Annotated in this window: 43 protein-coding genes (2 of these 43 only partly in view); 29 read left to right on the top strand and 14 right to left on the bottom strand. The window is 45.6% G+C overall.

From position 1 onward, the window contains the following. Positions 1–189 carry the 3' end of a 3-phosphoserine/phosphohydroxythreonine transaminase gene (serC, locus tag EKG39_RS06760; RefSeq protein ID WP_126504984.1) on the top strand. It extends 906 nt beyond the left edge of the window, so only the last 189 of its 1,095 coding nucleotides appear in the window; its start codon lies beyond the left edge, outside the window; the stop codon is at positions 187–189. Between the two features lie 48 nt (positions 190–237). On the opposite strand, the gene EKG39_RS06765 is transcribed toward serC, so the two are convergent. Beyond that, positions 238–1,443 carry an amino acid aminotransferase gene (locus EKG39_RS06765; protein WP_126504985.1) on the bottom strand — a complete coding sequence of 402 codons (1,206 nt, stop codon included), beginning with the start codon at positions 1,441–1,443 and terminating at the stop codon, positions 238–240. A gap of 450 nt (positions 1,444–1,893) precedes the next feature. Between EKG39_RS06765 and aroA the strand changes: the two genes are divergently transcribed. From aroA to EKG39_RS06810, 9 genes are all read left to right on the top strand, one after another. Then, the gene (gene aroA / locus EKG39_RS06770) at positions 1,894–3,174 is read left to right on the top strand and encodes a 3-phosphoshikimate 1-carboxyvinyltransferase (RefSeq protein WP_126504986.1); all 1,281 of its coding nucleotides are present in this window, start codon (positions 1,894–1,896) and stop codon (positions 3,172–3,174) included. A gap of 223 nt (positions 3,175–3,397) precedes the next feature. After that, positions 3,398–4,090: a (d)CMP kinase gene (gene cmk / locus EKG39_RS06775; RefSeq protein WP_126504987.1), complete on the top strand. Its 693-nt coding sequence runs from the start codon at positions 3,398–3,400 to the stop codon at positions 4,088–4,090. Between the two features lie 102 nt (positions 4,091–4,192). Further along, on the top strand, positions 4,193–5,860 hold the full coding sequence (gene rpsA, locus EKG39_RS06780; protein ID WP_126504988.1) for a 30S ribosomal protein S1: 1,668 nt from the start codon (positions 4,193–4,195) through the stop codon (positions 5,858–5,860). A gap of 71 nt (positions 5,861–5,931) precedes the next feature. Then, the gene (gene ihfB, locus EKG39_RS06785; protein WP_126504989.1) at positions 5,932–6,219 is read left to right on the top strand and encodes an integration host factor subunit beta; all 288 of its coding nucleotides are present in this window, start codon (positions 5,932–5,934) and stop codon (positions 6,217–6,219) included. A gap of 122 nt (positions 6,220–6,341) precedes the next feature. Next, entirely contained in the window at positions 6,342–6,632 is a 291-nt protein-coding gene (locus EKG39_RS06790; RefSeq protein ID WP_126504990.1) for a LapA family protein, read from the top strand. A 1-nt stretch (position 6,633) separates the two neighbouring features. After that, a complete protein-coding gene (lapB, locus tag EKG39_RS06795; protein ID WP_126504991.1) occupies positions 6,634–7,794 on the top strand; it encodes a lipopolysaccharide assembly protein LapB in 1,161 nt (386 codons plus the stop codon). A 98-nt stretch (positions 7,795–7,892) separates the two neighbouring features. Next, positions 7,893–8,588 carry an orotidine-5'-phosphate decarboxylase gene (pyrF, locus tag EKG39_RS06800; protein ID WP_126504992.1) on the top strand — a complete coding sequence of 232 codons (696 nt, stop codon included), beginning with the start codon at positions 7,893–7,895 and terminating at the stop codon, positions 8,586–8,588. A gap of 46 nt (positions 8,589–8,634) precedes the next feature. Next, entirely contained in the window at positions 8,635–9,177 is a 543-nt protein-coding gene (locus tag EKG39_RS06805) for a DUF2058 domain-containing protein (RefSeq protein ID WP_126504993.1), read from the top strand. 324 nt (positions 9,178–9,501) lie between these two features. Beyond that, positions 9,502–11,259 (top strand): acyl-CoA dehydrogenase family protein, encoded by a 1,758-nt coding sequence (locus tag EKG39_RS06810; protein WP_126504994.1) that lies wholly within the window; start codon positions 9,502–9,504, stop codon positions 11,257–11,259. Between the two features lie 518 nt (positions 11,260–11,777). On the opposite strand, the gene dacB is transcribed toward EKG39_RS06810, so the two are convergent. Together dacB and EKG39_RS06830 are read right to left on the bottom strand one after the other, a co-directional pair. Then, positions 11,778–13,235 (bottom strand): D-alanyl-D-alanine carboxypeptidase/D-alanyl-D-alanine endopeptidase, encoded by a 1,458-nt coding sequence (dacB, locus tag EKG39_RS06825; protein WP_126504996.1) that lies wholly within the window; start codon positions 13,233–13,235, stop codon positions 11,778–11,780. Positions 13,236–13,450: 215 nt separating this feature from the next. Further along, entirely contained in the window at positions 13,451–13,624 is a 174-nt protein-coding gene (locus tag EKG39_RS06830; protein ID WP_126504997.1) for a hypothetical protein, read from the bottom strand. A gap of 359 nt (positions 13,625–13,983) precedes the next feature. Here EKG39_RS06830 and EKG39_RS06835 point away from each other — a divergent pair, with 359 nt between their 5' ends. Together EKG39_RS06835 and pssA are read left to right on the top strand one after the other, a co-directional pair. Further along, positions 13,984–14,316, top strand: coding sequence for a DUF1904 domain-containing protein (locus EKG39_RS06835; RefSeq protein WP_126504998.1), 333 nt, complete (start codon positions 13,984–13,986; stop codon positions 14,314–14,316). An 11-nt stretch (positions 14,317–14,327) separates the two neighbouring features. Further along, entirely contained in the window at positions 14,328–15,641 is a 1,314-nt protein-coding gene (gene pssA, locus EKG39_RS06840) for a CDP-diacylglycerol--serine O-phosphatidyltransferase (protein WP_126504999.1), read from the top strand. A 129-nt stretch (positions 15,642–15,770) separates the two neighbouring features. On the opposite strand, the gene emrD is transcribed toward pssA, so the two are convergent. Then, positions 15,771–16,997 carry a multidrug efflux MFS transporter EmrD gene (gene emrD, locus EKG39_RS06845; RefSeq protein ID WP_126505000.1) on the bottom strand — a complete coding sequence of 409 codons (1,227 nt, stop codon included), beginning with the start codon at positions 16,995–16,997 and terminating at the stop codon, positions 15,771–15,773. Positions 16,998–17,553: 556 nt separating this feature from the next. On the opposite strand from emrD, the gene EKG39_RS06850 reads away from it, so the two are divergent. The 4 genes from EKG39_RS06850 (at position 17,554) to EKG39_RS06865 (ending at position 24,480) form a co-directional block, all read left to right on the top strand. Then, the gene (locus EKG39_RS06850; protein WP_126505333.1) at positions 17,554–18,303 is read left to right on the top strand and encodes a tRNA-uridine aminocarboxypropyltransferase; all 750 of its coding nucleotides are present in this window, start codon (positions 17,554–17,556) and stop codon (positions 18,301–18,303) included. Positions 18,304–18,551: 248 nt separating this feature from the next. Then, entirely contained in the window at positions 18,552–19,826 is a 1,275-nt protein-coding gene (locus EKG39_RS06855) for an efflux RND transporter periplasmic adaptor subunit (protein WP_246028425.1), read from the top strand. After that, positions 19,826–22,993, top strand: a complete 3,168-nt coding sequence (locus tag EKG39_RS06860) for an efflux RND transporter permease subunit (RefSeq protein WP_126505001.1) — start codon at positions 19,826–19,828, stop codon at positions 22,991–22,993. Before EKG39_RS06855 ends, EKG39_RS06860 begins: the two co-directional genes overlap by 1 nt. Before the next feature lie 68 nt (positions 22,994–23,061). Further along, the gene (locus EKG39_RS06865) at positions 23,062–24,480 is read left to right on the top strand and encodes an efflux transporter outer membrane subunit (RefSeq protein ID WP_425470150.1); all 1,419 of its coding nucleotides are present in this window, start codon (positions 23,062–23,064) and stop codon (positions 24,478–24,480) included. Positions 24,481–25,230: 750 nt separating this feature from the next. On the opposite strand, the gene EKG39_RS06875 is transcribed toward EKG39_RS06865, so the two are convergent. From EKG39_RS06875 to EKG39_RS06885, 3 genes are all read right to left on the bottom strand, one after another. Further along, positions 25,231–25,830, bottom strand: a complete 600-nt coding sequence (locus tag EKG39_RS06875; protein ID WP_126505004.1) for a response regulator transcription factor — start codon at positions 25,828–25,830, stop codon at positions 25,231–25,233. Then, positions 25,823–27,565: a sensor histidine kinase gene (locus EKG39_RS06880; RefSeq protein WP_246028427.1), complete on the bottom strand. Its 1,743-nt coding sequence runs from the start codon at positions 27,563–27,565 to the stop codon at positions 25,823–25,825. Before EKG39_RS06880 ends, EKG39_RS06875 begins: the two co-directional genes overlap by 8 nt. A 319-nt stretch (positions 27,566–27,884) precedes the next feature. Further along, the gene (locus EKG39_RS06885) at positions 27,885–29,078 is read right to left on the bottom strand and encodes an FAD:protein FMN transferase (protein WP_246028428.1); all 1,194 of its coding nucleotides are present in this window, start codon (positions 29,076–29,078) and stop codon (positions 27,885–27,887) included. A gap of 242 nt (positions 29,079–29,320) precedes the next feature. Between EKG39_RS06885 and EKG39_RS06890 the strand changes: the two genes are divergently transcribed. Beyond that, positions 29,321–30,673: an FMN-binding protein gene (locus EKG39_RS06890; RefSeq protein ID WP_126505005.1), complete on the top strand. Its 1,353-nt coding sequence runs from the start codon at positions 29,321–29,323 to the stop codon at positions 30,671–30,673. 27 nt (positions 30,674–30,700) lie between these two features. Then, positions 30,701–31,744: a porin gene (locus tag EKG39_RS06895; RefSeq protein ID WP_126505006.1), complete on the top strand. Its 1,044-nt coding sequence runs from the start codon at positions 30,701–30,703 to the stop codon at positions 31,742–31,744. Between the two features lie 145 nt (positions 31,745–31,889). Here EKG39_RS06895 and EKG39_RS06900 read toward each other — a convergent pair whose 3' ends face one another. Both EKG39_RS06900 and EKG39_RS06905 read right to left on the bottom strand, forming a co-directional pair. Further along, positions 31,890–33,737 (bottom strand): 2Fe-2S iron-sulfur cluster-binding protein, encoded by a 1,848-nt coding sequence (locus EKG39_RS06900; protein WP_126505007.1) that lies wholly within the window; start codon positions 33,735–33,737, stop codon positions 31,890–31,892. Then, positions 33,728–34,492 (bottom strand): PepSY domain-containing protein, encoded by a 765-nt coding sequence (locus tag EKG39_RS06905; RefSeq protein WP_126505008.1) that lies wholly within the window; start codon positions 34,490–34,492, stop codon positions 33,728–33,730. The genes EKG39_RS06900 and EKG39_RS06905 overlap by 10 nt, the downstream gene beginning before the upstream one ends. Before the next feature lie 347 nt (positions 34,493–34,839). On the opposite strand from EKG39_RS06905, the gene EKG39_RS06910 reads away from it, so the two are divergent. The 9 genes from EKG39_RS06910 (at position 34,840) to EKG39_RS06950 (ending at position 50,689) form a co-directional block, all read left to right on the top strand. Next, entirely contained in the window at positions 34,840–36,090 is a 1,251-nt protein-coding gene (locus tag EKG39_RS06910) for a DUF4124 domain-containing protein (protein WP_126505009.1), read from the top strand. Positions 36,091–36,584: 494 nt separating this feature from the next. After that, entirely contained in the window at positions 36,585–38,246 is a 1,662-nt protein-coding gene (locus EKG39_RS06915) for an NAD(P)-binding protein (RefSeq protein ID WP_126505010.1), read from the top strand. Positions 38,247–38,287: 41 nt separating this feature from the next. After that, positions 38,288–41,866, top strand: coding sequence for a pyruvate:ferredoxin (flavodoxin) oxidoreductase (gene nifJ / locus EKG39_RS06920; RefSeq protein WP_126505011.1), 3,579 nt, complete (start codon positions 38,288–38,290; stop codon positions 41,864–41,866). Positions 41,867–41,922: 56 nt separating this feature from the next. After that, positions 41,923–42,702 (top strand): alpha/beta hydrolase, encoded by a 780-nt coding sequence (locus EKG39_RS06925; protein ID WP_221767368.1) that lies wholly within the window; start codon positions 41,923–41,925, stop codon positions 42,700–42,702. A 224-nt stretch (positions 42,703–42,926) separates the two neighbouring features. Then, positions 42,927–43,640 carry a class I SAM-dependent methyltransferase gene (locus EKG39_RS06930; protein WP_185817536.1) on the top strand — a complete coding sequence of 238 codons (714 nt, stop codon included), beginning with the start codon at positions 42,927–42,929 and terminating at the stop codon, positions 43,638–43,640. Continuing rightward, the gene (locus EKG39_RS06935) at positions 43,637–44,755 is read left to right on the top strand and encodes an HNH endonuclease (protein WP_126505013.1); all 1,119 of its coding nucleotides are present in this window, start codon (positions 43,637–43,639) and stop codon (positions 44,753–44,755) included. Before EKG39_RS06930 ends, EKG39_RS06935 begins: the two co-directional genes overlap by 4 nt. An 825-nt stretch (positions 44,756–45,580) precedes the next feature. Beyond that, positions 45,581–47,257 (top strand): AMP-binding protein, encoded by a 1,677-nt coding sequence (locus tag EKG39_RS06940; RefSeq protein ID WP_126505014.1) that lies wholly within the window; start codon positions 45,581–45,583, stop codon positions 47,255–47,257. A gap of 466 nt (positions 47,258–47,723) precedes the next feature. Further along, positions 47,724–47,945 carry a hypothetical protein gene (locus EKG39_RS06945; protein WP_126505015.1) on the top strand — a complete coding sequence of 74 codons (222 nt, stop codon included), beginning with the start codon at positions 47,724–47,726 and terminating at the stop codon, positions 47,943–47,945. Continuing rightward, entirely contained in the window at positions 47,927–50,689 is a 2,763-nt protein-coding gene (locus tag EKG39_RS06950) for a cation-translocating P-type ATPase (protein WP_246028430.1), read from the top strand. The genes EKG39_RS06945 and EKG39_RS06950 overlap by 19 nt, the downstream gene beginning before the upstream one ends. Positions 50,690–50,994: 305 nt before the next feature. Here the strand turns inward: EKG39_RS06950 and EKG39_RS06955 are convergent, their stop codons facing one another. From EKG39_RS06955 to EKG39_RS06970, 4 genes are all read right to left on the bottom strand, one after another. Continuing rightward, complete coding sequence (locus tag EKG39_RS06955) at positions 50,995–51,213, bottom strand: EF-hand domain-containing protein (protein ID WP_126505016.1); 219 nt, start codon at positions 51,211–51,213, stop codon at positions 50,995–50,997. A gap of 240 nt (positions 51,214–51,453) precedes the next feature. After that, positions 51,454–52,656 (bottom strand): PQQ-dependent sugar dehydrogenase, encoded by a 1,203-nt coding sequence (locus EKG39_RS06960; RefSeq protein ID WP_126505017.1) that lies wholly within the window; start codon positions 52,654–52,656, stop codon positions 51,454–51,456. A gap of 182 nt (positions 52,657–52,838) precedes the next feature. Then, the gene (locus EKG39_RS06965; protein WP_126505018.1) at positions 52,839–53,654 is read right to left on the bottom strand and encodes a rhodanese-like domain-containing protein; all 816 of its coding nucleotides are present in this window, start codon (positions 53,652–53,654) and stop codon (positions 52,839–52,841) included. A 337-nt stretch (positions 53,655–53,991) separates the two neighbouring features. Further along, positions 53,992–54,171 carry a hypothetical protein gene (locus EKG39_RS06970; RefSeq protein ID WP_126505019.1) on the bottom strand — a complete coding sequence of 60 codons (180 nt, stop codon included), beginning with the start codon at positions 54,169–54,171 and terminating at the stop codon, positions 53,992–53,994. Between the two features lie 699 nt (positions 54,172–54,870). Between EKG39_RS06970 and EKG39_RS06975 the strand changes: the two genes are divergently transcribed. Next, entirely contained in the window at positions 54,871–55,929 is a 1,059-nt protein-coding gene (locus EKG39_RS06975) for a PepSY-associated TM helix domain-containing protein (protein ID WP_126505020.1), read from the top strand. A gap of 407 nt (positions 55,930–56,336) precedes the next feature. Next, entirely contained in the window at positions 56,337–57,014 is a 678-nt protein-coding gene (locus EKG39_RS06980; protein ID WP_246028431.1) for a nitroreductase family protein, read from the top strand. A 349-nt stretch (positions 57,015–57,363) separates the two neighbouring features. Here the strand turns inward: EKG39_RS06980 and EKG39_RS06985 are convergent, their stop codons facing one another. After that, positions 57,364–57,671: the 3' end of an adenylosuccinate synthase gene (locus tag EKG39_RS06985; RefSeq protein ID WP_126505021.1), read on the bottom strand. Its footprint extends 949 nt past the window's final position; the window shows 308 of its 1,257 coding nt (coding positions 950–1,257); its start codon lies off the right edge, out of view; its stop codon occupies positions 57,364–57,366.

Consider the following 57,671-nt stretch of genomic DNA (forward strand, 5'->3'; position numbering starts at 1 on the left):
TTTTATCTACAAAATGAAGAGAACAATGCTGACTTCCTCGCCGAAGCGAGTCGTGCAGGCTTAGTGGCGCTAAAAGGCCATCGAAGCGTCGGCGGCATGCGGGCGAGTATCTATAATGCTATGCCAATAGAAGGGGTAGAGCAGTTGGTTGAGTTTATGAAGGGGTTTGCTGCTAAAAAGCAGGCTTAATTGCGAAGAAAGTTCCTAGAACCTAGGTTCTAGGAACTCGAATCTCAATTATATTACCTTCGCTATAGATTCTGCCAGGTAATCAACATTTCCATGTCCAATACCTGCAATACTGATCCGGCTTGAATCTACCATATAGATACTGTGCTCTCGTTGTAGCTGTTCAACTTGCTGCGGATCTATACCAAGGAAGGAGAACATACCTTTCTGCTCGGCGATAAAGTCGAAGTTACGTGTAACGCCTTTCTCTTTAAGCTTCTCTACCAACATAGAACGATTGCCGTTAATGCGGTCACGCATAATTTTAAGTTCGGCTAACCACTCTTGCTTAAGCTCATCAGATCCCAAAATGGTCTCGACAATGGCGGCACCATGAGCCGGTGGCATAGAGTAGATGCAGCGTACGACATAGAGTAAAACAGAAAAGGCGACATTAGCCGATACTGCATCTTTACCCACGATAGAGCAGGCACCGATACGCTCACGGTACAAACCGAAATTCTTTGAGCATGAGCTGCATAAGATCATGTTATCAACTGTGGCCGCCATTTTACGTACGCCATAAGCATCTTCATCGACACCATCACCGAAACCTTGATATGCCATGTCGATGAGCGGAGTAAAGCCTTGTACTTTGGTTAGTTCGATGATCTCGTCCCATTGGCTCTGGTTCAGATCCATGCCACTTGGGTTATGACAGCAGGCATGTAAAAGTACTACATCGTCGGGGCCTACGCTTGCAAGGGCGGCCTTCATCTCATTAAATCTAAGCGATTTTGTATCATAGTCGTAGTAAGGGTAGGTTTTTACAGTAATGCCGGCCGCTTCGAACAGGCCGGTATGATTCGCCCAGGTAGGGTCGCTGACCCAAATCACCGCCTCTCCACTCTTAGTTACAGAACTGGCACGCTTGATGAAGTCTGCAGCAACACGCAGAGCACCGGTTCCACCTGGGGTCGAAACGGTGCGAACACGGTTGGCCAATATAGCGGGATTATCTATGCCAAATGCAAGCTCACCAAGAAGTTGGTTGAAGTCGGCAGAACCTGTAGGTCCGATGTAAACTTTTGTTTCCTCGGTGTCTATTCGATGCTGCTCTGCCTTTTTAACACAAGTTAAAATAGGAGTATGGCCCGCTTCATCTTTATAAACCCCCACACCCAGATCGACCTTGTTCGCATGTGTATCTTCACGATACTTTGTCATTAGTCCTAAGATAGGGTCAGAAGGCATAGCGGTTAGTTTATCGAACATAGCTCAATCACCTTTATATTTTTGTCGGCAAGTCTGCCTTTATTTAATTGACTTTAGAGTAACGTAAATAATGCTGTTTGTAATAGTTATTCATGATAATTAGCACAAGCCCTGATATGGCATTAAATAGTTCCACTGCTCGATTTTGTATTCGGTTTAATACAATAAAACTGTCTAACTCAGGCGTATATGGCTTAAGTTAATTGAGGATTTGAGCTGTTAAAGGGTAAAAAGCGATTAAAACCTTAGAAAGCGTATAAAGTGTTGCAGTTACTACTTGAATCTAGCGCCTGCAATCGGTAACTTTATATGTACGAAGTTCAAACACCAGTGAGTCGGATAACCATTTTGTCGTGGTGGTTGTTAGTGCAGTCTGCACTGTCCGGTTTACATGAACATCTATTGCTAACCTGTGGGTTGTTTGTCCCGCGATGATAAAGAAGTATTTTAATGAAGCAGCTACGTCTTGAGCCAATCAACAAGGTTCAGGGGACCATCAATATCCCTGGATCGAAAAGTATCTCTAACCGCGCGCTTTTGCTTGCTACACTAGCGAAAGGCACCACGACACTGACTAATTTACTCGACTCCGATGATATCCGTTACATGTTGGCGTCATTAGAACAGCTTGGCGTAAATTATCGTCTATCAGATAACAATACTGTTTGTGAGCTTGAGGGAGTAGGGGCGCCACTTAATAGTGAGCAGGCTCAAACCCTTTTCCTCGGTAATGCAGGTACTGCAATGCGCCCCCTGTGTGCAGCATTAACGCTGGGTCACGGCGAGTTCACCTTAACGGGTGAGCCGAGAATGGAAGAACGGCCGATTGGCGATCTCGTCGATGCATTGAGACAGCTTGGGGCCAATGTTACTTACCTTAAGAATGATGGCTTCCCGCCTTTAACCATAAATGCAACCGGACTGGATGCGGGTGAAGTTGAGATAGCCGGTGATCTGTCCAGCCAGTTCTTAACCGCATTGCTGATGGTAGCGCCACTGGCAAGCGGCGACGTTAATATCAAGATAAAAGGGGAGTTGGTCTCTAAGCCCTACATCGATATCACTATTGCCTTGATGGCTCAGTTTGGTGTGCAAGTCATTAACCACAAATATGAACGCTTTGAGATAAAAGCAGGTCAAGCCTATGTCTCACCGGGTAAGGTCCTGGTTGAAGGGGATGCTTCATCGGCCTCTTACTTTTTAGCAGCTGGTGCAATTAAAGGTGGTGAAATAAAAGTCACCGGTGTTGGGCGCAAGAGTATTCAAGGCGATGTGAAGTTTGCCGATGTCTTGGAACAGATGGGCGCCGATATCGAGTGGGGTGATGACTACATCATTTCGCGGGGCTCGACACTCAAGGCTGTTGATCTCGATATGAACCATATTCCTGATGCAGCCATGACCATAGCAACGGCCGCTCTGTTTGCGACAGGCACCACCCATATTCGTAACATCTACAATTGGCGCATAAAAGAGACCGACAGACTCGCGGCTATGGCAACTGAACTTCGAAAGGTCGGTGCGATTGTCGATGAGGGCCATGATTATATCAGTGTGACTCCACCAGCTAAGCCACACACAGCAGACATCGATACCTATAATGATCATCGAATGGCGATGTGCTTCTCTATGCTGGCGTTTGCAGATTGTGGCATCACGATTAATGACCCTGATTGCACCTCTAAAACTTTCCCGGATTATTTCAAACAGTTCGCTGCATTAGCGCAATAGAGACATCTCGATAGGAAAGGGCCGATTGCGGCCCTTTTTTGTGCGTCAAACTATGTTACAAAATTTAAGTGAGAAGTTTTTACCGCTTTCTCTATCTAGTTGGTTTATAATACGCGCGCTCATTTTTCGGTGAAATCATTGTGACCTATCTCATTTTTCAAAGGTGTCATATGACTAACCCATTAAAAATCTTAGGGAAATGGATTTTACTGTGGAGAAATATATGTCTGAACGGGCTCCTGTTGTCACTATTGACGGCCCAAGCGGTGCGGGAAAAGGTACAATCAGCCAGTTATTAGCCGAGCGTTTAGGTTGGAAATTACTGGACAGCGGCGCAATTTACCGAGTTTTGGCTTTAGCTGCAATCCATCACAACGTTGAGCTTGATAACGAAGATTCACTCAGCTTGCTTGCCGCGCATCTCGATGTGCAGTTCATCACAGGCAATGCCGTACACGGCATTAAGGTTGTTCTTGAAGGCGAAGATGTTTCAACTGATATCCGCTCTCAAGAGTGTTCAAATGCCGCCTCTAAAGTTGCTGCTTATCCACGTGTAAGGGAAGCTTTGTTACGTCGTCAACGTGCATTTAGCGAAGCGCCTGGTTTAATTGCCGATGGTCGCGACATGGGAACAGTTGTTTTCCCCAATACCCCTGCTAAAATTTATTTGACCGCATCGGCGGAAGAAAGGGCGCAAAGACGCTATAATCAGTTGCAGGACAATGGCTTCGATGTTAATATCGACCGGCTTTTGTCCGAGATAAAAGAACGTGACGACCGCGATACTAATCGCAGTGTTGCTCCTTTGGTACCAGCCGAGGATGCTTTGATAATCGACACGTCTGGAATCGGGATTGAAGAAGTGCTCGATATTGCTTTGACGCACATACAAACTAAATTATCTAGTGTGAGCTAATTTCGGCTTACGCTTTACCATTCGCAACATGGATGATGCGGATTATTATACTGACTCCACGTCCAGGATGAGCCGTGGTTTATTAAAGAAAGTAACTTAAACATGACTGAATCTTTTGCTGATCTATTTGAACAATCCCTTAATGAACTTGAGTTCCGTCCTGGTTCTATCGTAACTGGTGTAGTTGTACGCATCGAGAACGGTACTGTACTAGTTGACGCTGGCCTTAAGTCAGAAAGCCCAATCCCAGCTGAGCAGTTCAAAAACGCTCAAGGCGAACTAGAAATCGCTGTTGGTGATTCTGTTGACGTAGCGCTTGACTCTGTTGAAGATGGCTTCGGTGAGACTCAACTGTCTCGCGAAAAAGCTAAGCGTCACGAAGCTTGGATCGTTCTAGAAAAAGCGTACGAAGATGCTGAAACTGTAATCGGTGTCATCAATGGTAAGGTTAAGGGCGGTTTCACTGTTGAATTAAACGGTATCCGTGCATTCCTACCTGGTTCTCTAGTTGACGTTCGCCCAGTTCGCGATACTGCTCACCTAGAAAACAAAGATCTAGAATTCAAAGTTATCAAGTTAGACCAGAAGCGCAACAACGTTGTTGTTTCTCGTCGTGCTGTTATCGAATCTGAAAGCAGTGCAGAGCGTGATGCTCTTCTTGAGAACCTACAAGAAGGTCAATCAGTTAAGGGTATCGTTAAGAACCTAACTGACTACGGTGCATTCGTAGACCTAGGTGGCGTTGACGGCCTACTACATATCACTGATATGGCGTGGAAGCGTGTTAAGCACCCATCTGAAATCGTAAACGTTGGTGATGAAATCAATGTTAAAGTTCTTAAGTACGATCGTGAGCGCACTCGTGTTTCACTAGGTCTTAAGCAACTTGGCGAAGATCCATGGTTAGAAATCAGCAAGCGCTACCCAGAAAACACACGTTTGACTGGTCGCGTTACTAACCTAACTGACTACGGTTGTTTCGTTGAAATCGAAGAAGGCGTTGAAGGTCTTGTTCACGTTTCTGAAATGGATTGGACTAACAAGAACATCCACCCATCTAAAGTTGTTAACTTAGGTGACGAAGTTGAAGTTCTAGTTCTAGACATTGACGAAGAGCGTCGTCGTATTTCTCTTGGTCTTAAGCAGTGTAAAGTTAACCCATGGGATGACTTCGCAGAGCGTTTCCAGAAAGGCGACAAAGTTTCTGGTAAGATCAAGTCAATCACTGACTTCGGTATCTTCATCGGTCTTGACGGTGGCATCGATGGTCTGGTTCACCTATCTGACATTTCTTGGAATGGTACTGGCGAAGAAGCCGTTGCTGAATACAAGAAAGGCGACGAGATCAACGCAGTTGTTCTTTCAGTTGACCCAGAGCGTGAGCGTATCAGCCTAGGTGTTAAGCAAACTGAAGACGACCCATTCAATGCTTATCTTGCAGATAAGAAGAAAGGTGTTGTTGTTAACGGTACAGTAACTGCGGTAGACGCTAAAGGCGTAACTATTGAACTAGCTGAGACTGTTGAAGGTTACTTACGTGTATCTGATATCTCTCGTGAGCGTATCGAAGATGCATCTACAGTTTACTCTGTAGGCGACGCTGTTGAATCTAAGTTCATGGGTGTTGACCGTAAGAACCGTACTATCAGCCTATCTATCCGTGCGAAAGATGAAGCTGAAGAGAAAGAAGCAATGGCTAGCTTGAACAAGCAAGAAGACGCTGTGATGAGCAGTGCTATGGCTGAAGCGTTCAAAGCGGCTCGCAAGTAATCGCCTGAAGTTCTGGGGTGCTTGCACCCCTGTTAGGTGACTGTGTTTGGCTTGATAATAGAGGGTATAGGATGACAAAATCCGAACTGATCGAAAAACTCGCCACGAGGCAGTCGCAGCTGTCGGCTAAAGAAGTGGAAAGTGCAATCAAAGAGATGTTAGAGCAGATGGCTCAAACATTAGAAGGCGGTGATCGTATTGAGATCCGTGGCTTTGGTAGTTTTTCTCTTCACTTCCGTGCGCCGCGTACTGGCCGTAATCCTAAGACTGGAACATCAGTCGATTTGGATGGTAAGTATGTTCCGCACTTTAAGCCAGGCAAAGAACTGCGCGAACGTGTCGATGCTATTAATGCTTAAATGACATTGTTTTAAAAGCCTCCGAATGGAGGCTTTTTTATGCCTATAATTCAGTAATTCCTAGCTAGTTGAGTGAAATTCTTAGATAATCAACAGATATCATTCGGTGTGTGGAGAGTCATGTGAAGTCATTTATCATCACAGTGTTAGTTGCACTGTTTTTCTTTCTTGCACTGATATTTGGTGCTCGTAACGAACAAATTGTGACGATAAGTTATTTCGTTGCTCAGGGTGAGTTTAGACTGCCGATTGTTTTGGCCGCTGTATTTCTTGCTGGTTTCCTAATCAGTTGGATTTTTGCAATGTATCATATTGCCAAACTGAAACTTGCACTAAGAACCGCCACCAAGAAGAATGTAAATCTTGAAACTAAAATCGCCGATTCAACATCGCTCCAGGAAGTAGACGCCTAATATGCTTGAGATCCTGTTTCTGTTACTACCCATTGCAGCCGGATATGGCTGGTATATGGGGCGCCGTAGTGTCCGGCATAAACAGAGTAGCGATCGTAAAAAGTTGAGTCGTGATTACTTTACCGGCCTTAATTTCCTTCTTTCGAACGAGTCAGATAAAGCGGTCGATCTTTTTATCTCTATGCTCGATGTCGATGATGAAACCATAGATACACACCTATCATTAGGCTCACTTTTCCGTAAGCGCGGTGAAGTAGACCGCTCAATTCGAATTCATCAAAATTTGATTGCCCGCCCTAGCTTAGGTACAGAGCAGCGCGACATTGCTATGATGGAGTTGGGCAAAGATTATCTCGCGGCCGGATTTTATGATCGAGCTGAGGAAATTTTTCAAAATCTGGTCAAGCAAGACGATCACAGTGAGGCTGCTGAAACTCACTTGATCGATATCTATCAGGTGACAAAAGAGTGGCAGAAAGCCATTAACATCATCAAAAGTCTAAAGCGTAAGCGACAACTCTCTTTAAAACACAATACCGCCCATTTTTATTGTGAACTCGCCAATGAAGAAGCCGACAGTGGCGGGCAACTTAAATTACTGCATGCTGCAATCAAGCAAGACCCGCAATGTGGAAGAGCGATCCTGACCTTAGCCCAAAAATATCTCGATCAAGGTGAACTTACGAAGTGTAAAGATATGCTTTATAAGTTGCTGGAAGCAGACATTGAGCTGATCCCCGATGCGCTGGCGACGACCAGACAGGCATTTCACGAGAGTCATGACTCGACGGGTTACTGCGATTTTCTTAGACAGGCGCTTCAAAATGGCGCAGGTGCCAGTGTAGCTATCACTTTGGCTCAGCACCTCATAGAGCAGGGGGAAACTCAGGCTGCCGAGAAATTGGTACTCGATGGCTTGTATAGACACCCGACGATGAAGAGTTTTCAGCATCTGATGCAGATGCAGATGCTACAGGCGGAAGATGGGCAGGCTAAAGAAAGCTTGACCATGCTAGAGAAGCTCGTCCAGCAACAGATCAAGTTCAGACCAGGTTATCGCTGTAGTGAATGTGGCTTCCCTTCCCACAGCCTCTACTGGCATTGTCCCTCTTGTAAAAGCTGGGGCAGTATTAAACGGATACGGGGATTGGATGGTGAATAGGCCCGTTCTATTTAACGATGAGACAAGGGACACCTTGTCCGGAAAATAAAGAGTAACATTTACACTTAGATCTATACCGCAAAGCAATTGGAGAAATAATGAATAATAAACCTATCGTGGTCGCCCTGGATTTTGATGACAAAAATGCTGCTTTGCAATTGATAGATCAATTAGACCCTCAAATGTGTCGTTTAAAAGTGGGTAAGGAGATGTTTACTCTCTTTGGCCCAGAGCTTGTTAAAGATATTCATAGTCGTGATTTTGAGCTGTTTTTAGACCTTAAGTTTCATGATATTCCAAATACAGTCGCCAAGGCTGTTTCTGCCGCAGCTGAGTTAGGTGTTTGGATGACCAACATTCATGCTACCGGCGGTTTGGCCATGATGGAAGCGGCGAAGAAGGCTCTGGCTCCTTACGGCAAAGATGCACCCTTGTTGATAGCGGTAACGGTATTAACCTCTATGAGCGATGAAGACCTTAAGCTTATCGGCATAGATGTACCCGCCTTCGAACACGTTCAGCGACTGGCGAGGCTCACTCAACAGGCAGGCCTGGATGGCGTTGTTTGTTCGGCTCACGAAGCTAAGCTACTTAAATCAAGCCTAGGTGAAAGCTTCAAGCTGGTGACGCCAGGTATCCGTCCCGTTGGAGCTGATAAAGGCGACCAGCATAGGATCATGACGCCACCTCAGGCTATTGAGGCGGGATCCGATTACCTTGTTATCGGCCGGCCTATCACTAAGGCCATAGATCCATTGGCTGCATTGACCGCGATTCATCAATCGCTAAAATAACCTTTAACACCTTAGATTTTTATAGAAACAGTTAAGTGAGATAGAGATGGCAAATCCTTTCCAGGAACAGTTACTCAAAGCGGGGCTTGTGAGTAAACAGAAAGTTCAGAAAGCCAAAACGCAGAAAAGGCGCGATCGTAAGGCCAAGGTCGACGATGGTAGCGCAGCGCTCAAGCAAGAGATCGCCGCACAGAAGAAAGCGCAAGTAGAGAAAGATAAGGCGTTAAACGAAAAACGTTTCGAAGAAGCGTCTGAGAAGGGGTTGGTCCGTGGACTCGTCACCGAGTTCAAACGTCTGGCTATTAAGTTGCCTCAAAAGGCGGAAGTAAAATTTAACTACACCTTTAATAATAAAATTTTCTCTATCTATGTAGACGATAAACTGCAGTCTCAGCTTCTCAATGGCCAACTGGGTATTGTGCGCCATGAAGAGAGCAGCTACCTGGTTCCTCATAAACTGGCCGAGCGTGTAAACATGTTAGTGCCGGAGTGGTGTGGCTATCTGTGGATTAAAGACGATAAGACCCAAGTCGTTGAAGAGGATGATCCTTATGCAGATTATGTCATCCCAGATGATTTGATGTGGTAAGCACAGAAGGAGCTAGAATCTAGTATCTAGTATCTAGTATCTAGTATCTAGTATCTAGTATCTAGTATCTAGTATCTAAAATATAAAGAGGTCTCTGTTCAGCAGAAACCTCTTTTTTGTTTTTATCGACTATCTGGGGACTGTAGTCTTGAGCTTTTGTCACATACTGGTGGCTCGAGTCATTATAAGAATAATTGCTATTACTTCTGTTTATTCCATTAAACTTCCTATATTCCTCGCTCATCATCAAATATCCCTTTCTTTTCCTACGGTATCTGGTATAAATTAAAACAACTGTTTTAATCCATTGTTTGAGAGTCGATAATGAATCCGTACCAAGCTCCGTTAGCCGAAATGAAGTTTATGTTAGATAAGGTCTTTGATGCGCCAAATACATGGGCGTCATTACCTGCCATAGCCGAAAATGTCGATATGGACACAGCGGTAGCGATAATGGATGAAGCAGACAAGATAAGTCGTGAACTTATCCATCCTATTAACCGTAGCGGTGATGAGCAAGGTGTAAGGCATGAAGATGATAAGGTGATCACGCCTGACGGCTTTAAAGCCGTCTATGACCAATATGCCGAAGGCGGTTGGGTTGGCTTATGTGGCGACCCAGAATTGGGCGGCATGGGCATGCCTAAGATGTTGGGCGTGCTGGTCGATGAGATGTCTTACAGTGCCTGTAACTCTTTTACCCTCTATGGCTCACTCACCGCCGGCGCAGCCTTGTGTATCAATGCACATGGCAGTGATGAGATAAAAGAGAAATATCTGCCTATGCTGTATAGCGGCGAATGGGCGGGTGCGATGGATATGACCGAGCCTCAGGCGGGTTCAGATCTGCGTAACATTCGTACCAAAGCGGTACCTAATGATGATGGCAGCTACAACATCACCGGCAGTAAGATCTTTATCACAGGTGGCGACCATGATCTGACTGAGAATGTTATCCACCTTGTATTGGCAAAGCTACCTGACACCAACGGTATATCTTTATTCTTAGTGCCAAAAATTAAGGTTGATGACTCTGGCAACTTAGGTGAGTCGAATGGCGTAACCGTTGGTTCAATCGAACATAAAATGGGGCTTAAAGGCTCAGCAACATGTGTGATGAATTATGACGATGCTCAGGGTTTCCTTATCGGTAGACCAAACCGTGGGCTTGTCTGTATGTTTACTATGATGAACTATGAGCGTCTGGCCATCGGTATTCAGGGATTAGGAACCTCTCAGGCGGCATATCAGATGGCATCTGATTATGCTAAAGAGCGTGTTCAGGGCGTGGCAGCTGGCGGTTCGCCAACCGGCGCAAGTAGTGATCCAATTTTGGTTCATGGTGATGTTCGTCGTATGCTTCTCACTATCAGAACCTTAACCGATGCGGGTCGAGCCTTGTCCATATTGACCGGTAAACAGCTTGATATTGCGAAGTATGGTGAAGGCGAAGAGAAGGCTAAAGCGACACGTTATGTAGGCTTGCTAACACCGGTTGCTAAGGCATTTCTCAGTGATCGTGGTCTCGATGCCGCAGTCATGGCACAGCAAGTATTTGGTGGGCACGGTTATATACGTGAAACAGGTATCGAACAACTCGTACGTGATACCCGTATTGCTCAAATATACGAAGGGACAAACGGTATACAGGCAATTGATTTCTTAGGTCGTAAGGTGACCGGAGATAACCTGGCAGCATTGACTGAGTTTGTTACTGAATGCAAAGAGAACCTCTCTAAAATGAATCATGTCGATGATGCTCATAAAGAGAAACTGGCCGCACTGTTCAATCAGTTACTGGTCGTTGCAGATATCGTCAATGACAACAAGACTTCTAGTCCGGCACTCATAAACTCGTGTGCCGTCGATTTCCTCGATGCGTTTGGCCATATCCTGTACGGTTACTTCTGGTTGCTGATGACGGATACTGCAGTCGTTCATGAAGATGAAAAGTTTGCTTCGCAAAAACTTCACTTAAGTGATTTCTATATCAATAAGGTGCTACCTAAGGCTGAATATCACCTAGCACAGGTCAGTGCCGGGCATGCCTGCGTCATGAACATCCCTGAAGAGATGTTTTGATAATTTAGTAACAGGTAATAAGTAACAAGTAATAAGTGGTAAGTTATAAGCGATAAGCGATAAGCGATAAGCGATAAGCGATAAGCGATAAGCGATAAGCGTGATATTTAGCGACGAGCTCTGTCTCAGAACACCTGAGTTAAGAAGCAAACTTGTTTTAAAACGAGAATTAAAAAGGGAATACTTTTGAGTATTCCCTTTTTATTGACCATGTTGATAACTTATGTCATCAGCTTATACCAATCAGTATAAAGATGTGATCGCTCAGCGAGAGTTTAGCGCTTTTGAGGCAAGGCAGCGAGTGAAGAGCATAGTTATTCTACGTTTAAGCTCGTTAACGCAGCTTCAGAAGCGCTAAAACTCGCCTTTCAGGTGTATTTTGGGCTGCCTACTTCATCAAAGAATAGCTTCACAAGGGATCACCATTGCATCATCTATTCGCCTTTAATTAGTTTGCCAAAAAATAACTCTGAGTAGATCACTTTCTTATACTGATTGGTATTATACCGATTGGTATTCTAATTGGCTGTCACTGACTGTGCCGTCGTTGTATTGGGCGTTGTCGGTTCTGTTTTATGGTCCATCAGAGACTGCAAGAAAAGGGCACTGAATGGTGCAAGTTGTTGCTTCTTCTCTATAGGGCTCTGTCCATTTTCCAGAATGACAAAAAGGGTATCGGCTACTTTGGGCTGTTTAATAAATCCTGCTAAGTTATCAACGCCCTGCATAGAACCTGTCTTTGCCCAAATATGTTTTTGCAGAGGGGCTGTGGTAAATGATGGTTTGTACTTGAGTGTCCCACTAACGCCGGCTACCGGCAGTGATTCCATGAGGCTCACAAATCTAGGGTCTGCATATATTAACTTCAATACTTGACTGAGCTGTCTGGCACTGAGCAGGTTATAACGTGATAGCCCTGAACCATCCACGACTCTGGCATGGGTTAGATCGACCCCTTCTTCAGTTAAAATCTGTACCATCGCCTTACTGCCATTACTGAAGGTGCCGGGACGGTTAAACTGCTTGTGTCCTATCTGCTTCAATAGACTATCTGCGATGAGATTATCAGATTTTATTAACATGGTATCGAGCAGTTCAGGCAGCGCTTTTGATTTGTGGCTAGCAATGAGGCTTCGATGTTGAGGCAGGCTGTCTTTGATTAACACCTTACCCGTTACCTTAATTTGACTACTCTTCGCAATCTGAGCCACCGTATTCTTTGCGAATAGGGCTGGCTCAGTAATGGCTATGGCAAGTTTTAAAGGGCGATTACCAGGGTGACAGCCTGTCAGATTAAAATGGTTATTGGGCAAACGCTGCAGACTCAAATTACAAAACTCCAGGCTACTGGTTTTATCAAAAATTGCACTGTTATCGATAACGATAGGAAGATAACTGGGGAATTTGAGTTGACTGGTGTTATTTGCAAGCTTTGGTTTTAGTTGTCCATGAACACAATTCTTGTTGATAATAAAGCTGGAAACCGGGGCTGCAAAACAGATCCCTAAGTCATCCCACACCCAACCCGGGGCTTGTAACTCTTCATGTTTTTCGCCGACAAGATAGAGATCTCCCTCTATTTGGAACAAGCCTTGATCCGTAAGTTGTTTAAACAGTTCTCTTAGCTCAAGGCTGGAAAGCGTCGGATCGCCACTGAATTTAATAAAGACATCACCCTTTATCACTCCTTTTCGGATAGGAAAATGAGAGAAAATTTCAGTCATATAATGAAAGTCGTTTCCCAGCGCCGCAGTTGCAGCTACTGCTGTGAGTAATTTTTGCGTACTGGCTGGAAGGAGTAAAATATCCGCATTTTCCTCATATATAACGGAATCATTGACCAGATCCGTGGCGATAACCGATGTGTGGGAGTGAGGAGGCTTGATAAGAGGCAAGATATTATTGAAATACTCATCGGCGTAGACTGACGAAGAGGCAAGCCAGCACAAGAGTAGGGCAGAGGTTAACTTTTTCATAAAACGTTTAAACTCAGTTTTGGTGAAACAGAAAGAACGGAATAAGTGTATTAAGACGAGAACATGATATAAGCATAACCTAAGGTAAGGATTATGCTCACTCACTGAGCATATCAATAAGGCGAAAGCTAAGACTGTGGTGTTTAAAACCAATGAGTCTAAATCAATGTGTCTAAATCAGTGGTGCCTAATCCAGTCGGCGGATCAAGTTGTGCTTATTCGTCATCAGGCGCATCTTTCTCCATTAAACGGTAGAGTCTCAGGGTGACAAAGGATACCAGGGCAATGAAGATGGGTAATATAAACAACCCAAGCTGAGCTTTAAAATGAAAGATTGCCCAAGCCAGTACAAGAGTGATGGCTAAGGTTATTAAGATCTTCAGATTCATGAAACGTGGTCACGATAATAGTAAATAAGCGCTATATTATCAAAATGATTCAATTTATGTAGAAATATCAGTTCAATAGGCGACATAAAACAACATCATCTGTATTCAGAACAGATGTTCAACATGGGGTTAATCTTTTTAGGAAGAAGTTATCCGATTTTTACAACAAAACTGGCCAAAAACCAAAACAGTTTGTACTCATAATTGAACAGTTAATAGCTGATTTTTTTGGAGGATGAGATTTTGATTCAAATTAGTACAAAAGTTAATGTGTTAACACGCAATTTTGCAGAAAAACCTTGCTCAAAAGCCCTTAAATCGGTAATTTCTATCCCCTTATGAATTTGTAAGGGATCACCATGCCACATATTCGTATGCGGGGGTTACCACAAGCGGCTGTCGTTGAGTTAAGTAAGACGTTACTCGAGCAGTTGGCTGAACTATGTAAAGTGAATTCAAAAGGATTCACCTTAGATTGGATTCCCAGCATAGGTTACCGTAACGGCTGTGTAGACCAAAGCTTCACACAAGTTGAGATGCTTTGGTTCCCTAAAGATCCCGAAACTCACCATTCGGTAGAGAAAGTTATCCGTGAAGCAGTTCAGAAGGCTTATCCGGAGTCACAGCATATAGTTGTGATATTCAGGCAACTGGAACCTGAAACTTACTACCGGGATGGCCAGCATTTTTAAAGGAGATATCCTTGCTGAATAAGCTTGGTGGAATACCTGTCCAACCAGACGCGATTCGTTGGTTGTTGACCCCTAAAGGCCTCAAAGCCGAATTATTAGAACGTATTGCCTCAGCAGAGCACTCGATTTACATCTCTGCCCTTTATCTTGAAGATGATGAGGCAGGACGTGAAATCTTAGCTGCCTTAATGTCTGCTAAGCAGCGCGCTCCCTCAATGGATATTAAGGTTTTAGTCGATTTCCATCGAGCAAGACGCGGCCTTATCGGTCACAAAGGTGACAGTGGTAATTATCAGATGTATCGCAAGGTCATGGCCGAGGCCGAGCACCCCATCGATATCTTGGGGGTGCCTGTTAAGTCTCGTGAATTCATGGGCGTCTTGCACCTTAAGGGATTCATTGTCGATGATACTGTCATTTACAGTGGTGCCAGCATCAATAATATCTATCTGCATCAACAAGAGAAGTATCGCTTCGACAGATATCATGTTATCGACTCAGCAGAGCTTGCCCGCTCCATGCGTCAGATGATCCAGACCTATCTTGTCGAAGACATTGCCGTCTGTTCTCTGACTCAAGAGAAAGAATGTGAGAAGTTACCAGAGAAAAATGATGTTCGTAGCCTCAAAAATCGTCTGAGTAAGGCGCATTATGAGTTTACCAAGGTTAACCAGGGAAACCGGGTAACACCACTTGTAGGACTTGGTCGTAAGAAGAACAGACTCAATAAGCTGGTCGTCGATATGGTGGCACAGTCTAAAGAATCGCTATTTATCTGTACGCCATACTTTAACCCACCCTATATACTTGCCAGAGCAATGGCAAAGCACCTTAAAGATGGGAAACGAATCGATATAGTGGTCGGTGATAAGACGGCTAATGATTTCTATATCCCACCTGAAGAGGAGTTCTCTACCATTGGTGCATTGCCATACATGTATGAGCAATCGTTGCGGAAATTCGCTAAGAGACAGCAGTGGGCTATAGAATCTGGTCAGTTGAATATCCATCTTTGGAAAGATGATATTAACAGCTACCACCTTAAAGGCATAAGTGCCGATGATAAGTGTCATCTGCTCACCGGAAGTAACTTAAATCCTCGTGCCTGGGCTTTAGATCTTGAAAACGGCTTGCTGTTGCAGGATGAGTCAGGAGCGTGGAAAGAGAAGTTTAATGTAGAGCAAACGCATATTCTTCAACATACTGAGCGCTTGTATCATTACAGTCAGATAGAGACATTAAATAACTATCCGGCGCCTGTACGTAAGATCATGACGCGCATCAGACGTCTCAAAGCTGACTTCTTGTTAAGAAGAATCCTATAAGTATCAGGGCTTTTCGTGCCCTGAAATAGGTTGATGCTTTATTGTGCCAGTTGGAGCTCCCAACTGGCCTTTTTATTTCCGATTTTAAGTCAGTTCCTCGAAACTCGTCCCTAGGTCTTAGCCCCTGAACTATAAAACCGCCACATCACTCTTATCCAGATCCGTACCAGATCTGGCATAGTTTAGTGCCAGTATCACTAACATAACCATTAAGGCACACAAGCCGCCGATGCTAAGTTGTCCGTGCATTGGCACTAAAGACATTATCAGTGCAGCCACACCGGCACCAAAATTTTGCAGCCCGCCCAGCAGGGCTCCGGCCACACCGGCATGACGGGGGAAGGGCTCTAATGCCGCCGACGTTAATACCGGGAACAGTATTCCGGCTCCGGTAAAAAACAGAACAGAGCCCACGAGTAAGCTCCATCCAATAACCAGATCGGACAGGCCTGGAATAAGCAGGAAGAGAGCGCCCGAACCCAGTAAGGCAACGCTTCGATAGGTACTCTTATTATTATCTTTTAACTTCGCCGCATAATAGGCTCCGGCAAGATAGCCGGGGATAGGAGCAACAAAGTATACGCTGACCCAAAAAGGAGAGAGCGCTAATACCTGACCGTAGAGCACGCCGGCAACGGCCTCAAATGCAGCAATTCCTGAAAATGTGGCCACGAGACAAAGCAGATAGCTTTTAAATTTTCTATGGGCCAACACAAACCGGTATGAGTCCATGATTGATTCAAGCTTGCGTTTATCCGCAGGTAGCGACTCCTTAAGTCTGAATATAACCAAAAGTAGCACCAGGGCACCAAAGCCTGCCAGTAATGTGTACACAGACTGCCAGCCGAAGTAGTGTGTCATCATACTGCCTGCAAAGGGTGCAAGCAGAGGCGAAAATACAACGGCCATTGAGATATAACTGTTCAGAGATACTAATGGTTCACCAAAATAGTGATCCCTTGGAATGCTTCTGCATAATGCGCCGGCACTGGCTGTGCCAATTCCCTGAAGCAAGGTGGCAGTGATAAGCTCGCTATAGCTTGTTGCTACACTCGCCAGTAAAGCGCCAATGACAAACAGTGACAAGCCGAGAATGAGTAGTGGTTTACGACCAAACCTGTCTGAGGCTGGACCATATACGAACTGGAGCAAGCCATAGGAGAGAAGATAACAGGCCATGATAGCTTGCAATTGTCCAGCAGTAACAGTGAAACTGTCTGCGATTGCCGGCAGGGCTGGTACGAATATAGTCTGTGCCATTTGGCCACAGGCAACCATCATCACAATCAAAAAGATAAGAGAGGAAAAACCCGGGTTATTCTGGTTTGGGTTTGACTTCATCATAGGGCCGCTCATTCTTACTCCAAAACTGCATAAATAGTACTTTAATAAGGATGGCGCATCATACTGAGTATTTAGGCAATTACAATCCATTACCGCTAATAAATTCAAACATTTATTTTGGAAGTTTCGATAAGTTTTTCTAAGGTTTAGGCGGTGTAAAGCCATGGTTACACCTTGTATTGATGGCGTTACAGTTGAGTCGGGTACGTAACATGAATTTATGGGCAATAATTCAAATGGTCAGTAGCGCGCAACCCTCATTCTGTTGTAGCTTTTTCCGGTCGACTTCCTGGCTGTTTCCGGCTAAAGCCGGTCCTACATGTAGGAGCGTGCTTCTGCCGTGAAGATGTGTTGCCCTTTGTGTGAGCGTGCTTCAGTCGTGAAAATGCACTTGTGAGAAATTGAGGTAAAGAGTAGTATGCCCAGCCTTTATCATCTTCTCGACATGCTAGAGTTTGATCGACCAACCGGGCTTATCAACAATTGTTGCTACAGATAATAGCGTTGGCTTACTAAGATATTATTTCATGTCTTGCTATCTAAATTTTTAATGGTAAACACTATAAATATGGGTTTTCATCAACACGCAATACACAGGCTTTATCAATATCGTAAGGCTATCTCCACAAAACCCTTTACCGCAAGGGGCAAAAACTTAGTTCGTTGTGAACTTTGTCTACTTGCAGAGACGTATTGTACCTGTGAATCTCGCTCACAGCTCGAATCGAATAATGCCTTTTTGCTTATAATGTACGATGATGAAGTGTTAAAACCCAGTAATAGCGGCCGTTTAATCGCCGACCTTATTCCCGAAACTCACGCCTATATCTGGTCGCGTACCCAGGCAAACCGGAAAATGTTGGCCTTGATCCAGAGTCCTGAATATCAGCCCTTTGTGATTTTCCCCGGTGAATATGCCTGCGACAATCAGCCTGTGGTTTCTGAGGTAGAGCCCTCCTCAATCGGTGAGGGTAAGAGACCTCTGTTTATCATGCTCGATGGTAGCTGGCGTGAAGCGATTAAGATGTTTCGTAAGAGTCCCTACTTGCATGCATTGCCGTTATTGTCATTTACGCCTGAAACGGCTGCAAAGTATGGTTTACGAAAAGGCAGTCGGGATTTTCAATTGGGAACGGCAGAGGTTGCGTCTTTGGCACTGGGGGTGTCGGGTGAGCAAGACAATGCTGCTTCACTCAATGCCTGGTTTGAGCTCTTCATCGAGTCGTCCATTTTTAGCCGCAGTCGAAAAAATACCTCAGATTTAACCCCCTTGGTGGATCTTACTCAAGCGTTTAAAGCTACTCTCAAATCTGGTTAATTGAGTGTAATAGAAACCCGACTTGCTTTGCCTGCCAGAGACAAACCGATTAAGTCGTCCTTTCTCATCATTTCATTAACCACTTTCTTCCTTTTTCTTGATGTATATAACGCTAAGTTATTACAATGTGTGCAATTGTGTTTACCAAAACGGTTTATGCTGACACTTTTTTTGTTAAGAATGACAATCTCAAGTTTTTAATCGGCAATATAGTAACCGATCACCGAAATTCAATCATGGATGGAACTATGTCTCATTTTCCACAGAGCGCTCAGATTAACCCGCTAGCTAAATTTGTAGTCAGTACCCTAAAACGCCCCTCTATAGGATGCGCTATCTTACTTGGTTCACTGGCTGGCATTACCGGGTGTGAAGAAGCTGCGCCGACAATTATTCCTAAAGCCGTCGTAGTAGAGCAGGTGACGACGGCCACGGTTCCTCTGTATGGCAATTACATCGGTGTCACCAAAGCTTCGTTGGATGTTGAGGTGAGGGCGAGGGTAAACGGTTTTGTCGAAGATAAGAGCTTTATTGAAGGAAGTGGTGTGAAAGAGGGCTCGGTACTCTATCGAATCGACGACCGACCATATGTTGCCGTAGTCAATCGTCTAAAGGCAAATATGGAGTCTCAACAGTCGATGTTGGAGAAGGCTCAGCGCGATGTTGAGCGATTAAAACCTCTCTATGAGCAAGATGCAGCCAGTCAACTCGATTTCGATAATGCACTGTCCGTGTTATCGCAAGCTAAGTCCAGTTTAGCAGCCAGCAAAGCACAACTCGAAGAGGCACAGCTTGAACTCAGTTACACCTCAATACGCTCACCTATCAGTGGCTTAGTCAGTCGCTCTGAAGTGGATATCGGTGCCTTGGTCGGAAGTAGCGGACAATCGCTGTTAACCCGGGTTAAGCAGGTAGACCCTATCTACGTGACCTTTAATATGTCAGCGCTCGATTACCTGAATGCCAGGCGACGTATGACAAGTTATTCAGAGAAAAAGGAAGCCGAGTCAGAGGGTAAGGCTGTCGAAGGGTTTGTTACCATCACGCTACCCGATAACAGTGAATACCGTTACTTAGGTGATGTACGTTTTACCGATCCGTCGGTTAACCCCGAAACGGGGACTTTTCAGGTTCGCGCCGAGTTACCTAACCCTGATAAAGAGCTGCTACCGGGCCAATACACAAATGTGCGCATTAAACTCAATGAAGTGGACAATGCCATCGTCATCCCACAAAAGGCCACTCAGGTAGAGCAAGGTGGTGTCTATGTAATGGTTGTCCTGCCCGACAATAAAGTCGAAAGACGTTTTATCGTCATCGATCATCAAGGGCCTATGGGTGTTGTGGTACAAAGTGGGTTAAAGGCCGGCGAGCTGGTGATTGTCGAAGGCATGCACAGAGTCAGGCATGGCCAGGTTGCAGAGCCGTTAACGGCAGATCAATACCATAAGAAGGAAGACTCAAAAGAGAAACAGCAGGCGCTTGAGCAACAAAAACTAGAGCAGATACAGGAGCAAAAATAATGGCTCAGTATTTCGTTAATCGTCCTGTTTTTGCCAGCGTGATATCAATCGTCATCGTATTGCTTGGCGTCATCGCCATGTTTCAGCTGCCGATAGATCAATATCCCTATATTACGCCGCCACAGGTCAAGGTCTCGGCATCGTACCCGGGTGCCACCTCAACTACCGCTGCCGAATCCGTTGCAACGCCGCTTGAGCAAGAGTTAAACGGTGTCCCAAACATGATCTACATGAGCTCGAAAAGCACCAATTCGGGCAGTGCAAACGTGACTATCACTTTCGATGTGGGCACCAACCCCGATCTGGCTGCTGTCGATGTACAAAATTCCACCCAGCAGGCGACGGGAAGTTTGCCAATCGATGTACAAACAGAAGGCGTATCTGTCTCAAAAGAAGCCTCGGTTGAGCTACTTAAACTGGCACTGACCTCAAGTGACGAGCGCTATGATGAGATCTATCTCAGTAATTACGCCACCATTAATATCCAGTCGGCTCTTAAGCGAATTCCCGGTGTAGGGCGTGTTCGTAACACAGGCTCCCGTAGTTACTCTATGAGGGTCTGGCTTAAGCCCGATATGATGGCAGGTTACGGCTTGACGACCAGTGATGTTATCGGTGCCATCAAGGCGCAAAATAAGGAGTCTCCGGCAGGTTCCATCGGTTCTCAGCCAAACACAGACTCATTGAGCATGACACTGCCCATAACTGCGGCCGGGCGTATGAGTAGTGTGCCACAATTTAACGAGATCATCGTTCGAGCGAACACCGACGGCTCACTTATTCGTTTACGTGATATCGCCAGAATTGAGCTTGGCTCTTCGGCCTATACCTTACAGTCTCAATTAAACGGCGCTAATGCGACTATCCTGCAGGTCTATCTGTTGCCCGGGGCCAATGCCTTAGAGGTGACAAAAAAGGTCAAGCAAGAGATGGCCTCACTGGGTAAAAAATTCCCACAGGGGATGGAGTGGCAGGTATTCTTCGATGCATCGATATTTATCCAGAACTCGATAGATGAAGTGGTAAAGACACTTATCGAGGCCTTAGTGCTGGTTATTCTGGTCGTCTACCTGTTCCTGCAGAATTGGAGGGCAACCTTGATCCCGGCGATCGCCGTACCTGTCTCTTTGATCGGTACGTTAGCCGCGATGCTCGCCTTTGGATTCACCATCAATACCGTCAGCTTACTCGCCCTGGTGTTGGCCATTGGTATTGTGGTCGATGATGCCATCGTTGTGGTTGAGAATGTCGAGCGCCTGATGCATGAAAATGGTCTCAGCCCGACACAAGCGACCAAGGTGGCAATGAAGGAGTTATCCGGTGCATTAGTGGCAACCAGTTTGGTACTCGCCGCCGTATTTGTCCCGGTCTCTTTCCTGTCAGGTATTACAGGGATTATGTACCGTGAGTTCGCCGTCGCTATTACCGTCGCTGTGCTTATCTCAACCGTAGTCGCGCTGACGCTATCGCCGGCACTGTGTGCCTTGCTGTTAAAGCCGGGCGATCAGGCTACATCGGGCTTTTTCAAATGGCTTAACGATAAACTCGATATGAGTACCAGTAAGTATGTGGCGTTAGTGACGCTGACTAACAAGCATGCTAAACGCAGTTATCTGGCCTTTGCCGTGATGGTGGGCGGTGTGTATATCATCATGTCAGGTCTGCCATCGAGCTTTATGCCCGATGAAGATCAGGGCCGTTTCTTTATCGATATGTCACTGCCTAACGGCGCGACGGTAAATCGCTCGCAAGAAGTTCTTAAGAAAGCCGAAGCCAAGGTGCTTAATCATCCGGCCGTCGCCTATTCATTTACCCTGGCGGGAGAGAACCGCAGATCGGGCTCTAACCAAGCTAACGGCATGTTCGAGGTGATTTTAAAGCCGTGGTCGCAGCGCGCAGATGACAATGCTACCGTACAGCAGGTGATGAAGGAGATTAAGTTCTCGCTGCAAGATATTCTTGAGGCCGAATTTAGTGTCTATCTGCCGTCAGCCGTTCCCGGTTTAGGTAATGGATCGGGTGTCGAGATGGAGCTGCAGGATACATCCGGCACTAACTTTAAAGGGTTAATGGAAACGGCGGATGAACTGGTCGAGGCACTTAAGTTACAACCTGAGATCGCAACCGCAGGATTATCGCTGCAGAGCGCCATACCTCAGCTGCATCTTAGTGTCGACGAAGCTAAAGCCATGGCCATCGGAGTTAATGTCTCTGATATATATAGCACAATAAAAACCTTTACCGACTCATCGACGGTTAACGACTTTAACCTGTTTGGCCGGGTGTACCGGGTTAAGGTTCAAGCCGAAGACAGATACCGTCAGTTTCCAGAGCAGATCAAAGATTATTATGTACGTTCAGCCAGCGGTGCCATGGTGCCTATCGGAGTGCTGGCCGAATATGACTACTCTGTCGGACCCGCTGCGGTGACTCACTATAACCTGTTCACCAGCGCGTCGATTAATGCATCTCCGGCTCCCGGCTACGCGTCGGGTGACGTGATCCGCGCTATAGAGCGGGTAGCCACGCCTCTGCTGCCTAATGAGTTCAGGTATGAGTGGACCGGGATAACGTATCAGGAGGTGCAATCTGCGAACCAGACCGGAATAGCTGTCACCCTCGCCATGGTGTTTGTTTTCCTCTTCTTGTGCTCCCTGTATGAAAGTTGGACCATTCCGATTGCCGTGTTACTTATAGCACCTATCGCCATGTTAGGGGCTGCGTTAGGCACGTTAGTCAGTGGCATGGAGAGCAACCTGTTTTTCCAGGTGGCGTTTATTTCACTTATCGGAATGGCGGCAAAGAACTCGATTTTGATCGTCGAATTTGCTAATCAACTCCATAATCAGGGCAAGAGTCGTTTAGAGGCCGCATTGGAAGCCGCCAATATGCGTTTTCGTCCTATTCTGATGACCTCGATGGCCTTCATATTAGGTGTCTTGCCTTTGGTGCTGTCGGTTGGACCGGGCGCCGTAAGCAGGCAATCAATTTCGATACCTATCCTATGTGGCATGATCTTCGCGACCACTATCGGCATAGTTTTGGTTCCACTTTTCTTTGTCACCACTGCTGGCTGGTTCAAATCTAAAACTAAGTCAGGGTCAAATAAGCAAAAAGACGCTAGCGAGGCTATTGCCTCAACAAGCGAACAGGGAGGGGCAGCATAATGGAAAAGTTTATGTTCAAACGTTCGTTGTCAAAGCCTGGTCAAAACCGATTCCGATTTATCGCCCTGATGGGCTGCACAACGTTTTTAGCAGGTTGTGCCATTGGGCCTGATTATCAACAGCCTGAGCTGACACTTCCGAGTCAGTATCATAATGAATTACAGCAAGTTGAGGGCGATAATATAGGTAAAACTCAGTGGCGTAATTTTTATCTGGACCCCCATCTGCAACCTTTGATCAGCCACGCGTTGGAGCAGAACCTGGATCTGGAAGCCATGCGCTCACGACTTATTGCCGCAAGGCAACGTATCACGGTCACCGATGCGGCTCTGTATCCTGAAGTCGGCATCGATGCATATGGCGAACGTTCACTCGATAGCGGACTCACCAATACCGACCCTTCGGCTGAAAATGAGTTTAGTTTATCAGGCGTCGTATCCTGGGAGCTGGATATCTGGGGGGCCAACCGCCGTCGAAGTGAAGCTGAATATGCCAACTTCCTCTCGGCTCAGGAGTCATTGAACTTAGCGACCATTAGTTTGATCAGTGACGTCGCCAGCCGTTATTACGAATGGCTGGACATAGAGCAGAGATATCAGATTTCGACCAATACCGTGGCCCTGCGTAAAAAAGAGCTGGATCTGGCACGTCTGCGCAAGGAGAACGGTGTGATCTCAGGCTTAGAGGTCAGACAAGCTGAGGTTGAATACCAGAGTGCTAAAGTCACCTTACCCGATCTTGATTTTGAAAGAGGGGAGAAGGCTAATCAGTTGAGGATCTTGCTCGGAGAGTTCGATTATCCCTTGCAACTGCAAACCGGGGTGGAGCTAAGATCTGAAGGTGCACTGTTCCCCGAACAGTTTAATGTAGGCGTTCCCTCAGAGATGTTATCCCAGCGTCCCGACGTCAAGGCGGCAGAGCAGGCTTTGATTGCAATGAATGCCAAAGTGGGAGTGGCAAAGACGGCCTTTTTCCCCAAGTTTACCATCAGTGGCAGTCTGGGGCGTGAATCAGATGAACTCAGTAATCTTCTGGACAGTGAAGGGGTGACCTGGTCGTTACTCGGCGGCATTACGGCGCCAATATTTAATGCCGGCAGTATCTCGGCGCAATATGAGATAGCCAAAGAGGAGTCCAGGCAGGCTTTGCTTGCCTATAGAAATACGGTGCTAACCGCTTACTTTGAAGTCAATGATGCCATGAATAGCTTCAGGCGTTCAGAACTTGCCATCAATGCCCAACAGGAACTTGTGGCAGCCTCGAGTGAATATACCCGCTTAGCCGGGTTAAGATACCGTAACGGTGTCGCCAGCTCACTGGATTTGATGGATGCTCAGCGTAACCTGTTTAGCGCCGAGTTGGCCTTGAGCCAGATTAAAAGGGACAGGTTACTGTCGATGATCACCCTTTATCGCGCCTTGGGAGGCGGAACTATTTCGCTACAAAACGCACCACAAGCGGCGGCTGTCGATATCGAAGGTGAGTAGAATAGACTTCATCCACATTTAACTACATTGGCACGCAGGCTGGAGGCTTTAATAGGGGCCTGCGTGGTTTTTTACTGTAAAGCCGAGTTCAGATACCCACGTTCTCAATAGAGATCATTACAGGGTAATCATTGCCAGGTAATCATGATAGCGTCATTTCGATTAGCTCCCCGTAATCTTTGACTCAAAAAGCCATACTTCTTATCTATGCCGTTAGCTACAGGCACGTTAAGTTTTGCCAAATAGCCCAGACTTCCCTATATTGATAATAAGACCAACCACGGTAGGTTGGTACCTAAGCTTTAACCTTCAGTAGATCTGTTGTGCCTTATCGCTTCGTAATTTCAACATGAGGAGTGATATATGCCCAAAATCCCCATACATAAATGCCTCCTCTTGTCCGCATACTCATTAGCGACTTACCTGGCTGTGAGCATGGCCCCGGATGTAAACTCAGCTGCTAAATTAGATACTTTTAGTAAGCAAGCCGGGCATCAAAGAGTTCAATTACTGAGTTATAACCGTTATCAGGTCGGCTCAGTGTGTAAAGAGAGGGGCTGGGAGTTTTGCAAGAGCTGGTCAAGGTACTCCCGCACGCGTCTGGCTTAGAGCAGATATAGCTGTCACCCCTTCAAAGTATCTATCAAGATTCTCAATCAAGAGTCTCGCCGCTGAACCCGCTCCTACAACAAGCCCGTTCGGCGTCCTACGCAGAAGCAGAAAATGCCCCTCGCAGCTCAAACCTAGATCTTACTCTTCGCTCTTGGCCATCAGGTAAGCCAGTTCTGCAGCGTTACTGACCTGCATCTTTTGCATCACTTTCTGCCTATGTAGTTCGATAGTGCGTTGAGCAATGTTGAGTTCGGCGGCAATGACTTTATTCAGCTTTCCTTCAAGCACTTTTAACATGACTTCATGTTCTCTCGGGGTTAGGCTGGCGACTCTATGCTCTATTTCAGTCTGTAGTCTCAGTTCTTCGTACGCCTGTAAGCTTATCTCTTTGGCACGCGCTAACAGTATGCTGAGTTTATCGCCATCGACAGGCTTCTCCAGAAAGTCGATAGCACCTTGTTGTATCGCCTGTACGGCCATGGTGATGGTACCGTGGCCGGTAAGCATAATGACACTCAAAGGGCTCGCGGCAGATTTAATATGGTTAAGCAGTGCTATACCATCCATACCGGGCATCTGAATGTCTAAGATAGCAATCCCGGGGCGGGTAATATCGACAGCGTTCAAAAAGCTGCTGGCGTTTAAATAGCTCAGGGTCTTGAGCTCTAGTCCATCTAGCATCCAGCTCAATGAGTCTAAAACATCCTGATCATCATCGACCAGGTAGATATCACACATCTTGTTGCTCCTTTATGGGCAGAGAAACGGAGATTTTAAGCCCTTTAATCAAGTTGACGGCATGGATCTGACCGCCATGTTCTTCGATGATGCGTTTACAGATCACCATACCGAGTCCGAGTCCGTTTTCTTTGGAGGTTTCAAAGGGAAAGAAGAGTCGATTCAGGGCCTCTTCTGATAACCCAATGCCACTATCTTCTATAATAATTACCGCATGCTTGTCTTCCACAAGTAGCTGGATCCCAAGTTGAGGCACAGGTTCAGACTCCATCGCATCGAGAGCATTTCGGATAAGGTTAACCAATACCTGCTGGATCAGGCTGATATCGGCAACAGTAGTAACTCGATTTAGTGATAGCTTGGGTGATAGATGCATACGTTTAAATTCTGGAGCCATCAGGTTGAGGGTCTCTTCAACCAGACTCTTGAGATCGCATTGTTCATACACACTGGGCTGCTGGCAGAACTGCCTGAATCGTTTGATGGTACTCTGGGCTCGATCCACCTGTTCAATAGCCTTATTCAAAGCGCTATTGAGTTCACCTTGTTCGGGAGTCAGTCGATACAGGCAGCCTTGGGTTAAATATCTTATTCCGGCAAGAGGCTGATTAAGTTCATGGGCTATGCCTGAGGCCATCTCTCCGGTCAGCAATACCCGTTGGGCCTTGTAGAACTGTTTCTGTTGTTCAAATAATTTCTTCTGAGTGTGCTGATGCTGCTCCATCTCTGAAGAGAGGGCCTGTGTACGCAGTACAACCAGACGCCTGACTCTTAGATGGTGCAAATAGCCAAGCATTAATAAAATAAAAGCCCCGATCACCCAAGGCACGGCACCTTTAAGCAAGAACTCCCAATTGGTAACAAACGGCCACCTGTTAAGTGTACGTAATAATCTAAATACCTGACGGTCGTTTACCGGAGCAGACCAGTACTGATATCGTCCGGAAATGGCTTCTTTATCGGCAACAGATATCGACAGCAGCGACTTAACCACTTGTGTAGCCAACACATGATCGGTATGGCCCAGTTTAGAGAAAGCGTAAGAGGGATACAGAGCACTGGATACGGCACATTCATAGTCGGGAACCTCTTTTTGAAGCACCACTTTCAATGCCGACTCGGGAACAAGGCCCTCCTTAATTGCCGATTCGAGTACACAGGAGGGCAAGATAGCCACATCGGCTTTTTCATCTAATACCAGGTTGAGCAATTTGTCCTGGGGGAAACCTACGAAGGTGAGCTTTTTAAAGTCTTTAAAGGGGTTAATACTATGAGATGCCAGTTCACCGGCCAGAATTTGAAAGCCTCCAAAAGCATTCGGATCAGATGAGACGACGGCCATGGTACTGAGTTGTTTTACATCCGTTATATTAACCGATGAACGCGTGATCAATGCAGAGCCTATAGCATGATCCGGATCTGAGTGATAATTCGGGACTAAAGAGAGTAGGTTACTGACACCATGTTCTTTCTTAAATGTAACTGTGGTGAGTGCGTTACCGATAATGAAGTCGAGCTTGTCATTTGCGACAGACTCTTGTAGTTCACCAGGGGTTAATGGGAGAACTGAAAAAGTATGACCCGTATCCGCAGCAACCCGATCGAAGGTAGGTGCCCATCTTTGATAAACTGTGTCAGGAGATGCGAAAGAGAGCACTCCAATCCTCATCGGCTCATTCTCATGTGCATAAGAGAAGCAGGAGAGTAATGAAGTTAATAGCAAGATTCGTTTCATAAAAGCGTGGGTCGCTGACCTGTTGTCATTTTGTCGTAATTATCATCTATAATCCCAAATTATGATAGCGTATAAGCAAATCTGAGGGACCGGAACCACAATAAATTATTTATTGCGGAAAACCGCTATATCACAATCATAATATCTGCTGATATAATCAAGTTGTCATAAATCTTATAAAACATAATCTATATTATTTAATTGCAAAGTATCAGTTAAATCACTCCAACTCATAAAATCGGCTACTCAACTTAGGTTAAATAAGTGCGTTTGAAAACAACCTGCAAATATGACTTATTATTTGCAAATTAATTTTATATTAATTGCGTGGCTGCAACCTGTATTTGTCGAAGCTAGCCGTGCTGATTTTATTCCCTTTATCATCTAAATACCAAACCGCTTCCAGATAATCTGCATTGTCTGAAAATTCCAGAGCCTGCTCAAGCGGCATCAAGAATAGCGTCGTCGATATAACATCGGCAAATATTTGCTGTCCGTCGAGCACTACTGACGTCGATACCCCTTCTGGTTTTGGTTGCAGAGTCTTAGGATCGATAAGGTGGTGGTACTCCTTTTCGTTTACCCGGTAATAACGAAGATAGTTACCGCTTGAGACTATGGTGAGATCAGTACCATGAACAACTTCGTGGTACTGGCCGTCAAACTCACTACACTTTGGGAGTTGATAATCATACTTTTTGCACAAGGGATCTTCGATAGCCGTATTAAACTCTCGACCATCAGGGTGTAACCCGTAGTGGCGTATATTTCCACCAGCATTGATCATAAAAGAGGTAAGCCCTTCAGCTTTCAGCTGCTCATATACTTTCTCAGCCATCCAACCCTTAGCAATCCCGCCGAGGTCTATACTCATACCGGTTTTAAGACGTATGGTGTTATCAGCTTGGTTAAGATAAATATCTTTTACATTGACTAGCTTAGCGGCATTTTGTAGCTCGGCCATCTCAGGTTTGGTACACAAACCATTCTCTTTTATCTCACCTTTACATTCACTTCGGTGTTTTCGCCAAAGGTCGATAACAGGGGAAAGGGCGATGTTGAAGTATCCATCACTCTTGTTATACCAATCCAAGCCAGCTGCAATTAGTGCAGTTAGCTTGGGGTCAATCTTATGTATGCTTGCCGGGCTATTATTAATACTTTTAATATTTTCGACATGGGGATAAGTGCTGTAGTTTGAAGCGAGGTAGTGATATTCCTGAACAACATTAAGCGCGTGGCACAGAGCTGGATCTGCTTGTTCTGGCTTGCTGTTATACACATCGATAGTGATGGATGTACCAAAATACTTAAGTGTATTCAGGGTAGATACGCCATCAGTATGACTAATGATCCCATTTCCCTCACATAGGTAAGGTTTAAATGTGTCCTGGGTGGAAAGCTCATTGTTTGGTTTTGCCATAACCGTATCCGACACGGAGATCCCTAAAACAAGTAAAGTAGATAATAGTGATGGCATAAACCTTAGCTTCATAATGGGTGGTAGATTCATAACAGTTCCAAATGTATTAATTTCATTAATGGTTAAATGAACGCTTATTAAATAAGTATCATGTTAAAAAGTGCCGGAGGTAATTATTGTCGCCAATGTGTTAACTGGATCAAATATTGTAAACAAACAACTCCACCCTGCGGTTTTCCGCAATAGTTAATATTTTTGTGCTCGTTATCCTGTATGAAAACTTACTCAAGATATTAATCAAGTTATAAACCAAGTTAAAAGGCAGAGGCGAGATGATAAAAAATAATAGTTTTAAAAGAAGCCTGGTTTGTTCGGCTGTAACCATAGCAAGCTTAGGATTAGCTGGTTGCGCAACGACCCCTATTGAAGGTAAATACGTTGATGGTACTCATGAAGTCAGCGGGAAAGGTAAAAAAAGCCAAATCACGCTAACCGTTAATGTGAAAGAGGGCAAGATCACCGATGTCACGACGAAATCTCATAAAGAAACGGAGTCACTGTTTCTTAATGCTGAACGTCTGCTAGCCAAGATTGTTTCTAATAACGGTCATGAAGGTATCGACGCGGTATCCGGTGCAACGTACTCATCTAATGGAATATTAAAAGCGATTAATAAACTCCCCAGAACGGATGGAAGTACCCCGGAATATGTCGCTGTAGGTTCCAAAGAGGAGTCTGGTGCCGACGATTTTAAACTGAAATGGTCAATCCAACCACAGCTTGGCATGATCATAGGCGATTACTACTACCAGGAAGCAAGATTCCGTCAGGGCCATATGGGCAGCATGGCTATTGTTGTCGATAGTAACAACGCAAAAGATGTCATCTTTGCCGAATTTAATGAGAGTGGTCGCCCTAACTATTACACCCGTCTTTTCCAGGATGTTCCTAAGCGTACCTCCGAATATAACTTCTCTATGGGCAAGAAAAAGGGCACGGCCTGGGTGCAGTCAGCATTAACCATGGAGAAGTTGATGGTTGAGCAAGACAAACTCACCTTCGACCTGAATCCGGATTATGATCCCAAGTTACGTAACAAACTAAAGCAGCCAAACCGTCTTAAGTATTCCGGCATTGACGTCGTAGCAGGGGCTTCAAACAGTATCCAGCAGTCGATGGTACCGCAAACGGCAAAAATTCATGATCAGATCAACGGTGAGGGCACCAAGCTTAAGTTCTACCAAAATGCCGAGCAGCAGCTAGATAAGAATGGCAAATGGATCGGCATCACAACTGTATTACGCCTGGTCGTTGATACAGAGACTAAACAGATCACTAAGTCATATTTCGATGAAGTGTTTGCAGACGAGAAGAATGAAATAAAGGATGCGTCTCTTAAGAAGCATTATCGTCAATCGAAATATGCCTCAATTAATTATGTTGAGCCTGCACGAATTGGTTTTAACGTCATGTTTGATGCACTAAATGATCATCTCAAGCATGGTGGTTCACTGTTTGATATTAATGACCTTCCGGCCACTGGCGATAGCGGAAGTTATGCCGCAACCGGCTTCACTAAACGCTCATCTTCATGGGATCTGTACCTCAAGCAGGCGGATGTTCTCTATAAACAGATGCGTATCGATGGCGTGATTGTTGAGCATAGACAACCTATTTCTAAGTAATAAAAAAATATATCAAAAGAGACGATGATGATGAAAACTTTTACACTATCCCTGTTAGCAACCAGCATGCTGGTATCACCTCAAATTTTTGCTGAAGAGCTATATAAATTTTATGGCCGAATAGATTACTCAGTTACCAATTCAGACAGTGGCTCTGCGACTCATAATGGAAAGAGCGGTACCGTGCTGGAGAATAACTGGAGCCGTTTAGGTATCAAAGGTAGCAGTGAGATCCTGACAGATACCCATCTTTTCTATCAAATTGAAGTCGGCGTTAACGGGGCTTCCCAAGATAAAGGAAAGAATCCTTTTTCATCCAGGCCTACCTATATTGGTATTAAACACGCTTCGGTGGGCCAACTGGCTGCCGGTCGCATAGATCCGGTATTTAAGATGGCTAAAGGCAGCGCCGATGCGATGGATATGTATTCTATGAAACACGATCGATTATTTGCCGGTGATAAGCGCTGGGGGGATTCAATAGAATATAAAACGGTTAAATGGAACAAGTTACAATTAGGTGCCAGTTACGTCATGGAAGATAACTATTATGGTGAAGATGATCTTCGTCGTGATAACGGCAACTATCAACTTGCTCTCACCTTTGGTGATAAACATTTCAGAAGCAGTAACTTGTATCTGGCCGCAGCCTACACCGACGGCGTTGAAGATATCAAAGGTTACCGCGGCGTCGTGCAATACAAGTATGGCAACTTAATGCTTGGCTCTATCTATCAAGCGTCTGAGCTGGTTAATCCATATAAGACCAACTGGGAACAGCGAGATGGTTCCGGCTTTATCGTCAGTGCCAAGTATCAAATCGACAAGCTGTTACTTAAGGCGCAATACGGTCAGGACGATTCGGGTACCGGTAGAATAGCAGGTAAAATCTACGATAAATATGGTGAGTCAGTGACCCAAGCTCCAGAAGTTTCGCAGTGGGCAGTGGGCGCAGAGTACCGCGTCTCTAAATCGACCCGTCTTCACACCGAAATTGGTCAGTTTGATGTTGAACAATACGATGACTTCGATGACACCATCGTTAGTGTTGGCGTACGTTACGACTTCTAAAGGCTGCAAAGTATATAAAGTTCAACCCTAAATCTGCGCTCCCTGCAGAACTGGCACAAGGATGTGCCGGCCTTTCTTTTCATCATATTCTTATCTCAACATCTGTTCGCCGCTGAATCCGCTCCTACAAATACTAAATCAAGGGTTACTCAAACTTATCGAATGAGATAGCGTTATCGCCTATACCGTGATCTTTTAGCAAATCAATCGTCGATTCCATCATAGCGGCAGGACCGCAGAGGTAAAACTCAGCTTTATCCTGTGCCTTTTGAAGCCCAGTGGCTAGATACTTTGCCAGATGGTCCTGCACGTAGCCGGTTGCGCCACCCCAATCTTGTCCCGGTCTGGAGAGTACCGGTAGATAGTGAAAGTTTGAGAAACGTTCTGACAGTTGTTGAAAGTGGTCACTGTAGATAAGGTCTAGCTGACTGCGGGCACCAAAATAGAAATAGATTTCCCTTGAACTGTTTTTTTGAATTAGCTGCTCCTCAATCAAGGCCTTTAACGGGGCCATCCCCGAACCGGCTCCAATCATTACCATTGGCTTTCCGCTCGACGGCAAGGCATAAAACTCCTCAAAGGGGCCAACCGCTTCGATTGTGCTCCCTGGTGCCAAGTTACAGATGTAGCTAGAACCTATGCCGGGTTTAACCCTCTCGTTTGGTGAGGTCTGAATCTTTACTGTAAACACCAGCTCATCGCTCTGACCGTCACCATTAGCCAGCGAGTAGTTACGACTGCAGGCTAAGTGCTCATACTCCATGTGTACAACGTCTTGCCAATGGTGCAGCAACTCTGCTGGTAGATATGCTGGAATCGAGTTACCTTTTGCGGCGGGGATAAAGAAACGCATAAAGGCGCCGGCCCTGAATTTGACTGGTCTATCGTTCACAGATTTAAAGCGCAGCTCCTTTATATAAGGAGAGATAAACTCGCTGCTGATTAAGCGTAGCTCTTGACTCGCCGCCTCAGTCACATCGACTAAGGTCAACTGCTCAAGCTCGTCGCTGTTATGCTGACAAGCTAAACGGTATCCGGACTTAAGTTCATGGGCAGTAAACTGACTCTTATCTGCCGAGGTCATCTTCACAGAGCTGTCGACCACTATCTTACAGCGCCCACATGTGCCACCACCGCCACAAGTCGAGGGTAGGGCGATATCGTGATTGAGCAAACTGTCGAGCAGATTTTCATGAGCAAACATGGCAAGCGGTCCTAAACTTTTGTCATGCTTATCGAATATATCAACCATCTTGCGATTAGCCAGTGTACGACCTAAGAGTAGAGCTGGCTTGTATTGGCCGTTATAGGCCAACTCCACCGTCCAGATAAGACCGGTGAAGGCAAAAAATAGGGTGAAAATGGCAAAAACGATGATCTGAACATTATTGAAACTACCCTCACTGGCGTAATCCATAAAGTGCAGCATAAAGATAAAATCTACGAATCGTTTATCATCGTTGCTGTGGCCTATCAGCCGGCCAGATCCGGCATCGACATAGACACTGGTATTAAGCGCATCGTCAATGTTAACCCTCCATAAACTATTTTGTTCCTTGGGGAAATCATCACTCTTTTCAGTCAGTTTTACCGTAGAAATTATTTTTGCCGAACCCTTATAAGATTCAAGAGCAATGGCGGTGGCTATAGTTTTAGTAATAACAAATGGCTTGCCGGTGACCGCATCGACCAGTGAGTAGTGGCTCTTGAAATGACGGTATAAGCCTTTCTCATGGGCAAGCAGGTAATAAGGATGTGAGAGCAAGATGACCTGGCTCAAGGAGACGACATTTGTACCGGCTTGTAATACGGTTTTAGGATCGATAAGCAGTTGCAGATCTACGGTCGGGCTCTCGACGCTTTGCCTGTTTTGAGTACCCGAGGCCTTCTCATGGTCCATCAGGTTGAAATATAAACCTGTGCCAAGCCAGATGAGCAGTTGCAGTCCCACGAGAAGAGACAACCATTTATGCAGCGTTTTAATCATTGGCATGGACTGGTCTCCTTGCTTATCTGTTTCTTTCCCGGAGATCTATGCTCATTCCCGCCATCTTCTTTTTCGGAGTCCGCCTTAAAAACTCTGAAGTAGGTTAAGACTAAACCCAATATCGCTGCCAACAAAGAAAACAGTACAAACCAGAAGAGTAACCAGTTACTGGGATCTTCATCTTCATAATCCATCACATGTAAGCTGAACATAGTGTCGAATGTACGCCAGAATTCGTGACGTTTGCCGACTATTTTTCCGCTACGGGCCGAGACATAGAGTGAAGGGCTACCGAAATCGTCAAAGTTCACCCGCCAGGCCGGTAACGCCCGCGAGCTCAATTCGAAAGGTGGATTCTCTGTGATAAGCTCAACATCGGCAATAGCCCCCATTCCTGAGTAATAGTGCTTAGCGGCTTTAACCGCGGCGGTTTGATTTAGCGGGGATAATAGTTGTCCAGAGTCGGCATCGATAAGATATTCAATTCCATCTTGCCTTAACCTGTAAACCACCTGATCGATATGCATGCCTATCTCGACTCGTTCAGCGTCTGGATAATTTTGAATCAGGGTTAAAAGAGGGTAGTTGACCTTAACAGGGTCTATCTTGGTTTGATGGTTTATAACCAAGCTGTCTCCATGGATATAGTCGATATCGAATATCACCATATAGGCACCGGATACCGACCAGGTGACAAACTGTACTCCCAAAAAGAGCATCAGCCATCTGTGATATTTTCGACTTATTTTTAATAAGTTCATTATTATAGGTGTTCCTGTGAAAATAATTTGCCAACATACTTGCTGGTAAGTTATTGATAATTGAAGTTTAGTTAGTTTTGGTGACTTGTTAGTTTTTAGCTGAGCTAAGAGCCAACAGATATTTTCACGGCAAACTCACACTCGTATGCTCAAACATGCATTCAAATGCTATTTATGTCCAGAACTGCCTGATTTTAAACAGTGCTACACTGGCGCGCTACGACATATCTGACGGTAACTGCTCGCTTGAAGGCATTGATATGAACGCTATCTGTTTATCTGATTTTACTTGCTGAAGCTTATTCAAAACGGCTATTCTGCTTATTACGCTTTAAAGGAATTGATTCATGGAAACCCGCTTAAGCCGATATATTCTTCTTTTGATATTGCTGGTTGTAATCGGCTTGCTCGTTCATGAAGAGAAAAACAGTGGTAGTGGCTTAACCCCCAGTCAAATAGCATTCGAGCTGTTTGCAGCGAACCGATATAAAGCAGGGCTTTTTTGTCGCGAAAAAGGGTGGGACTTTTGTGACAAATGGGCCGATTATCCAAGGAGCCAATTTAGTAGTGTAAATGCTGCCTTGCCGCATGAATCAACAGAGTTCAATTTAACAGGTGTTAAGCCATACCCAATGGTGCAGGAGTTCAGTTCCGATAGCCAGTCACGGCTTGTCGTTAATGAAGTGCACACTTCATCGGATAATAGCTCAGCTCTTTGTGCCGAACCTATGGCCAAAACCGTTAAACAAGATAAACCTAAGCAGCAGATCTACAGCTGGACAGATGACAAGGGTCAGGTGCATTTTACCGATGATGCCAGACAGGGCGATCAGCATAATCTTTCGCTGACAAGTTATCAGGATCCTGAATATTCTTTTGATTTGGCGGTAAAATCCACAGGTGGCCGGCTTCCACTTGCTTTTAAAGACAAGATAACCGCAGCCATTAAAAAGGTCAGTGAGATCTATGAAGTGTATCTTCCTACATCGGGGACTGTGCCCGTAAGTGTCAATCTCACTCTGGCCACGACCAAAGGAAGTTATCAGAAACTCCAAAGCCAATATGCGCCAGGACTCGGTCCCAGCCAAGGTTTTTACCAGGCTCAGTATAATATGGCAGCGGTTTGGCACAGAAGCGACAAACAAGCCTATCAAACGTCTGTTCATGAAACCGTTCATGTGATCAACGCCAGACTGTTTGGTCCCACGCCCAGATGGTTTAACGAGGGACTGACAGAATATTTCGAGGGGATCCGCATGTCAGGTTATGCCGCTAAGATCCCGCCAAGAGAGTGGAAACGGGCCTTCTCAGGCAAAAGCGTGAGTTTAGATACCCTGTTTAGTGCGAAGCAAGAAACCTGGGCGGGCAGTCAACAGACCATGTTGTATTCACAATCCCATTCATTGGTCCATTTTTTAATGAGCACACCTAAAGGCAAGATAAGTATGAAAGCCTTGCTCGCGCATTTGGTAGAGACTCGCTGTGCACCATCTGATTATGCTTCTATCCTCAACAATTATCCCGGTGGTTTAAAGCGACTACAAGCCGATTGGGTGAGTTGGATGAATAGCGAACGTTATCGAACCCAGTCTTTTTAATCGTCATACACACCGACACAATAAACAGCACGTATGTAGGACCGGCTTCAGCCGGGAATGGATCTGCATTGAAAAAGCATCGCGGCTGAAGCACGCTCCTACAGATACAGATACAGATACAGATACAGATACAGATACAGGTACGAAATTGGAATATCTAAATGTAGGACCGGCTTCAGCCGGGAATGGATCTGCATTGAAAAAAGCTTCACGGCTGAAGCGCGCTCCTACAGAGGGGCAACATATCTTCGTGACTAAAAAGCATTCATAGTGGTTGATATTCCGATGCTTTTATGAGCATATAGACCGTATATAATGTATGGTTAATTTATTCGTAGAAGCAAGAGTTCCAGCTAGCAGAAGTAAGATTTCCTGCATTAAATTCATTTAACGACCCAGAGTTAGCACAAAAGATTTAGCTTTGTTAAGACACAGATAATCGCTATTTGGCAGCGACCACTCCATGGACGGCTTGCCTACTTTGATCCCAAGTCATGGTTACAAATCATGATCACAAAGGAAATGGTATGAAATCACAGTCCCATGATATGACCAATCCACCGGATCTGCTGTTAAGTGACGGCACCGGCCCCTCAACGCAACGCCAACCTATTTTTCAAGACTATCTGCCTCCCTGCAATCAAGGTTGTCCCGCAGGCGAAAATATTCAGGGCTGGTTATCCTTGGCCCATGAACAAAAGTTCGAGCAGGCATGGCAACTCTTAATCGCTGAAAATCCTATGCCTGCGGTGCATGGTCGGGTCTGTTATCACCCCTGTGAATCTGTGTGTAACCGAGCCAATGTCGACAGCTCGGTGAGTATCCATCAGGTAGAACGGTTTCTTGGGAATATGGCTATCGAGCAGGGGTGGAAACCAAAATTTCAGGCCAGACAAAGCGGCAAGAGGGTGCTCATTGTCGGCGCTGGCCCAAGTGGATTATCGGCGGCGTACCACCTTGCACGGCTGGGACACGATGTCGAAGTGCGTGACGCAGGCCCCATTGCCGGAGGCATGATGCATTTCGGTATACCAGCCTATCGACTGCCCCGCACAATTCTGTCTGCCGAAATTCAACGCATCGAAGATATGGGGGTAAAGTTCACCCTGGACCATAAAGTCGAAGATCTGAAACAGGAAAAATCTGACGGGCAGTTTGATGCGGTCTTTGTTGCCGTCGGTGCCCATATCAGTCGTAAAGTCGAGATCCCCGCCCGGGAAGCGGGTCATATCTTAGATGCGGTTAGTTTCCTGCGCGATGTCGGTAAGGGTGAGGCAACCAAGCTTGGCCGCCGCGTGGCCATCTACGGTGGGGGCAATACCGCCATGGACGCCGCGCGAACCGCAAAGCGCCTGGGCGCCGAAGAGACGCTGATCATCTACCGCCGCAACATGGAGCAGATGCCAGCCCATCAGTTTGAAGCGGAAGAGGCCCTTGAAGAGGGAGTAAAGATTAACTGGTTACGGACCATCAAGGAGATCAATCTCGACCAGATCACCGTCGAGAAGATGACACTCGATGAACATGGCAAACCCGTACCAACGGGTGAGTTCGAAACTCTGGAAGCAGATGCGCTCATATTAGCCCTTGGGCAGAATATAGACTCCGAACTGCTGGCCTGCTACCCCGAGATCACCTTTAAACCCGACGGTACGGTTATCGTCGATGAGCAGATGATGACGGCGCGAAATGGCATCTTCGCCGGTGGTGACATGGTGCCATGCGACAGAACGGTTACCATAGCGACGGGTCACGGCAAAAAAGCCGCTCGTCATATCCATGCCTTTCTATCAGGTACCGTTCACCGCTCCAAATGCAAGCCTCCGGTAGCCGATTTTGAGTCACTCAACCTCTGGTATCTCACCGAGGCAGAGCAAACCCATCAGCCCACACTCCCGGTTGAGAAACGAGACCATTCCTTTGCCGAGATCCTCGGCAGTCTCGATACTAAGCAAGCCACGTTCGAGGCCAGCCGCTGTTATAGCTGCGGTAACTGTTTTGAATGTGATGGCTGTTATGGCGCCTGTCCCGAGCAGGCCATTATCAAACTGGGGGAAGGGCGCTTCTATCAGATCGACTATTCCCGCTGCACAGGTTGTACAGCCTGTACCTTACAGTGCCCCACTGGTGCCATACATATGGTGACTACGCGTTAACGGTGACGCTAACTTCAACGAAATTGTACAGGAGTCATGATATGGCCAAGCAGGTAACCATAGACGGCGGTGAAGCAACTGCCTACGTCGCTTATCGCACTAATGAAGTTTGCGCTATCTACCCCATCACACCATCTTCGACCATGGCTGAACTTGCCGATCAGTGGGCCAGTCAGCATATAGAAAATATCTGGCAACAGGTACCGCTCGTCGCCGAGATGCAGAGTGAAGGTGGCGCGGCGGGTACAGTCCATGGCGCGTTGCAGACAGGTGCACTGACCACCACCTTTACCGCCTCTCAGGGATTGATGTTGATGATCCCCAACATGTTTAAAATCGCCGGCGAGCTAACCCCGACCGTATTTCATGTGGCGGCCAGAGCGCTGTCTACTCAGGGGTTGTCGATATTCGGTGATCATCAGGATGTGATGGCAGTACGCATGACAGGTTTCGCTCAGTTGGCTTCCGCTTCGGTGCAGGAGTGTCATGATATGGCGTTGGTGTCTCAGGCGGTAACGCTCAACTGCCGCGTGCCCTTTATTCATTTCTTCGATGGTTTTAGAACCTCCCATGAGGTCAGCAAGATAGATCTGCTCGAAGATGGACAGATAAAGGCGATGATCGATGATGATAGGGTCTATGACCATCGCTCGCGGGCACTCAATCCCGATAACCCCTTCATGCGCGGCAGTGCACAAAACCCGGATACCTATTTTCAGTCAAGGGAGTCAGCCAGCCGGTACTACCTGGATGCTGTAGGGGCTGTCGACAGTGCTCTGGATAAGTTCTATGAGATAACAGGGAGGCGTTACCAAAGCTTTGAGTACTATGGCGCCGATGATGCCGAGCGCGTTATCGTCATCATGGGCTCGGGAAGTGAGACGGCGATAACCACGGCAAAGTACCTAAACTTGCAAGATGGTAAGGTCGGTGTGCTAAGAGTACGACTTTATCGTCCCTTCAGCTGTGAACATCTGCTAAAGGCGTTGCCACAATCGGTGCGCAGTGTCGCCGTATTAGACAGAACCAAAGAGCCCGGCAGTGATGGCGAGCCTCTGTATAAAGATGTCAGCAATGCCCTGTATCAGGCGGTAAGCCAGGGTAAACGAAAAACCATGCCGTTAGTCATAGGCGGCCGTTATGGTTTAGCCAGCAAGGAGTTCACTCCGGCCATGGTGGCCAGAGTTTATAAGGAGCTGTTAAGCAAAACGCCAAAGAACGATTTCACCATAGGCATCATAGATGACGTCTGTAACAGCAGTCTGGAGGTAACCGAGTTACTGGATATCGAGTCTGACAAATTGGTGCAGGCCATGTTCTATGGTCTTGGCTCTGACGGCACCGTTAGTGCCAACAAGAACAGCATCAAGATCATCGGCGACGTCGAAGGCTACTACGCCCAGGGCTATTTCGTTTACGACTCCAAGAAAGCCGGTTCGCAGACTGTCTCTCATCTACGTTTCGGCCCCGATCCTATTCGCGCTCCCTATCTTATTCAATCTGCAAACTTCATTGCCTGTCATCAATTCAGTTTCATCCAACATGTAGATATGCTCGAACGGGCAAAACAGGGCGCCACCTTCCTGCTGAACAGTCATTATAACGCCGAAGAGGTATGGCAGCAGCTGCCATCCGATGTGCAGCAAACCTTGATCACTAAGCAGATACAGTTTTATGTCATCGACGGAGCCAAGGTGGCACGCTCGGTCGGCATGGGCAAACGTATTAACACAGTGATGCAAACCTGTTTCTTTGCGCTCTCTGGTGTGATGCCCAAAGATCAGGCCATCGAGCGAATTAAGCTGGCGGCGGAAAAAACCTACGCCAAGAAGGGCGAAGAGGTGGTGAAACGTAACTTTGCCGCTATCGAGCAGGCATTGGCTCACTTGGAGCAAGTTAAGCTACCCGAAAAAATAAGCGCCCAGTCGGGCAAAGAGCCCAATGGATTGTTTGAGCGGGCCTCCGGTTTTGTTAAAGAGGTCACCGCCGAGATGTTTCATGGCCGCGGCGATCTTATTCCCGTCAGCATGATCCCCGATGACGGTACCTATCCCACCGGCACCAGCCAGTATGAGAAGCGCAGCATTGCCAGTGAGATCCCAATCTGGGATCGCGAGATCTGTATCCAATGTGGTAACTGCGCCATCGTCTGTCCACATGCCGCCATTCGGGCAAAATTTTATAACAAACGCCGCCTTCAAGGTGCTCCCGAGCTGTTTCCCTCGAGCAATGTTACCTCCCGCGGCTTCCCCGATGCCCGCTACACCCTGCAGGTGTATGCCGACGATTGTACCGGCTGCGGTCTGTGTGTGAAGGCTTGCCCGGTTAATCATCCGGCAGACGAGCATCACCACGCGATCAACATGCAAAACAAGGAGAAGCATCTCGATGAGGAGCGAATAAATCTCGAGTTTTTCGAGACCATCGCCTATAACCGCCGAACACGGGTAGATTTTTCAAACGTGCGTGGCGTCCAGTTTCTGCAGCCGCTATTTGAATTCTCCGGTGCCTGTAGCGGTTGCGGTGAAACCCCTTATCTTAAGCTGCTCAGTCAGCTGTTTGGCGATAGAATGTTGGTCGCCAATGCGACAGGATGTTCTTCCATTTACGGTGGCAACCTGCCAACCACGCCATGGGCCAAGAACAGCGATAACAAGGGCCCAGCCTGGGCGAATTCACTATTTGAAGACAATGCCGAGTTTGGTTATGGCTACCGACTCACCGCAGACAAACACCAGGAGCTGGCACAATCTCGGCTACTTGCCTTAAAAGACAGACTAGATCCTGAGCTGGTCGAGCAGACGGTTAACGCCCCGCAATCTCATGAGTCTGAAATTCATGAGCAGCAGGAGAGGGTACAAGGATTGGCCGAACAACTGCGGGCGATGGACGATCCAAGAGCCAAAGAGCTGCTATCGGTTATCGATCACCTGGTTCGCCGCAGCATCTGGATAGTCGGCGGGGATGGCTGGGCCTACGACATTGGCTATGGCGGCGTCGATCATGTACTGGCCAGTGGGCGTGACGTCAACATTCTGGTGATGGACACAGAGGTCTACTCCAATACCGGCGGTCAGTCCTCCAAGGCAACCCCCATAGGAGCCGTTGCCAAGTTTGCCGCCGGAGGTAAGGCTGTGCCGAAGAAAGACTTAGCACTACAGGCCATCGCTTACGGTAATGTCTATGTGGCGCGTATCGCCCTCGGCGCCAGCCCCCAGCAGACTCTGCAAGCATTCCGTGAGGCCGAAGCCTATAACGGCCCGTCACTCATCATCGCCTACAGCCACTGTATCGAGCATGGCATCAATATGATTGACGGCATGCAGCAGCAGGATCTGGCAGTGAAGGCGGGTTACTGGCCCCTGTATCGTTACAACCCGACGCTGAGAAGTGCCGGACGCAATCCATTTATGCTCGATTCACTGCGTCCTACATTGAAACTGGAGGACTATGCCTATAATGAAAACAGATACCGTAGCCTGTTAATATCTGATCCCGAGGAAGCCGAACGGCTTATTAATCTGGCCAGACAGGTGGTTAACCAAAAATGGGCCTTGTATGAAGAGATGGCGACACGCAACGCGCATAAATTTACACCTCACACCCGCAGTCGCACTTGATGCATGTTTGATACAGACTTTAAATCAGACTTTCAACAAGAGTTAGGTAAACAGGGATGAAAAGTTCAATGCTAAGCTTATTGGTCACGCTACTGCTGATGTATCTGAGTGTCTGCCTGCTGCTCTTTGTGGCGCAGCGTAAATTTATGTATTTCCCAACGCCGCCTCTATTGCACTTTTCGCCGCCAATGGAGGCTACACAGATAATTTTTGAAAATGAGGGCGAGAGCCTGAGTGGTTGGGTGGTCAATGAGGGCCACTCTAAGGCGTTACTCTACTACGGAGGCAATGCCGAGAACATCGAGTACAACATTCCATTTTTCAAGGAGAACCTGACGGACTATACCGTCTACCTCATTGCCTATCGGGGCTATGGAGACAGTACCGGGAAACCTACCGAAGTGAACCTATACAGCGATGCCTTGCATATATTTGACCGGGTGATAGCTGACCACGAGCAGGTCTCTTTATTGGGACGAAGCCTAGGCTCTGGCGTCGCCACCTATGTGGCGACTCACCGGCAAGTAGATAAGCTGATACTGGTGACTCCGTTCGATAGTACCGCAAATGTCGCTAAATCCGTCTATTGGATGTTTCCGGTATCCTGGCTGATTAAAGACAAATATGAATCTGCAAAACGTGCACCAAATATTGACGCCAGAACGACCATCATCTACGCCGAAAATGACAATGTTATCCCAAGAGAGAGCACCGAATATTTGATAGAAGCGTTTTCACACAGGCTCGAAGATAGCATCTTAATCAGAAGCGCCGATCATAACGATATCTCAGAGTATCCCGATTATGTTACCGGGCTAAAGCGGGCGCTGGATTGAATCTGTTGTCATAGTTAAGGGAACCGATAGCATAAACACTATAACTCCTAAAAACAGTTCCCAAAAACAGCTCACATAAGAGTGCTCACATAAGAGTGTTCACAAAAATAGTGCTCACATAAACAGTTTACACAGATTCTTTTATCGACCTTATTATGGTAATTTATTGATTATAATAAATATCCTATTTCCAGGTTATAGGTTAAGCAAAAGGAATCGCGTCTGTGACAACAGAGTTTTACAACGACAATGCCGAGCTGTTAGCTCGCCAGTATCTATCGACCACTTTCGAAGAGGTGCATGCTGCCTGGTTGCCTCACCTAAATCAGCTTTTCGATAATCACGTTTCCGGTTTATCCATATTAGATGTCGGCGCGGGCATTGGCCGCGATGCAGCGTATCTCGCGCAGCGAAGCTCATCATTACCCAAATCATCTGGACAAAGAATCGATGTGGTTGCCGTCGAGCCGGCACATCTCCTTGCAGATTTAGGAAAGAAGAACACCAAAGGGCACAATGTCACCTGGATAGTCGACAGTTTACCTCGCCTGAATCGGCTCTCAATTTACCAAAATGGTTTCAACCTAATTCTTCTTAGCGCGGTGTGGATGCACATTCCACCGAATGAACGCGCTACTGCGCTGCAAACACTCGCACACTTGCTTGCACCATACGGCAAGCTGGTTATCACCTTGCGACATGGGCCTAACAGCGACACCAGGATCATGCATCCCGTGAGTGTTGATGAGTTGAAAGCATTAGCGAAAAAAGTCCATTTATCAGTTATCGAGACGACAAATAGAGACACCGACAAACTCGGTCGCACCCAGGTATTTTGGGAAACGGTAGTGCTACAGCGTGCCAATGATCCTGTGGCTACTCCCATAGCAAATAGCCAAGTAGAAAGTGACCCCGCAGTAAATGGCAGTCCTGAATGAATTTATCAACGTTTTCTCAAGTAGATGCCAACTTCCAGGTTGAGTTTGTCGCCTATTTGCAACGACTACTTGTCGAAGGGGATTTTGTCGCCACCTATAAGTTCGCACTGCTGCATGCCTTAGCCGATATCTGTATCGAAAGACCTCAGTTTTTAAACAATGAACCTCAAAGCGGTATCATTGCCATAGATGAACTGGTGGAGAAGTTTATCGAACTCTATTGGCAGCATTCACTGCCTTATAGTGGCGCTGCTGCCAAAGCTGTGAGTACAAATGGTATTGATAGTGGGGACACGCAATTTATCCTGCTCCAGAATGCCGGAAAACAATCTGCATTGATTAAGAATCTTGCTGAATATCGAAGCCAAGGTGTGAGAACACTAGCACAGTTGAAAATGCATCCTTACTGGAATAAGTTGGTCACTAAGACCCGAAGCACCTTTAAAGAGGGACCTTTATGGCGTCTGCAGTTATTAGCGGGCAGCGAAGAGTGCTTCTATTACCCACATGATAAGTCTAAAAAGCATATCCTGCTCAATCCAGGCATCGCTTTTTGTTTCAGGCGCTTTCACGATCTGGTTGTATCACTTGCCCGCAGTAACTGGACGCAGAAGGTGTGTGACTTCCCGTCGAACCATGCTGTCATTGGCGGGCAGGGTAACTTGTCGGAATTCCTGTTTGGGAGTGACAGAAACTCCATCATTAAAGCAAGGCCAGTGTTGCACGATATTCAAAAGGGGCGCTGCTTCTACTGCAATAAGCCACTCAAAGATAGTGATAAAGAGAAGGGTGAGGTCGATCACTTCATCCCTTGGGCGCGATATCCTAATGATCTCGGCCATAACTTTGTGCTGGCACATAGCAAATGTAATAACGCAAAAAGTGATCATCTAGCCGCAGAGCAGCACAAAGATCGCTGGTTTGAGCAAAACATCATCCAGAATAAAAAGACTATCACTACAGAACTTGGCAGTTACTTTGTTTGTGAAAGTGGGCGCTCTGAAGCGATTGCCACCTGGGCTTATCAGTTAGCCGTTCAGAATCAATCGCCGCTTTGGTTGAAGGGGAAGAGTTTTGACACGTCTGGACAAACTGATAAAGGGCAGTTTGTTTGATGGTTATACCTTCATTGTTATCTATCGATTCCCCGCGGGGGGATGTGCAGATACTTCTACGAGATGCAGGCTCTAGATTTCATGAGGAGTGTCCCTATACGCTCTGCGTTTTCAAATAACCTCCATGTTTAAATGCCAGTTCGGTATCCCTACCTCTCGCTCAGTGAGTTTCACAATGTTAAACCTCGCCATGAAATCTCAGCTCGAAGAAGCATATACACTTGGTTATTGTCTCTCTTCGATTAGGTTGTATCGCAGGCTTCGTAACTCATTTCTGGCCTTTTATGAAATAACGGTTTCATTTATCGGCGCAGTACTAATTCGGGGTTTCCATAGCTGAACTAATGCGAAATGTTGTAAGTATAATCCCTGTGGGCTTTGCCAAAAATCCCTTTTTGGAAGCTCGTAGCCACATCTGTACTCGCTAATTTACAAGAATAATCATTGAACCACTTGAGCTTTATTACTTGTCTTTTGTAACTCGTTTTAGACCCAAAATGATAGATAGTTAGGAGGGATTTACCTTATTCACTCTGACCCCTTTATCTTTTTCTGACTGACGAAGCTTTCTTTAGCAACAACCCCTGAAGCAAGCATGTGCCACAGTAGAAACTGCCATGATAATGCTATAGCTGAATGCTTTTTTCATTGTTGAAGAAGATAGAGTGAACTGGAAAAGTGGTAAAAGCAGGGGCGAGTCACACTCCGAGAGATTAACTACTGCTCCGCCTCTAGAACAGTAGTTAATTCATTGAATTCAAGCTATTATTTTTATACTAATTAGGTAAATTAATTTACAATTGTGATGTTTAAACAACAATATTAATGATGACTATAATGACAAATGATAAACCGTGGTTAAAAAAATATCCTGAGGATGTGCCCACAACAATAGATTCAAGTATGTATAACAATATCAATGATTTGTTTAAAGAGTCTTTTAGTGCGCATGCTAAAAAAGCAGCATATATCAATATGGGACATAGCTTATCCTACCAAGATCTCGAAAGTAAAAGTAACGCTTTTGCTGCTTATCTACAATCTGAACTAAAAATGAAAAAAGGCGAACGAATCGCCTTGATGATGCCTAATTTATTGCAATATCCCATAACTATTTTAGGTGCATTAAAAGCAGGACTCATTATTGTAAATGTTAATCCACTTTATACCCCTCGAGAATTAAAACATCAATTACGAGACTCAGGGTCCAGTGCTATTGTTGCCGTAACAAATTTTGGTAATAACCTTCAGCAAATACTGCATGAGACTAACATTAAGCATGTAATTTTAACCAAAATCGGCGATGAGTTAGCTATTCATAAACGTACATTGGTTAACTTTCTTATCAAACATGTCAAAAAAATAGTGCCTAAATATCATATTTCCGACGCTATTTCATTGCGTAGAGCGTTAACCGAAGGCAAGAAACTTCCCTTTATAGATCCCCAAATAACAGTAGATGATTTAGCATACCTCCAATATACAGGTGGAACGACAGGTCCTGCGAAAGGGGCAATGCTTACTCATAATAATATTATTTCTAACGTTCTACAGGTTCATGCTCATTTTAGCCCAAGAACCTTATATGATAAGGAATATGCAGTAACCCCACTTCCGCTTTATCATATTTTTGCCAACTCAGTGAGTATGATGTTTATGCTCTTTCTCGGTGCAACGAATTTACTCATTACCAACCCAAGAGATGTCGATGGTTTCGTAGCAGATTTAAGCAAATACCCATTCACAATGGTTTTTGGTTTAAATACACTTTTTAATGGTCTAAACAATCATGCTGGTTTTCAAGAGTTAGATTTTAGTCACGCTCGTTTTACTATTGCTGGTGGAATGCCGACGCAGAAAAATATTGCTGATCGTTGGCAAGAGCTTACTGGAATGCCTGTCATAGAAGGTTATGGCTTAACTGAATGTTCCCCAGTAGTCGCAGCAGGTACTCATCAACAACAATCATTTATTTCTTCAATTGGTGTCCCTTTACCCAGCACTGAACTCCGTATCGTTAATGATGAAAATGAACCTTTAGGTCCCAACCAAATTGGTGAAATTCAAATTAGAGGCCCCCAAGTGATGAAAGGCTATTGGCAACAAGAAGCCGAAACCAATACTGTTATGCATACAGGAGGTTGGTTAAGCTCTGGCGATATAGGAAGAATGGATGAGGATGGGATTTTTTATATTGAAGACCGTAAAAAAGATATGATTCTAGTTTCCGGGTTTAATGTTTTTCCAACTGAAATTGAAGAAGTTGCAACACTTCACCCTCACATCATCGAAGCTGCGGCCATAGGCATTCCTGATGACGCCACAGGAGAAAAAGTTAAATTATTTATTGTCCGCAAAGGTAATGTGACCGTTGATGAAGTAAAAAAACATTGTAGAAAATATCTTACCGGCTATAAAAACCCAAGGGTAATCGAATTTAGAGATGAATTGCCAAAATCAAATGTTGGGAAGATCTTACGTCGAGAATTACGAGATTCATAAGCACTATTACTGACGTCCTATGTCATCAGCTTAAAAAAACGGTTTTATACGAAAATTCGTAAAAAATGGAGCTGGTGACTAGTTTGATTTTTGTTCAAGATTATGAGTTGGCTGATATGGGGCAGCGTGTTTATCAACACGTGTATGCGAACTATCAAGATGCGTGAATGAGCAGATAACTTTGCTTATCCGTTCGTTGGGCTCTGAAAGTAGTTTTTTCTAAGAGCACGCACGCCGCCGAGAACTACTCGATTCAGGTACGTGCGTTTAAGTGTTTTTGCCTTAAATTTATCTATGTGTCACTAGCTGGATGGATAAAACCGGCTTTATAAACCAAGAAAAATGTCCAGGCCAGTCTGTTCGATTTACTTTAAACCCTCGGAAACAAAGTAATTATTATGCCTAATAATTGCTCCTCATCTATACTTAACTATTAATTTTTCCCTCTATTATTAAGGATTTTCATATGATCAGGTCAATGCTTGTCATTGAAGCCCTGCAAAAGCATTTTGACTTGATAGTGAAAACCGGGCATCGAACAGAAAGTCTCTTCCACACTCCAGCTGACCGGCCACTTATGCGCCAAACTTATACGCCAACTTTCCTGCCGCTGCTTATCGCAAACATCCAAAAGTGGAAAAGTAAGCTGGTGGTTATGGCAAGGGCTTTATGCAAAAAAATAACATGAAGAGCACTGCTAATCTTCAGTTAAATGGAGCTAAACCCGAACCAGTTCCACCAAAAGATGGGGCTATCGATTCTGTACATGCCACCACAGCAGAAACTATTTTAGCGAGGTTAAAATCATCGGAACATGGTCTCGACCACAATGAGGCCGTAGCGCGTGTCAAACAATACGGTTTAAACACCATGCCTGAGCCTGAATTGCCAGGAGTATTCAGGTTTTTTCTCCGCCAGTTTGCCAGTCCACTTATCTATGTACTCGTGATAGCAACTATTTTTTCACTCTTTATTCAGGAGTGGGCCGATGCGATTTTTATTGGCGCTGTGCTTTTAGTTAATGCCATCATGGGGACGATTCAGGAGTATTCAGCACAAAAAGCGGCAGCCGCCCTAAACCAACTCGTCACAACCAGTTGTAACATAGTTAGAGAAAGCGACACATACGAAATAGATGCCAAAGATCTGGTTCCCGGGGATATCGTTATGCTGGAGTCTGGCGATAGAGTACCGGCCGACCTCAGGCTGATACGCTCCCATGACCTTGAAGTTGACGAATCTTTATTAACAGGAGAATCCCTTGCCGTAGAAAAAGATGACAACCTGGTGTTAGGCGAGGATTGCACCCTGGGCGATAGAGTGAACATGGCATTTGCAGGTACCATGGTCAATCGTGGGCGGGGCACCGGTGTTGTCGTCGGTACCGCAATGAATACCGAGTTGGGGCAAATAGCCTCGGCGGTGCTCAATAAACCGCCCCCCAAAGCGCCGCTAATGATCCGGATGGAAAAATTCACCTATAAAGTCACGGTTTTGGTTGCAACCGGGGCGACCATTATGGCCAGCGTAGCATACGCAAGAGGCATGGAAGTGAGCGACATTTTTATGCTGGCAGTTGCACTGGCAGTATCTGCTATTCCCGAAGGGCTGCCGGTTGCCTTGACCGTTGCTCTCGCGATTAGTATGCACCGAATGGCCAAACGCAATGTGATTGTACGCAATCTGGTTGCCGTTGAAGCGCTGGGCTCCTGTACTTATATTGCGACTGATAAAACGGGCACCTTAACGGTCAACCAATTGACCGCTAGATTGATTGAATTCCCTGGAGAGATACCATGGGAAGTCGGTGGTGACAGCCTGGTACCTGGTGGAAAAATCACTAAATTTAATTCGCAACTGTCGCCCCGGGAGCTGACACTGGCGAATAAACTGTGTCAAACCGCAGTGCTGGCCAATGAGGGGTTCCTCGCTCATCGTGACGGCCATTGGGCCCACCATGGCGACGCTGTAGATGTTGCACTATTGGTGATGGCCCATAAATTAAACATCGTACGCTCGGAAAAGTTAAACAGCATGCCGGAAATTGCAACCATACCATTTGAGTCGAAACTGCAGTTTTCAGCCAGTTTAAACAAGGTCGAAGGTGAACACTTTGCCTTTGTGAAAGGTGCGCTTGAGCGCCTGTTACCTTTATGCAGTCAAATGGCAAAGGTTGATGGTCCGGAGGTCATCGACAAGTGTTTAATCGAAAAACAAGCCGACGCTCTTGCTCGCCAGGGCTATAGGGTTATCGCTTTGGCATCCGGCTCGGTAAACTGCTCTGGTGCCGACTTCTCGAAAGAGCAGTTATCCGGTTTAACCCTTATTGGGCTTGTGGGCATGATTGACCCATTACGAGATGAAACCAAGCAAGCTTTCGAAGCCTGTGGTGCAGCTGGAGTAAACATCGCTATGGTAACAGGGGACCATCCAGTCACTGCCCTGGCGGTATCTCAAGAGCTCAAACTCGCCAATTCAAATGATCAGATTGTAACTGGACCGCAACTCAAAAAGGCTAGCAACGACGTCGAATTTGACAGGCTGACACTTGATGCTCGGGTGTTTGCTCGAGTGGAACCGGAACAAAAACTCCTTATTGTTCAATCACTGCAACGAAATGGCCACTATGTCGCAGTCAGCGGCGATGGTGCCAACGACGCCCCGGCGCTACGGGCGGCTCATGTCGGCGTAGCAATGGGAGAAAAAGGTACCGATGTTGCGCGAGAGGCGGCCGAATTGGTGATCACCGATGACAACTTTGCCTCAATCGTTGCCGGTATCGAAGAGGGGCGAGTAGCCTACTCTAATGTCCGTAAAGTCATATTTCTCCTTATATCGACCGGTGTGGCTGAACTGGTGATGTTTACCCTGGCGCTAATTGCGAATATTCCAATCCCGCTACTTGCAGTACAACTTCTCTGGTTGAATCTGGTTACCAATGGCATCCAAGATGTGGCACTGGCCTTCGAACCTGCCGAAGGTAACGAATTAGCTTCGCCTCCCCGGAAACCCACTGAAGCCATTTTTAATCGAATAATGATAGAACGCGTTGTTATCTCGGCTGTCTGCATCGGCTGCATGGCTTTTTTTCTTTTCCAATCATTAATTAGTTCGGGGATGGCCGTAGATGAAGCGCGAAACAGTACTTTGTTGCTGATGGTGTTGTTTGAAAATGTCCATGTATTCAACTGCCGTTCTGAATCCCGTTCCGTTTTTCGTCACAACCTCATGCTCAACCCTCTGCTTCTATTTGGAACGCTCACTGCACAGCTGATACACATAGCAGCGATGTACACACCTTGGTTAAAAGATGTGCTAAAAGTTCATCCCGTTTCTTTCGAGCACTGGGGATCTCTATTGATGATGGCTTTGAGTATTTTAGCGGTTATGGAAGTTCACAAGTTGTTTCGTAGAAAATATCCATTTAGGTAATTTGATAGTTTATAAGGAGAATTTGAATCGACCAGACGCTAACAGGGCAAAATGAATAATTGATGGGGCAGGCAAACTGTATGGATACTTTTCCTGATGAAAGCCTTATTAGTTAGAGGCTAAACACTAAGGCATTTCGCTCCGGGAGTGAGGTGGGGCAGTTTATGTACTTGTCGATATTCTATAGTGCGTAGAGCATAAACATGCAGTAAGCCATCATCTTCCAGCCGAACTTATGCCGATGGCGTCACGACTAAAGACTTTATGGCTTAACATAGCCCACTGTCTGTTGATATGAGCGTATTTTACTGGCTGTTGAACCACTCACTAAACTCTTCGAAATCGATACTTCCGTTTCCGTCCAGATCTATTGCGTTAAAACCAATCTCGGCACTTTCACCCGGCTCCAAGGCTTCCAGTGCCTGCAATAAGCGTTCAAACTCAGAAAGTTGGATGCTACCATCTCCGTCGGTATCAAAATGGTCGAAATTATCTTTAAGCTCTTCTTGGCATATATCAGTCATTACAGACTCCAGATTAGTCTTGCTTTCAAGTTGCAATGGTTATAAGTTGTTGCATTAAAAGGTTTTTTGCATAACTTGATGGGTAAGCCTACCTTTGGTTCAAGTTCATCATGATCTTCTCGAACCATTTCGTCAACAAATACTGCGTAGCCAAATTAAACCTATGAATCCATCCGAGATGGCTCCCGATAAAGTTTTAGATGGGAGTACAATTCTCTTCAGCATGTATCTAGCGGCTATCTAAACACCACATGGTTTAAGGCGATAAATAGACCCGCTGTCTGTCGATATGAGCAGATAGCCATGTTCATCTTCTATGATCTGACGTATCCGCTCGTTAAGCTCGGTTAGCAGTCTTTCTTCTGAAGTGGCAAGCTCACCATCGAGTTCTACTCGGTTCAGGTGAGTCAGTTTTAGTGCGCCACTGAGTAGATCACCTTCCCATTCGGTGAATGCTCGTCCGGAGTAGACCAATAAACTCGAGGGGGCGATGGATGGGGTATAGACCTTTGTTGGCGGCTCCATCCCCTCTTTAAATGTACCCTCACCGACACTTATCGGCCCCCAATATTCCTTGCCAAATGAGACCACGGGCCAGCCATAGTTGGCACCTGGCTTAATCAGGTTAATCTCATCTCCGCCTCTGGGCCCATGTTCAATCGACCATAAGCGCTGGTTTTCTGCGTCAAATGTCAGGCCTTGAGGGTTGCGATGGCCATAGCTGTAGATCTCGGGCAAAGCATTTTCATTACTCTTATTAGAGCCAGAAACGAAGGGGTTATCTTCAGGCACACTGCCATCGAGGTTCAGGCGCAAGATGCTACCCGCGTGTGTGGTCAGGTCCTGTCCGTTGGGTCTATGGCCGCGATCACCGACCGAGAAAAACAGATGGCCCTTGTCATCGAAGGCTATGCGCGATCCAAAGTGACGGCCGGTATCAGTTGCCGATTGGGTGACAAGCAGATCCTGCCATTCAACTAACCTGCTACCCCGAAGCAGGGCTCTTGCAATTGTCGTTCGGCCCAGGCCAGAAACTGGCTTTGAATAGGTAAAATAGAGCCATTGCTTCTTGCCACTGTTAAGATGAACTGTACTAGAGTCTGTATTAGCACTTGTCTCAGAGCTTGTATCAGAACTTGTATCAGAACTTGTATGAGCCACTTTTGGGCCTAGTTGGATATCCAGTAGGCCGCCTTGTCCATCGGCGTAAATGGGTGGTAGGCCTTTGATGTTTCTCTGCTTGCCGCTGGTGAGGTCAAGCTGTAACAGTTTTCCACCTCGCTCGGTGACCAGGAGTTTATTGGGGCCGATTAAGGCCATGCCCCAAGGGATCCCGAGCCCTTCAGCGACTTGCTCGAGTTGATAGTTCTCACAGGCTTTTGCCTGGCCATCGATAGAGACCAGAGCAGCTAATAAGGTCAAGATTAACGGTAAACTTTTCATTGTTCAGTCTCGGGCAGCGGTTAAGTGGGTCGACTCTTTCTTAGCGCTAAAACTCGTTATATAAGAGAGTTATATCTATAACGCAGCTTTGGGTGAAAAACAATCGACTATGTGATTGTTGATTTTCTTGGGGGGGATTATGGCTTTCTATAACGTAGAGATGTGTGCTTGTTATTAATAATTCAATCCATAGGTAAACCCGCTTCAACATAGGCTTTTACGCCGCCATCCATAAAGTAATAATTCTCTACACCCACTTTTTCAATTAAGTATTGTAACCAGGGAGTTTGCTTGCCTACAGCATCATAAAACAAGATAGTTTGCTGATTCTTTTTGGCCTTACGTAAAAGCCCGAAAACTTTATCTGATGATGCGACCCGGGTAACACCCTCGAGAATGACCGGGTCTCTGTGATAATGCTCTCTGATATCGATAACCATCACCGACTTATCAATTTTCGCGACAAACTCACCGGGTGATAAAAGGTGTAACTGATACTTCTCGTTAGTGATAAGTCTATCTTTTGGCACTGTCTCTTCGCCTAGAATTACCGCGGCATCAGGAAAAGCCTCAATCCAGCCAAATATCCCCAGATCCATGGTAGCCACATTCGTAATGCCATTCTTAATTGCTTTATCACTCGCCTTATAGGATTTTTCGCAGGTTATGCCGTTACAGTAAAACACGATTGGCCGTGAGTCTTGCGCCCGTAATTTCTTAACCCTTGTAATAAAACCGGCATTTGAAATAGAAATATTGATCGCACCTTTGATGTGTAGCGTGTCGTATTCATACTGGGAGCGCACGTCGATGACGAGGGTACTTTCCAACTGTTTATATAACGTATGATGATCGATAATCGGTATATCTTTATAAATGGAGCGCAGTGGAAAGTTAGCGTCAACTTGTTCCGCTTGGGGCTCTGTGGCCAATACTGGTGCTAATAAGCAGCTCATTATTAGCGAAAGTAATCCAATCCAATACCTTTGTAACTTCATCTTCGCACCCACTTACAATCAGTGCCTGGTCCTTGCTAGTCAGACCGGACATAAGTATTAATTAAGCATAGTAAAAAAGACGGGAACCTTCTTAATGTTGGGTTTTGGCTTGCGGGTGAGGATTCATGGTTTGCAATAGAAGATATTATAAATAGGGAGCTTAGTATCGAGAGCCGTTTGTTTTGAACACGGTCTCGATACTAATCCTGATTCTGAGGGCTGGCTTTAAGTGCGCTTTTTCCGGGTTGGTTTTCGGAGATGTTTTAATTTTTACTGGATGTGCTCATTACCAGTAGTACTGCAAAGAAAACGATTGCGCCTATCACTATGATTGTATTCATTGTTTGTTCCTCTTGAGTAGATGTTGGTAGATGAAATAAGCCCCTATTGTGACGATGATGAAGGGGACGACAGTTATCGCTACGTTGAACATAAATTTGGTCACCGGAATGATGATTATGGTTGCCACAACCAAGACGGCTAGGGTGACCAAGGCGATAAGAGTGATCTGATTCATGCTAATTCCTGAATGCTGTTCGATCTAATGTTGTACGAGTTAATAAACAACTGATTCAACGTACAAAATAGCGGCTAACGATTGATATTCAATAATAGTAGTATCCCAGTCACACCTTATTCTTTCCTTAATTGAATTTTAAAGTGAAAGAAAAGGAGCGCTTTAAAGTCAAAGACGGCGCTACGCTGTAAGTCAGAAATGACGCTGCGCTATTAAAGCTGAGACGATGCTTCGCTAGAAGAGCTAAGGTGGCACTTTGTTGGTTGAGCAGGGATGACACTTCGTTATTGGAGCTTAAACGACGCTACGCTGTAAGGGCTCAGACGATGCTGCGCCGGAATGACAGCTTCGCGGCTAAAGCCGACTCCTACAACAGGGTATTTCGTCACTTTGAATTCACTTTAAAATCAGGTATCAGAGTTGGTTTGTGTTGTAGGTCATTCTTAATTCACTTCAGAATCCAGCATTGGTTTGTGTTTCCAGCTAATGGATTCCGGCCTTCGCCGGAATGACATATGAAGAACGGAATGACGTTCGTTGCTAGATGCTGGAACATACCTGATAAGTCAGCCTATAAAAATTCGCGACTAAAGCCGGCTCCTACAAAAATCATTACTTTGTAAATCCCGTTTAGAGTATTGAAATAGAGTTTGTTAATGATAACCTTTCTCAATTACAAGCTATTACTGAAAATTCAAAATGACAAAAATATTAAAAACACTCCACAACTGGGTAGGCTTTTTTATCAGTTTAATAATGCTGATTGTATTAACGACGGGTATCTATTTAGGCGGTACCGATCTGCTTAAACGTATGGACGACAAAGGTCAGGTGTATTCTGCGCTGAGCCATGAAGAAAAAGCTGTTATCGCTGCGGATGTGCTGGCGAACTATCCGGAGGCATCAGGTGTAAAACTACCAACCGAAATGGCGCCTTATGTCGAGGCCTATTCGAGACAAGAGTCCACTTATCTAACAACTGACCTTGAAGAGTTAAGCCATCAGGTAAAAAGTAAAGATTCTCTGCAAAGTTGGATGTTCTGGTTTCATCGTAACTTTCACCTAAGCGACCCAGGTAAACATGCCAATGCTATCAGCGCAATATTGGCAACTGTAATCATCTTTATCGGCCTTTATCTGTGGTGGTTGATAAGACGTGGTTTTAAGTGGAAGCATACACTGCCTAAAAATGGTAAAAACAGTGCACTGATCAAGAGCCATATCCAGTTAGGGCTGATCTTTTCTATTCCGCTTTTAATTATGTCTATCAGTGGTGCCTATATCACCTATGGTGCCAGGGGGGATTCGACTCTTGATGACAATCGACAAAAGCCCACGTTAGCACAAGGCGATGACTGGAAGGCACAGATAGTCGCGGCCCAAAAAATATGGCCGGTGTCTGAGCTGGTTTCTGTCTCAAAGCCGCGTAAACCGGAAGAGGGGAGTTATATCTATTCACTGAGCTTTAATGGCAATAATGCCTTAGGTTTGATGCAGACAGACACAATAAAAATTGACCTTCACACGGGTAAGTTAGATTCGGCGCAGACCTTCAGTGACAAAGGGCTCGCTTATCAAGCTAAATACAGTGCCCGTTTCTTACATGATGGGGCCAGAATGCCTACCTGGTATTTGCTTATGCTGATCATTAGTTCAGTTGTCGGGACGTTAATGGTGAGCTTTGTGTTGGTGACCTTTGTGCGCAAGGAGGTTTTAGGCCGAATGAAAACAAGAGCTGCGTTTCGTTTGCAAAACTAGTTTAGAAATGAATGATGGTTAAGAAAGATCAGATATAAGTCTGTTCGGGTTCCGGCTTCTTTGTTTCAACAAAGAAGCCGCATCTTCGAGATTAATGCTTGGCGTTTACAGACAAGGGAATGAATGATGCTATATCAAATGCAGGACCGGCTTTAGCCGGGGATGACTCACCTTTGCAAGAGCCTTCGCGGCTAAACCCAGCTCCTACAAAAGATAGATTCTGGCCTTTGCCGGAATGACGGGTGGTCGCTTGATCAAATGTGGGGTAAAAAATCGGTTTAGCTCAATCATTATCTACGTTTTTTTGATAATGATTCAATGATTAGGCTATTTTTAGTTAGGGTATTTTGAATTAAACTCTTTTCCATGCTCAAATTAAAGATGGTTTATTAGAGGAATAGAAATACATGGCTACGACTATGACGACAACGACTCACCCTATCATTACCGACCTAAACAAGCGCCATACGGTAAAAAAATACGATGCATCAAAGCGTATACCACAAACCGATCTCGATATATTGTATGAGGCGATGCGTTTATCTGCTTCTTCAATTAACTCTCAGCCATGGAAGTTTATTGTGATCGAGAGTGATGATGCAAAGCAGCGCATGCATGAGACATTTGCCAATAAGTATCAGTTTAATCAGCCACATATTAATGCGGCCTCACATATCATTTTATTTGCTCATAACCCTGCTTATACACGCGATGACTATGCAAGAGTGGTCGATAAGGGAATTGAAGATGGGCGAACCAAACCAGAAAACAGAGAGCAGGCCTTTGGCGGTTTTGCGTTTGCCGAACTGAACACCAACGAAGCAGGTAACAATGCAGCCTGGACCAAATCACAAACTTACCTGGCATTGGGTAATACCATGCATGTCCTGGCTCGATTAGGTATTGATTCCACTCCAATGGAAGGTATCGATAGTGAGCTGGTCGGTGATATTTTCAAACAGGAATTGGATGGATTTGTATGTGAAGTGGCATTAGCGATTGGATATCATCACTCGGAAGAGGACTACAATGCGAGTTTACCTAAGTCTCGTTTAGCTATTCAGGATGTTCTTGAAGTCATCTAAGGCAAAAGGTGTGGCATCGAGTTTTACAAGGTTCCAGATTTAAGCATTAAGGCTAGTAGAATTATATAGGGTATCTAGGTGTTAGTGAATGTATGAAAAGCGTCTGGAGCGCTTCATCCCCTGGTGGTCAATTGACTAAATACTTAGAAATAAAAAATGGAACCCTGTATGGGTTCCATTTTTAGTCGACAAATGCTCCAGCATTCACGACATTTCTTACTATTACCATCATCAGTTTTTCTGATTTTTTATAGTGTAGGTTGCAGAGTCTATCTTTAGTAAGTCTGTAAAGAATGGAAACCGGTTTGGGGTCCATTCTCAGTATTATTTACCCAGTGATTAGCGTTAATTATCGCAGGATCATCTGGTCACGTTCAGGGCCTACAGAGACCATGCTGATTGGAACACCCATTAGCGCTTCGATACGTAGCACGTAGTGCTGTGCGGCTTCTGGCAGGCTTTCAAACGTACGACAACCTGTGATGTCTTCGCTCCAACCTTGCATCTCTTCATAGACAGGAGATAGGGCGGCAGTTTGAGGCCAGATTGGGTTTTGAGTATGTTCACCTTCGTAAGATACGCAGATTTTAAGATCTGTCATGCCTGTTAAGCAGTCAATCTTGGTCAGTGCGATCTCGGTAGCGGCTTGTAGCTCGA

It is taken from the genome of Shewanella atlantica (genome assembly GCF_003966265.1).
GTDB classification, from domain to species: domain Bacteria; phylum Pseudomonadota; class Gammaproteobacteria; order Enterobacterales; family Shewanellaceae; genus Shewanella; species Shewanella atlantica.

Excerpts from the sequence above, each read along its gene's own strand:
- EKG39_RS06765 (WP_126504985.1), bottom strand. The coding sequence starts at position 1,443 with ATGTTCGATAAACTAACCGCTATGCCTTCTGACCCTATCTTAGGACTA.
- aroA (WP_126504986.1), top strand. The coding sequence starts at position 1,894 with ATGAAGCAGCTACGTCTTGAGCCAATCAACAAGGTTCAGGGGACCATC.
- cmk (WP_126504987.1), top strand. The coding sequence starts at position 3,398 with ATGTCTGAACGGGCTCCTGTTGTCACTATTGACGGCCCAAGCGGTGCG.
- rpsA (WP_126504988.1), top strand. The coding sequence starts at position 4,193 with ATGACTGAATCTTTTGCTGATCTATTTGAACAATCCCTTAATGAACTT.
- ihfB (WP_126504989.1), top strand. The coding sequence starts at position 5,932 with ATGACAAAATCCGAACTGATCGAAAAACTCGCCACGAGGCAGTCGCAG.
- lapB (WP_126504991.1), top strand. The coding sequence starts at position 6,634 with ATGCTTGAGATCCTGTTTCTGTTACTACCCATTGCAGCCGGATATGGC.
- pyrF (WP_126504992.1), top strand. The coding sequence starts at position 7,893 with ATGAATAATAAACCTATCGTGGTCGCCCTGGATTTTGATGACAAAAAT.
- EKG39_RS06805 (WP_126504993.1), top strand. The coding sequence starts at position 8,635 with ATGGCAAATCCTTTCCAGGAACAGTTACTCAAAGCGGGGCTTGTGAGT.
- EKG39_RS06810 (WP_126504994.1), top strand. The coding sequence starts at position 9,502 with ATGAATCCGTACCAAGCTCCGTTAGCCGAAATGAAGTTTATGTTAGAT.
- dacB (WP_126504996.1), bottom strand. The coding sequence starts at position 13,235 with ATGAAAAAGTTAACCTCTGCCCTACTCTTGTGCTGGCTTGCCTCTTCG.
- EKG39_RS06830 (WP_126504997.1), bottom strand. The coding sequence starts at position 13,624 with ATGAATCTGAAGATCTTAATAACCTTAGCCATCACTCTTGTACTGGCT.
- EKG39_RS06835 (WP_126504998.1), top strand. The coding sequence starts at position 13,984 with ATGCCACATATTCGTATGCGGGGGTTACCACAAGCGGCTGTCGTTGAG.
- emrD (WP_126505000.1), bottom strand. The coding sequence starts at position 16,997 with ATGAGCGGCCCTATGATGAAGTCAAACCCAAACCAGAATAACCCGGGT.
- EKG39_RS06850 (WP_126505333.1), top strand. The coding sequence starts at position 17,554 with ATGGGTTTTCATCAACACGCAATACACAGGCTTTATCAATATCGTAAG.
- EKG39_RS06855 (WP_246028425.1), top strand. The coding sequence starts at position 18,552 with ATGTCTCATTTTCCACAGAGCGCTCAGATTAACCCGCTAGCTAAATTT.
- EKG39_RS06860 (WP_126505001.1), top strand. The coding sequence starts at position 19,826 with ATGGCTCAGTATTTCGTTAATCGTCCTGTTTTTGCCAGCGTGATATCA.
- EKG39_RS06865 (WP_425470150.1), top strand. The coding sequence starts at position 23,062 with ATGGGCTGCACAACGTTTTTAGCAGGTTGTGCCATTGGGCCTGATTAT.
- EKG39_RS06875 (WP_126505004.1), bottom strand. The coding sequence starts at position 25,830 with ATGTGTGATATCTACCTGGTCGATGATGATCAGGATGTTTTAGACTCA.
- EKG39_RS06880 (WP_246028427.1), bottom strand. The coding sequence starts at position 27,565 with ATGAAACGAATCTTGCTATTAACTTCATTACTCTCCTGCTTCTCTTAT.
- EKG39_RS06885 (WP_246028428.1), bottom strand. The coding sequence starts at position 29,078 with ATGAATCTACCACCCATTATGAAGCTAAGGTTTATGCCATCACTATTA.
- EKG39_RS06890 (WP_126505005.1), top strand. The coding sequence starts at position 29,321 with ATGATAAAAAATAATAGTTTTAAAAGAAGCCTGGTTTGTTCGGCTGTA.
- EKG39_RS06895 (WP_126505006.1), top strand. The coding sequence starts at position 30,701 with ATGATGAAAACTTTTACACTATCCCTGTTAGCAACCAGCATGCTGGTA.
- EKG39_RS06900 (WP_126505007.1), bottom strand. The coding sequence starts at position 33,737 with ATGCCAATGATTAAAACGCTGCATAAATGGTTGTCTCTTCTCGTGGGA.
- EKG39_RS06905 (WP_126505008.1), bottom strand. The coding sequence starts at position 34,492 with ATGAACTTATTAAAAATAAGTCGAAAATATCACAGATGGCTGATGCTC.
- EKG39_RS06910 (WP_126505009.1), top strand. The coding sequence starts at position 34,840 with ATGGAAACCCGCTTAAGCCGATATATTCTTCTTTTGATATTGCTGGTT.
- EKG39_RS06915 (WP_126505010.1), top strand. The coding sequence starts at position 36,585 with ATGGTTACAAATCATGATCACAAAGGAAATGGTATGAAATCACAGTCC.
- nifJ (WP_126505011.1), top strand. The coding sequence starts at position 38,288 with ATGGCCAAGCAGGTAACCATAGACGGCGGTGAAGCAACTGCCTACGTC.
- EKG39_RS06925 (WP_221767368.1), top strand. The coding sequence starts at position 41,923 with ATGAAAAGTTCAATGCTAAGCTTATTGGTCACGCTACTGCTGATGTAT.
- EKG39_RS06935 (WP_126505013.1), top strand. The coding sequence starts at position 43,637 with ATGAATTTATCAACGTTTTCTCAAGTAGATGCCAACTTCCAGGTTGAG.
- EKG39_RS06940 (WP_126505014.1), top strand. The coding sequence starts at position 45,581 with ATGATGACTATAATGACAAATGATAAACCGTGGTTAAAAAAATATCCT.
- EKG39_RS06945 (WP_126505015.1), top strand. The coding sequence starts at position 47,724 with ATGATCAGGTCAATGCTTGTCATTGAAGCCCTGCAAAAGCATTTTGAC.
- EKG39_RS06950 (WP_246028430.1), top strand. The coding sequence starts at position 47,927 with ATGCAAAAAAATAACATGAAGAGCACTGCTAATCTTCAGTTAAATGGA.
- EKG39_RS06955 (WP_126505016.1), bottom strand. The coding sequence starts at position 51,213 with ATGACTGATATATGCCAAGAAGAGCTTAAAGATAATTTCGACCATTTT.
- EKG39_RS06960 (WP_126505017.1), bottom strand. The coding sequence starts at position 52,656 with ATGAAAAGTTTACCGTTAATCTTGACCTTATTAGCTGCTCTGGTCTCT.
- EKG39_RS06965 (WP_126505018.1), bottom strand. The coding sequence starts at position 53,654 with ATGAAGTTACAAAGGTATTGGATTGGATTACTTTCGCTAATAATGAGC.
- EKG39_RS06970 (WP_126505019.1), bottom strand. The coding sequence starts at position 54,171 with ATGAATCAGATCACTCTTATCGCCTTGGTCACCCTAGCCGTCTTGGTT.
- EKG39_RS06975 (WP_126505020.1), top strand. The coding sequence starts at position 54,871 with ATGACAAAAATATTAAAAACACTCCACAACTGGGTAGGCTTTTTTATC.
- EKG39_RS06980 (WP_246028431.1), top strand. The coding sequence starts at position 56,337 with ATGGCTACGACTATGACGACAACGACTCACCCTATCATTACCGACCTA.